The sequence below is a fragment of the Paenibacillus amylolyticus genome, assembly GCF_001570725.1.
GTDB classification, from domain to species: domain Bacteria; phylum Bacillota; class Bacilli; order Paenibacillales; family Paenibacillaceae; genus Paenibacillus; species Paenibacillus amylolyticus_A.
Genome location: NZ_BCNV01000007.1, coordinates 115,343 through 173,013, shown reverse-complemented (window position 1 = coordinate 173,013; position 57,671 = coordinate 115,343). Strand labels below are relative to the sequence as shown.

Below are 57,671 nucleotides of genomic sequence, written 5' to 3'. Positions count from 1 at the left end.
TTGCCGAGAATGAGGGAGACTATCTCGCAGTTCCGTGAACTTGCCGATACCGGAGAGCAGCAGATTCAGCGGTTGGAGAAAGGGCAGAAGCTGGGGTTGTAATTCAGAAGATTGAGATGAAATTTTAAAGTGCTAGGTTCAAATCTTTTTTATAATTAGAAAAAGCGACCATTCCTCATTAAGCATGGGAAATGGTCGCTTTTTGGGCTTCGATGAAGATAGGTACTAACTGTCATACCCCAAACTTCTTGCATAGCCGAATAACTGTTGTTCGCATTGATCCATTAGAACAGCAGCGGTATTTACTTTGGCATTCCCCTGTTTCAGTAACGTGTAATTCACTTTGTTCTTGGATACTGCCTTTTGGTACAACAAGTACCCTTCAAGCTGAGTGTAGCTTGCCTTGATAAATGTGGCGTGGATTTTCTTGAGTTGCGGGTTGGTAGGCTTGATTTGTTTTGCCTTGGATACCAATTTAGTATAATTGGGGATCACCGTATTCGTAAGTTTAAGGTACATGGACTTGCGGTTGGTTGAAGTTACCTGGGTGTCGATGCTTTCCAAAGCTGTGAAGGCTTTGGCCTCATAAGTTTCAAGAGAAAATAACTGATTAGTATACTCTTTAAATTCTGCATAACTCTGATCTGAATCTGAATATGTAGAGGTTGCTACTTTGGCTGCATTGGCAGAAGTGGCTGGAGAGAGAAGCACCCCGCCAAGCAAAACAAAACTGGTAATCAATGATATAATCCACGACTTCTTCAAATGTATTGTCATCCTCCTTTGATTTGTATTCCATGGATAACCTAACATATAAATACCAGAAATTACAGGAATGTATTTACATTATTTTGATGGTAAAGATTACTTAAAATTACTCTCAATCACCCTACTATAGGGAAGTAAGGCGATTCAAAATTTCAGTCTCTCAACACGACATTGTCAGGCTTGTAATGAATGATCTTAAATAATTCCTCGGCCATGTAGGCGGGGCTGTGCTTGAATTCCTGACGAATCCACTCCATAATCATGCCGAATATTGCATGAGATTGGTAGCTTGCCAATATTTCATGGTTGATGTGCGGAGGGAAGATATGGTTCAGATCCTGTAAGGCGAGATCCCGAAGGACATCACAGATCATGCGCTGGAAGCTGGATGAAGCCTCGGATTTCACAACAAGCGTATAAAATTGTGCGTGCTGATGCACATGCTCAAATATGGTGATTGCCGAAGAGGGCATCAGATTGACCTCGAACTCTTCTTTATCTTGATAAGGTTTGCGAAAAGAAGTCACCAGATCCTGAATCACATCATTGATGATTTCATTGAATAGGTCTTCTTTGTACTGATAATGTCTGTAGAACGTACCTCGGTTTAGGTCAGCTCGCTGAACAATATCCGTAATGGAAATTTCTTTAAAGGGATGTTTTTGCATCAAATGGATGAGAGCATCTTTCAGTGCAGCTTTTGATTTCTTGATTCTTCGGTCCATCGAATTCAGAGTTTCAGACATCTATTTTCCTCCTCGCTATATAAGTTGAACTAAAGCGTAAATGTTTAGTTCAATTTATATAGTTCACTTTATTAATTAAAGTACATTCGGGCTTATTAGTGTTGTTTAACGTACAACTGGACAAGCTTTTACTGATTGAAGTGAAACGCTATGACTTATTATACTAAGGATAGGAGTTAATGAACATTTGTTTGTTAACTTATTGTAAACGAATACACAAAGGAGGATACATGGAATGAAACTTCAAGATAAAGTTGCAGTTGTTACAGGTGCTGGTTCAGGTATGGGGAAAGCAATTGCGACGTTGTACGCCCAAGAAGGTGCGAAAGTCGTCGTTTCAGATATTAACGAAGAATCCGCACAAGCGGTAGTTAATGATATTAAGGCACAGGGCGGAGAAGCAATTGTCGTTCTGGCCAATGTAGCCAAAGAAGAAGATGTGCAAAACCTGATCGATACGACGGTCAGCACATACGGTACAGTAGATATTCTGATTAACAATGCGGGCATTATGGATGGCATGGAGCCTGCAGCGGATATAACGGATGAGAAGTGGGAGAGATTGTTCGCTGTGAACACAACCAGTGTGATGCGGACAACGCGTAAGGTATTACCAATCTTTCTGGAAAAACAAAAAGGCGTCATTGTAAACATTGCTTCAGCGGGTGGATTGCATGGCGGACGTGCAGGCGCAGCCTATACAGCTTCCAAACATGCGGTCGTAGGCTTCACTAAAAATACAGGGTACATGTATGCTGAGCAAGGCATTCGCTGTAATGCGATCGCTCCAGGAGCTGTGGCAACCAACATTAGCACATCCATGGCAGGGATTAGCCATTTCGGTGCAGGGCGGCAACAGCTTGGGATGGCAATCAACCCACGCATCGGGACGAGTGAAGAGATCGCCAAAGTGGCTTTGTTCCTTGGATCTGACGAGTCCAGCTTCGTGAACGGAACTGTCGTTACAGCAGATGCTGGCTGGAGCTCGTATTAATCCATTCAAGCAGTACGGAAATAGTGTGTGAATTAAGGAAGCCGCATAAGTATATGCGGCTTCTTTTTTTTGCACCTATGCACCTACGTACGGTGGATAACAGCATCATATTCTGTGTAGGACAAACGTTTGCATCACTACAAGGATTCTTAAATTGGATTAACTTGCGGGTGGCTTTGGCTTGGAGAAGAGTGAGGATTCACGCACGATCAGACGATGGGGGATAATGACCGGATTCTGAGGCTGTGCTTCCCCGCTTAGAGTTTTTAACAATACCTGAACGGCTGTATAGCCAAGCTGATAGGTTCCGATATCTATAGAGCTTAGTGGTGGAGAAGCCAGTTCCGATAATGCAATATTGTTAAAACTGACCACGCTAATATCTTCAGGCACCAGATAATGAAGCTCGGCAAGAGCTCTCAATACCCCAAAGGCCACATTGTCATCAATGACAACGATTGCGGTGGGTCTGTCCGGTAAAGACATGAATAGCGACATCGCTCTAAATCCACTTTCCTGTAGAAATTCACCTTCCACAATCCAGTCACTATTCGCATCCAGCCCAGCTTGGGCAAGCGCTTTTTGGTATCCTAGCATGCGATCATGCGATAATGTAATGTCCGGCGGTCCGCTGACAAATCCGATTCGAGTATGTCCTTGGGCGATCAAATGATGCGTTGCATCATAAGCGGTCTGCACATTATCGTTATCCACCATGGGAGCATTTGGATGAGCTTCGCTGCGACCGATTAACACAAAAGGAAACTTTTCCGCTTCCAAAAATGAAATGATGGGATCGTCTCGTTTGGACCCAAGCAGCAGAATGCCATCCACTCTACGGCCATGAACAAGGCGTGATATCGCATGCAATTCATTGTCTGATGATGTTTCGGTTGTTAGCAGCAATTCATAATTCATACGGGTGGCATGTGTAATAATACCTCGCAGCAGTTCCCCGAAAAAGTAATTTTGAAACAACTCTTCTGCAGGACGCGGAAGCATAATGCCAAGGGTATGTGTTGTTTTGGAAACCAGGCTCTTCGCGATGATGTTGGGATGGTAATTCAATTCTTTCATGATTTGCTTCACTTTGAGAGATGTCTTGGTGCTGATTCTGGGATGGTTGGAAATCACCCGTGACACTGTCGAAGGGGAAACACCCGCCAATTTGGCAATATCCTTGATCGTAATCATGTAAAAAATCCCTTCTGAACAATCGTATAAATATTCTCCTATGGTAATCCAAAGGATACGAGAAATCAATTGCTAACTGCCGGATATGTGATTCGTATGAAGTAAAATAAAGGAAGAAAGAGTCAGAACAAGGAAACAGGAATTTACTGTAGGTAGAATTGTTAAAATGGGTAAAATTGAGCAAATATGGCTTGTGCAAACGTTTGTGCAAAGAAAGTTCAGTATTGTATGATGTGATTGTTATTGTAGCGCTTACATCAACGGATTTACATACTTCTTGACTTGTTTCCCCCTACATATTGAACGGAGAGGTCATCTTGTCTTCCATTTGAGCAAACGTTTGTACAAAAGTGAACATGGGATGCAAAACCTGACAACTTACGCAGACAAAAGGGTGAAAAGCGCGAACTTCGTTGGACCAAGCAGAGGGAAGGGGACATTTTACATGAGAAAATGGCAAGGGGCAACATTGTCCGTCATGATGGCTTTTACGCTGGCTGCGTGCTCTACGGGAGGCGGAAGTACATCTCCAACTACGGCTGGTGAGAATCCAGAGGAGGTTGTAGAGCTGACAGCTGAGAACCTGCAGCCGGAAGAAGGTGCAACCCTGGTCATCTGGGAGGACAAAAATCAAAGCAGCTTTATTGAGCAAAGAGCCAAAAAATTCGAAGAGAAGTATGGGGTAACGGTCAAAATGGAGGAATTGCCTCCAACCGATCAGGTAACCAAGCTGACAACGGATGGCCCAGCGGGTCTGGCGGCAGATGTCGTTGTTTTCCCACATGATAAAATTGGTAGCGCTTCAGAGGCGGGACTTATTCTGCCCAATGACATATTCGAAGCAGAGACCTCAGAGAACACCAGCGACAACGCACTGAAGGCGGTGACGTTCAAGGATATCCTGTACGGCTATCCGTACAGCGTGGAGACCTATGCTCTTTTTTACAACAAAGCATTGTATCCAGAAGCTCCGAAAAACTTTGATGAGATTATTAGTTTCGCCAAGACGTTTAATAACGTGAAATCCAATCAGTATGCGCTGATGTGGGAATTGCAGCAATTTTACTATAACTATGCTTTCCTGGCTTCACAGGGGGGTTATATTTTTGGAGACAACGGGATGGATAGCGCCGATCTCGGTCTGAATAACGAAGGAGCCCAGAAGGGTGGACAGTTCTTACAGACACTGAAGTCGGAAGTGCTGCCGCTCAAGATGGGTGACGTGAACTATGATATCAAAAAAGGATTATTCTCCAGCGGAAAACTCGCTATGGACATTAATGGTCCGTGGACCATTGCCGATTATCGCAATGCAGGTATTGATTTTGGCGTTGCTCCGCTTCCGGCAATCGATGGCAAACCGATGACCTCCTTCTCAGGTGTTAAAGCCTATTATGTAAATGCATTTACACAATACCCGAATGCGTCGAAGCTCTTGGCAGCGTTCCTTTCCAATGAAGAAGCTCAGATGGAGAACTTTGACCTGAACGGTACACTTCCTGCGAACAAAAACGTAGCTGCTGATCCGAAGTTGCAAGAGGACTCAATCAATAAGGCATTCCTGGAACAGTTCAATAACTCAACACCAATGCCTTCGCTTCCTGCCATGGACAGCGTATGGGGACCAATCACATCGGCCATTACGGATATCTGGGATACCGATAAGGACGTGAAGGCATCGCTGGACAATGCTGTGAAACAGATCCAGGAAAGCCTTGCTACCGTCCAATAGGAACGAACGACGAATGCGAAGATATGCATAAGCCTGCATGAATTGAACTTCAAATTTACACAAAAACGGAGAGGACAGAAGAAAGCTGAAGAAGTGAAACTAAAAGCTTTCTGAAAGAAAGCTACTTCGGAAGCATAAGCTCGCCTTTATCACCGGATTTTCCCTTTTGGAAAAGGGATCGAAAAAAATCTGGGGATAACAGTGATCGGAAGCTTGTTCTGTCATCGGAGTGGTCAGTGTAAGTACAATATTGTTCAAATCATACAGGTTAGCAATAGGCGGGGAGGAGAGAGCGAATGCAACAGCAGCATGTCCCGGTGCCTGTTGGACCGAACAGGGAAAGACAGCACCGGATGACAGCGGTCATATGTTCCATCATACTGCAAGGTCTTGGACAGCTTTACAATCGACAATGGATTAAGGGAATTTGTCTACTGTTACTGGAGGGAGCAGGGCTTGCGTACCTGCTTCCTCGCCTGTCACAGGCTGTATGGGGCATATGGACACTGGGGGAGAATACACAGCGTTTTGTCAAAGTGAATGGGTCCACCGTACTTCAAAGGGGAGACCATTCCATCTTTTTGCTGTTGGATGGCATTATTGTACTGCTGGTGTTTTTTGTGTTTATTCTGATCTATATCCTGAATATCCGGGATGCGTACGTCACGGGACTTGCGAGGGAGGAAGGCAAGCAGACCTTGGGCGCAGCGGCATCGCTCCGAAACATGATGGACAAAAACTTTCCGTATCTGTTCCTGTCCATCCCGGCACTGGGCATACTTTTCTTCACCGTTATGCCCATCCTGTTTACGATCACGATTGCATTTACCAACTATTCGGCTCCGGATCATATTCCGCCAGCCAAACTTGTGGATTGGGTGGGCTTCAAGACGTTCAGTGATCTGATCCAGTTGAAATCCTGGAGTCAGACATTCTATGGCGTGCTCACTTGGACGGTCATCTGGGCCATCCTGGCTACAGTCACCACCTATTTTGGCGGCGTACTTGTAGCACTGTTGATTGAACAGCGGGGCATCCGCTTCAAGAAGCTGTGGCGGACCATTTTCATTCTGCCTTATGCCATCCCGCAAATCATCTCCCTGCTGCTCATGCGTAATCTGTTCAATGGTCAGTTTGGTCCGATCAATACGTACATGAGAGCGTTTGGACTGGAGGGATTACCCTGGCTGACAGATCCGTTCTGGGCTAAGGTCACCGTCATTGTTGTCAACATGTGGATCGGTATTCCGGTCAGTATGGTGCTGATTCTGGGTGTATTGACAGCCATCCCTCGTGACCTCTATGAGGCTGCCGAAGTGGACGGAGCATCTGCGTTTCAGAAGTTCAGGATCATTACGATGCCGTTCATTCTTTTTGCCACAACTCCGGTACTCATCATGCAGTTCGCCGGAAACTTCAACAACTTCAATGTCATCTTCCTGCTGACCAACGGAAATCCGCTACGGGGAGACTACCAATACGCAGGGGCCACGGACCTGCTGGTGACCTGGCTCTACAAGCTCACGCTCGACAATAACAAGTTCAACATGGCTTCAGCGGTAGGCATTATCATTTTCCTCATTATTGCTTCATTCTCCATCTGGAACTTCCGCCGCTCCAAATCATTCAAGGAGGAGGACATGATTCAATGAAGACACGTAATAATCCACTGCGTCTGGCCCTGAGTTATGTGCTGTTGCTGATCATCGCCGTTGTCTCCATCTACCCGGTACTCTGGATCTTTCTCTCTTCCTTGAGACCCGGCGCGGCATTGTTCAGTGAACGGTTGTGGCCCGAAGCATTTACGCTGACCCATTACGGTGAGCTGTTTAATAACCCGTCCTTTATGTACGGCAGATGGTATATGAATACGCTGAAAATTGCCTTTTTCACGATGATCTTCTCCACGTTGATGGTGACGCTCGGGATGTATGCACTGTCCCGCTTTCGGTTCCGTGGACGTAAAACCATTCTCTCCACTATGCTGATCCTTGGCATGTTCCCGAGCTTTATGAGCATGATTGCGATCTATATCATTTTGCTGCAAATTAAATTGCTCGACACCCACGCTGCGCTCATCCTGGTCTATTCTTCAGGGGCGGTACTGGGCGGATTTATCGTCAAAGGTTTCTTTGACACCATCCCGCGCAGTCTGGACGAAGCGGCGCGCATGGATGGTGCGAGTCACCTGCGGGTATTCACCAGCATCATCCTGCCCTTATCCAAGCCGATGCTGACTTATGTGGCACTAACCAGTTTTACTGGTGCGTGGATGGACTTTATCTTCGCCCGGCTGGTGCTGCGGACGAAGGAGAACTGGACGCTTGCAGTAGGCATGTGGGATCTGGTCAACCGTTATCAGGACAGTAACTTTACGATGTTCGCTGCGGGTGCAGTTCTGATCGCCATTCCAATTACTCTGCTGTTCGTTTTCCTACAGCGATTCCTTGTTCAAGGGCTGACGGCAGGAGCTTCGAAAGGGTAATACCGTGCCATAACAGCATAGTCAGCCGTGATACTTGCGGCACAACCCAACCAGGCACTTCCGCAATGTCATGTCTTTGTCGACTGACAGAGCTGCGGAAGTGCCTGGTTCTGCATGGGCTCGAATCATGATTAGGGAGGAACGTGATGTATGGGCATGAACCCGTCCAGTGAGCCCGAGATTATGGGATACCAAGATGGACAAGCTGCATTGCAAAATACCAAAGCTCCGCGAACACTTTGGCGTAATGTTACCTTTCGAAGGATTTTGTACGGCTACGGGATCTCGGTCTTTGGAGATTGCTTCAATGGGATTGCGATCAGTCTGTGGGTGTTACAGACCACGGGGAGTGCGAAGAGCATGGCAGCCGTACAGATCTGCAATATGGCCGTCAGCTTTTTGTTTGGATCGGTGGCGGGTACGGTTGCAGACCGATTGGATCGTAGGAAGCTGATGCTGGCCTCGGATGTATTTCGCGGTGTAATGGCGGTACTGATTGCGGTTAGCTTATTCGGCTGGCATGCGCCGTTCCCGGTGGTACTCTTATTACTCTCGCTCTCCATGTTTTCAAGTCTGTTTCAGGCACCTGCATTCCACGCCTCTGTAGCAAGTATGGTTGGCAGAGAGCATATTCAACAAGCGACCGGAACCATTCATATGGTGGATAACCTTGCCCGAATCAGCGGACTAGCGGCGGCGGGAGTGGCTGTTGCTGCTTTTGGCGGATTCGTTGCCATATTAATTACAGGGGCAACCTTCCTGTTGTCCGCAGTCTGTGTGCTGATGGCGGGCCGTTTTCCAGAGGTACAGCGATCCGATAGTCAGCAGACCACGTTTGCTCAGGAGTGGCGCAGTTCTTTTGGCTACATCTATCGAAATCCTTTGATCCGATCCATTGTATTGCTCAATCCGGTGCTGATTTTATTTTTCATGTCAGCCATGATGCTGGTTCAAGTGATGGCGGTCAAGGTATGGGAGGCGAATCCGGTACAGTTTGGATTAATTGAGACCTGTATTCCACTCGGATATATGATTGGCTCTGCGCTGCTAATTGCTTCGGGGAAACGATTGAAGCGAAGAGGGAGATGGGTATTTATCGGTCTGATTGTATTGGGGCCGATATATATATTTTTGGCGAATGTATCCTCACCGATCATGGCATTGCCTTTAATCGTAGGCGGAGGTGCGATGTTCGCCTGCTGTACGATGCTCACCCAGATTATGCTGAGGACAGCCGTTCCAGACGAGCTGCAAGGAAGGGTCTATGGTGTCGTTGGAACAATCACCAGTACAGCGCCCATTCTGGGATTGACGGTTGTCTCCGTATTGGCAGATCAATGGGGGGCAGCTTCTGTGCTGCAAGGTGTGGGCATCTTGCTCCTCGCCACAGGTATTCTGGCAGCCACAACATTGAAGTCCATCCGAACCTATCAATAACTTTCTAAGGTCGATCAAGTAATATGAAGTGAACCGACTTGTACACCTCCAACTGAGACAGGATAGAAGCAATCTGGCTAGGTACAGCAAAACCCGGAGCATACGCTGCGTTAGCGTTACTCCGGGTTAGCTTGTGAACTGAATATTCTATTGCCAGTTTACATTTACAGTCGCAGTACCGCTGTTTGGTGTGGTGAACGTGTGGTTCGAACCACCTTCCCACGTAATGGTTGCACCATTTTTCTTGAAGAATTTGAACTCCAGTTGTTTTCCAGCGGGCACGCTCACATCATAGTACCAAGTTGGGTAGGCGTGGATAACTTGATTGAAAGCAGGGCCAATAGCTGTTGTGCCCGTACTCCAGTTGCCCAGTTCTGCCACGTTACCTGTCAGATAGATGTTCTGACCCAGTGTGGTGGACGCATTATTAATGACAAATCGTACAGTGACCTGATCACCCGTAAGGATGGTAAAGTTGTTATAAGCATTGCTGTTAACGCCGTTCGCAGCTACTTTCACAGCATAATTGCCTGCGGCAACAGCTGGAATGGTAACTTTGATCTGCGTATCTTCCCAGGATGTGATCGCAGCACCGGTAACGGCTGTTGTACCGAAGTATACGGTGCCTTTGGTGGCACCGAATCCACGTCCGCTAATCGTAACGACATTCCCCGGTTTGCCCATGACAGGACCTACATGTCCGATCGTTGGTGTTGTTTCGCTCGTTGTATACTGCCAGACCGCGGTTGCTCCGGCTGCCAGGGTGAATGAAGAGACGGTACCATTGGTGGAAGTGATGTTATTACCGTTCAGTGTGCCGCCCAGTACATCGGTGTAGTTGCCTGTTGGCAGTGAAGTGCTTAGATTCGCAATGCTCGCTGGTGTGGAGAGATTACGGTTCACCGCAACAACGGCTACACTTTTGCCAAATTTGCGTTCATAGATATACACATCATTATTGATCCAGCGCTGCTGCGTGGAGCCATAGGCAATTGCCGGATTGGATTTGCGCAGAGGGGCCAGCTTACTGATCACGTTAAAAGCAGTCGTTGTTTTGGAGAAAGAAGGCATTTTGGCCCGATTATCAGGGTCTCCGTTTCCAGTCAGATATTGCTCGGTACCATAATAGATGGCAGGTACGCCGCGTGAAGTCAGCGTGAAGGCAAGCGCCTGTTCCAGACGACGATTGTTCACGGCACTTGTTTTGAACCGATCCATATCATGGTTGTCGATGAACGTAACTTGATCATTCACCTGATTGTAATCTGCTGCTGTACCTGTGATCATCGAATCGAGGGCATACATGTTGGATGTGTTATCCCGGAAGACGTTACGTACGGCAGAGTTAAAGCGGAAATCAAGCAGGCTCATCCCGGATTCATTAGCAAATTCCGTGTTATCCGCATCGGATGCAGCAGATCCTAGGAACCATTCACCGAAGGTGAATACAGGTTTATGTGCATAGATGGAGGACATCCAACTCTTTTGCCAGCCGAGAGGCATATGTTTCACCGCATCAACGCGAATGCCATCCACGCCCATGTCGAGCCATAGCTTGATCGCGTCTTTGAAATATTGATCAATGGTGCTGTTATTGTGGTTCAGGTCAGCGAGGTCATAGAGGTTTTTGTAGATACCATTCTCCAGGGAGGAAAAATCGGAGCCGCCGTTGTGATGGAAATATCCATTTGTATCATTCGTGTATCCGCCAACAAGATTACCGTTATCGTACAACTTGCCATTCTCAGCAAAGGACGTATCGGTTTCCATGGCAGGAGACGTATGGTTCGGTGCAAAGTCAATGACGATCTTGATGCCTTTGGCATGAGCGGTTGTAATCAGATTTTGAAAGTCAGCCATCGTTCCGAAATACGGATTGGTCTTCTTAAAATCACGTGCCCAGTAACCATGATAAGCTGTGTTGATCACGCCGCCGTAGTTGATGGTGGCAAAGATGTTTTCGACCGGCTGGGAGATCCAAAGTGCTGTAACGCCCAGATCACTGAAATAGTTATCGTTGATTTTGTTGATCAGACCCTGCCAGTCGCCGCCGCAATACAACTTCAGGTTGCTACATGTTGCATCGTAGGCAGCTCCGGTGGGATTGTTGGAAGGATTGCCGTCCAGGAAGCGGTCCGTAAAGATCTGATAGATGACGTCTGTACTAAAGTTCTGCTTGTTGGTAACTGCGGTATCCGCATCGGCATAGATCGCGGAAGCAGGCAGATAGGGAAGTGCGCCCCCTGCAAGTAAACTGAGTGTCAGTGTTGTGCTGAGGAGTACGCGTTTGGCCATTTGAAACATAGTAATCCACCCTTCTCGTGAATGTAGTAGTTTAGATAAACAACCAACCTGGTTCTTGAATAATAGCGCTTTCAATACAGCGGAGTGTTACGCAGTGGATTGAAGACTTCCCTCCTTTTGACACGCCAACAACCCCGGCATCTCCTTCGGGAGTTACCGGGGTTGTCCTAAACCGCTCTGGTTTAAAAGCATGGCCCTCGAGTTATGATCACAACGTTATCGTAAGAAATATTGGATCTTATGTCAATAACTTTTTTGGGAGCATTTATTTTCTATTTTTATGTTTACAAAAGCACGTCCGGGGATTTAAACTATTCGCAGATTCACAATATAAGGGCTATGTATCCCGGGACACTTACGCGTGTTCTGAGACAACCCCGTCTCTTCTGAGGCGGGGTTATTTGTTTGTATTATGCAGTCGAATCGGGAGAAGAAAGGCGGTTGATGATCAGTTGAGTAGCCATTCTGTTATCGAATGTTTGGAAGGTGTTCATGCGTCGCGGCTCGGCAATATCCGCAATATTCATGTGTATCTTCCGCCCGGTTACCATGAGCAGGCAGATCGGCATTATCCTGTGCTGTACGTTCATGCAGGACAACGGGCTTTTGGTCCATCTGGGCCAGGCAATGAAACATGGCATATGGATCAGGCAGCGGACGGACTAATTGCCTCCGGGCAGATCGAATCCCTGATTATTGTTGGTATTGCACATGTCCGTCCAGTAACGCACAACGAATTCTACCACTTCATTGCTCCGAAGAGAGAGGCCGTGAGTGTGGGGTGCTCAGGCATCGACTATGAGCATTTCATCATTCATGAACTCAAGCCGCTCATTGATCATCGTTACCGTACACTGCCGGACAAGTCGAATACCGGGTTGTTGGGTTCATCTGCCGCGGCACTTTGTACATTGCACATGGGGATGAGAAATCCGGATGTTTTCGGAAAACTGATCATGATGTCGCCATTCTATGTGGATGTGCAACTGGACGACACATCGGAAAGTGGACTGTTGGAAGAAAACATGTATCGCTTGCCAGAAGAGGTACCCGACGTTCGAATGTGGATGGATATTGGAGATACGGAAGGTCTGTTTCTGCCTTCCCAGGTCAGAAGGGTAGCTCATCAATTACTTGAACGCGGAGTAGGATCGGGTGAGGAATTGGCATTTCTGGAACAGCCGGGTGCCTGTCATCAGGAAGGTGACTGGGGAGCACGCGTGCACCTCCCGTTACTGTACATGTTCGGCCACGTGGGTAAGCCCTCCTCGCTCGAACTGCTTGGAAGGGATGTCATCGGACTACAGGGGGGAATGACCGTGTGCATCAATGCAAGAGTGCACTACGAGAGAGGATTGGTTCAGAGTCTGCTGCACGGAAATTATACTTCAAGTGACCCGGATGTCATTCAGGTTCGTCCGAGTGGAGAGCTGGTGCCTGTCGGTATTGGAAGTGCATCGATCACGCTGACGATGGGGGAACTGTCTACTACACGCATCTATACGGTTGTTCCTGAATTGTCCACTCATGTGGAGGTCTGCATTCATGCAGAGGTAACCTCAAAGGAAGAGACGGAGGAAACGATATATGGCGGGATGGGCATGAAGCTTGCCCGTTCCGGTAAAGGTCGATATGAAGGTTGTTACCGAGTCCCACGTGATAGTGGGTTCTCCTTCCGATTTACTCGCGGTTTCCGTCGTTTCGAGACCGATGTGGATGGCAAACCTATTGCCAATCGGGTATTTCGAGCGACAGAGGATATGTCTGTGCATTACCTAATCCATTCCTGGGGTAGTACGTCAGCCAAAACGGGAACAGGAGGCCCAAAATGATCATTCCTTCATTTGCTCCAGTGTTGGACATTCCCTATTATTATCCCTGCAATTTCCCTCTGATTCATGAAGTGCTCCATCGACAAGGATCTATCACAAGTCTTGCACTGCTGGCGGCAAGTCGGTTGTACAGCCTTCCTTCGTGCGGGGATAACGTACTGGTGAAGCCTTATTTTCACAAACTGGATTATATAGAGCCGATCTGGGAGATGTATGGTCAGCGGCAGCTGGACAGCTTCGAGGAAGGCAAGACGGAGATCCGGCAGCATATCGGCGAAGGTGGGCTTTTTCTGGCTACAGGAACCAGTTATCATCTGCCTTACTGTGAGGATTATCAGAATCCTGAGTACATCCGCAAACACGTGAAGCAAGGCTCCCGACTGCATCTGGTAGACCATTGGATTGCCGTGTATGGTTTGGAAGAGGAGCATGTTCACGTCTATGATCCCGTGCCCTCCAAGTATAAAGGGAAGGTTGCCCAAAGAGCCTTTCATGATTTCTGGAAAGGGAACCAAAGCATACCCGAGCTTGCTCAGGCGAAGCGCAAAGAAGAACTCCGAACGTTTGGCACCATGGACATCCGGGCGACTGTGAAGCTTGACTCTGCGGGTTATCGAGATATGTTGACCCAGGCGTTAACAACACAGATTGAAGAGTTTCTAACAGGCCGGACGATTATACAAGGAGAGCGGAATTATTATTTTGGACATGCGGTGTCTTTGCAGCTCCTAGATGCGTTGCATGCGGCGAATGAAGGTGATCAGGCCAATGAAATGTTAATATCCGGTCTGCTGTTTGATATGCGATGGAGCCGGTATTTTCTTCGAGATCTTCTTCAGGAGTCTGCGTTATGGCTGGGTTCTCCACTTGATCAATATGCAAGAGAATTCAGTAATATCATTGCTCGGTGGGAGAAGGCATACAATATGCTGCAGGTCAGCCGGATGAAGCACCGTGAGCAGTGGAAAGTACAGCTAACAGGTGTCATTAAAATGTTGGTCACGGATGAATGGCAATGGTATGAGTCACTTCGACAGTCCATACCTCAGGCAGATTGCTTTCAACGTCAGACCATGCCGATGATTGGAGAAGAACACAGGGAGGCCTTGCTCCGTATCGTATTGGATAGTTGCCGAGAGCTAAACGCTTACCACAATACATCGATTCCACTTGGTGAGGGTGGTAACGCTCCACTGTACGGACGAAGTGGCCAACTGGATTCGCTGGAACTGGTGTCATTGCTTGCAGTGGTAGAGCAGGGAATCGAAGATCGATGGGGAACAGGAATGAGCGCCGCTCTGGCGGAGATGGCTGCTGCTTCTTTGCCGGAAAGTCCTTATCAGACTGTAGGTTCACTTGTTGATTATCTCGCACAGCAATGGGCGCCTGCCCGTGAGGAGGATGCACAGTGGTAATCCAATTCTTGCTTGAACGATTCGCGGAACAGGGACAGCAACCTGCACTGATCTGGAAGGATCAGGAGTACAGCTATCGGTGGCTGCTGGAACAGGTTGGCATCATGGGTGAGTGGATTACAGCAGAAGGGCTGACGGGGCAACTTGTAACGCTGGAGGAAGACTACTCCCCCTATGCCGCGGCAGCATTGGTTGCTTTGCTCGGACAAGGGTGCATCGTGCTTCCCATGGATAGGTACCTGGTTGAAGCCAAACGAGAGGAATATATCCAACTGGCACAGGTGAAATGGCGTTTGGGCATTGAAGAAGGCAAGTTGTGTATTCGGCATACGTGTGAATCCTCTGGAGAGGTTCCCGTGTTGTTATCCTCGCTGGCACAGGAGGGCGTAGGGGGCCTGGTCCTCTTTTCATCCGGATCAACCGGAGTGAGTAAAGCGACTGTGCATTGTGCAGATCGGCTGTTACATCGTTTTCGGCGGCAGGTTCGGCCCTTGCGAACGATTCCATTCATGATGTTTGATCATATCGGCGGTGTGAATACGATGCTGCAATCCCTGTCCAGTGGGGGATGTCTATGTATCATTGCGGATCGATCTCCTGAAGAAGTGTGCCGGACGATTGAGAAATTCCATGTTCAGGCCCTGCCGGCCTCACCGACGTTCATGAATCTGTTGATGTTGGGCAGAAATGATGAGGGATATGATCTATCCAGTCTCGAAGTGGTGTCGTATGGATCGGAAGTGATGCCTGAATCCATACTGGCAGCCTGGAACCGGAGATTTCCACAGATCAGAACGATACAAGCCTATGGCATGTCTGAACTTGGTATTCTGCCAACCCGCTCCAAAGAGCCAGGCTCGGTGCTGTTTTCCATTCAAGATGAAGAGGTCAAGTATCGGGTGGTGGAAGGAGAATTGCAGATTCATACGGAAACCGCGATGATCGGATATCTAAATGCCCCATCCCCCTTTACAGAGGATGGATGGCTGCGAACAGGAGACGAAGCCGTGCTGGAGCAAGGGTACATTCGTATTCTGGGACGTCGTTCCGAGATCATTAACGTAGGGGGACGGAAAGTGTATCCTGCCGAGGTTGAGGGTGTTTTGGAGCAGATGGAATGTATTGAAGCGGCCGTAGTTTCGGGAGACCAGAGCGGCATCACCGGTCAGAGGGTGAAGGTGACCGTACGACTGGCTACAGAATGTACTCTTACAGATCTGAGACGATCCATCTGGGAATATTGTCTGGACAAGCTGCCTTCATACAAAATTCCGCAGAAAATCGTGATTACGCAAGAGCTGCTCGTAAGTTCGAGAATGAAGAAAATACGAAAACCGATGACTTCGCTGCCGTTGGCCTCGGTTGGGGAAGAGGTCGCGGCAACCAATGAATATCAGGCGGAGATTAGAGAACGTTAACCTTATCTGGAAACGTGAACGGAACAGAAAAGGAGCTACCTCAAATAGCTTCACCTCGCTCGAATCGCTATCGCTAACGAACCTCAAACGTCGTATTAAGGGGATAATCAAGAAAAGTAAAACCTAACGAATCTCAGTAACGTTATTGCATCAAAATACGGCTTCTGCTTGCGAAAATCGACTTATTGGACGAAATATGGTTGCTCTGATTCGTTAGGTATTTAGCCCACGTATAATGAAGCAAATAACGTGTTCTGGGTTCGTTAGAATATAACGTATAAGATTCATAAGATGTATCAGACATATAAGATACAGAAGAGGCTGTTCCCCAGGCGTATGACCTGGAGGACAGCCTCTTTGAAGTTTTTTCCTTGTTAGCTGTATTTATCTCAGGCCTCAGCTGGTTGTTTCACCTCAAGTTGCATCAGGGAGAATCCGTATGCTTCCAGATCGAGGGTTAGTTTATTTTGCCGAGCTTCCACGGTGTTTGCTGTGAATAGATTTCGCCAGACGTTACGATCTGCCAAGGGGAGTTCCAGTGTACACGGCTCATCACCCGCATTCAGCACAAGAAGCATACGTTCACCTGAATTCGAATCCAATCGTTCGATGGCAAGACAAGGGTCTCCGGCTTTTGCATATACAATCTTCAGTTCCGTGCTGCGTAGGGCAGGGTGCTGTTTGCGAAGGGCAATCGTACGGGTGAAGAATTCCAGAAGCTCACGGTTCTGTTTGGTCTCATCCCACTCCATACACTTGCGGCAACCCGGATCATATCCCCCATCAAGTCCCACTTCGTCTCCATAATAGATACATGGTACACCTGGATACGTAAGCAGCAACGTAACGGCAAGCTTCATTTTGCGTTCATCTCCATCACACAAGGACAGCAGTCTGGGTGTATCATGACTTCCAAGCAGATTGAAGGCTGCTTCCGTTACAGGCTGTGAATAGGCTGCGAGCAGTTTGCCGATCTCATTCGCGAAGCCAAGTCCATCCAGCTTTCCGTGCACCGTGTAGTCCAATACCGAATTAGTAAATGGATAATTCATCACGGCATCGAACTGGTCTCCCTGAAGCCACATGAGCGAATCATGCCAGATCTCACCAAGCAAATAGGCGTCAGGCTTGATGGCCTTTACCGTCTGACGGAATTCGCGCCAGAATTGATGATCCACCTCATTCGCCACATCTAGCCTCCAGCCGTCAATGTCCATCTCCTCAATCCAGAAACGTCCTACCTCCAGCAGGTATGCTTTCACTTCAGGGTGTTCCGTATTCAGCTTCGGCATGAGCGGCTCAAAGGCAAAGGTGTCATAAGTCGGTATACCATCCTCCACACGCGGCGGCCAATCTTTAATGTAGAACCAATCTGCGTAGGGGGAGGCAGCTCCATTCTTCATCACATCCACAAAAGGAGGGAACTCTCTCCCGGAATGATTAAATACCGCATCCAGAACAACGCGTATACCTCGCTGATGACAGGCGTCCACAAAGGCTTTGAACTGTTCATTGGTTCCAAAGTGAGGATCAACTTTCATGTAATCACCTGTATTGTATTTATGATTCGTCGTGGCCTCGAACAGCGGACAGAAGTAGATGGCATTGATACCGAGCTGGCTGATATGATCCAGATGATCAAGCACACCTTGCAGATCTCCACCAAAGAAGTTCACTGGTGTAGGTTCTCCTCCCCAGGGTTCCGCATTTTTGGGACTGATGGAGGGATCACCATTGGCATAACGTTCAGGGAAAATCTGATAAAACACAGCGTCCTTAACCCAGGCAGGCGGTTCAAATATGTCGACTGGGTTCATAAATGGAAAATCAAAGAATTCAAGTGGATGATCAGGCAACGCCTGCTCGAATCCACGCTCTGTCATCCAGACCGATTCCTCTCCCTGAATCAATTGGAACCCATACCGTAATCTGCGATAGGGAGGTGAAGTCTCGGCTTCCCAATAATCGAACATTTCATCTCGGGCAAAGATGTGCATGGGGATGTGCGTGATCGTCCGATCCCAGGCATATTTGTCCCCGGTAATCGCAATCACCGCATCCAGATCCCCGCGTTTGGACCGAAGTCGCAGGTGCATGGTCGAGCGATCATAAGCATAGGACCAATTGAGTTTGGGGCGATGGTAAATGGCTTCAAGAATCATGTGAATCACTCCTCGTCAGATGATGAAATTCATATCAATGCGGCCATATAAACGCAAAAAAGGCACAACCTCAATTGTTCACGAGGTTGTACCTTTCGGCAGCATAGCCTTTTGATTATAGTGCTATTATACGAACTAACTTAGCAAAAGAAAACACTTTTTTTCCTTAAATTTCAAAATTATTTTATTCGAAATGTAAGACGCATTTCTGCAATTACTATTTTTTAAAAATCAAATCCAAGTTTATTGGCGTATGCAGCAAATTCTTTTTGATACTTCTCGATATTTTTCTTGCCGGCAGCAATTTTGGCATTGGCTTGTTTCAGGACAGCACTGTTTACCGTTGTTTTGGAGACCGCTTTTTTAGCGAGTTGGAATCCTTCCAGCTGTGTGTAGCTACCTTTGATCAGGTTGGCGTGGATTTTTTGCAATTCTGCATTTTGCGGTTTAATCAGCTTCAGCTTGGAAACATATTTGGTGTAGTTAGGAATCGCTGTGTTGGTCAGTTTCAAGAAAACGGACTTGCGATTGGACGATGTAATGTAAAATCCACCTCCCAAAGCATTGAAGGCTTTCTCCTCATATACCGATGCCATATCCAACTGATCAAGGTAGCCCAGGAAATCTTCTTCTTCGACTGTAGGGATCGGTTCTTGTTCTGACGTGTCAATTTCTTCATAGTATTCGTCTTCCGAATATGTAGTAGTTGAGTCATCCGCAGCAGCGGCATAGGACCCTGCAGGTGCGAATACCCCACCAAGCAAAACAAAGCTCATAATAATGGATAGAACCCAAGATTTTTTCACGTTACAATTTCCCCTATCTATAGATGTGATATTATTCCATTGGATAATCTAACATAGTACGACAAGAAATTACAGGTATCATTTTACAGTAATATGGATTTTTCATATCGTTTCATGCTGGTGCATATTGGTGCAGCGTCGTATAGAGCTGTAGTGGAAGCGGTTATTGTAACTAGGTACAAAGAGATATGGCTATGTTTAAACGTGTACATTTGTTCGGGTATTTGAATGAAGTTGGTTCTTTCAGAATGTTTTCAGAAAGGATATATATGCAAAAGTATGCTGTACTTTGGGTTTATTAATTAATACTTTAAACCTATTTCCGTTTGTAGCGGTATGCCCGATAAATAGCATTGGAGTTGATTCATACATATTGGAGGAATAGTTCATGAGTAGAAACAAACGTTTTACCAAAATGATGGTCCTGGCGCTAAGCATAAGTCTTGTGCTCTCGCTTGGGCTGATTCATCCCGCTCAGGCGAGTGAATGGTCCCAGGATACTTTTGAGAATGGGGATACGCAGTGGACGTCTACCGGTGGTAGTTGGTCTGTCGTTCAAGATCAGGGGAACGCAGTGTATTACCAATCGGGCAAGAGCGAGGGCAGAAGTTCGGCAGGGGACGTGGAATGGAGTGATTACGCCGTTGCAGCGGATGTGAAAGTTGTTGATTTTAATGGATCGACTCGAACTTACGTAGCGGGCAGATATACGGATGCGAACAACTACTATGCAGCTTCGTTGTATAACAGTGGTGGCGGAAAACTTGAAATTCGCAAAAAAGTTAATGGATCAACCACAACACTTGCCACGAAATTGGATTATAAGCTGGCAGTGGATACATGGTATAACGTCAAACTTGAAATGAGCGGCCCATCCATTAACATGTACGTGAATGGTGTGTTGGAACTGTCTGCTACAGATACCGATATGACCAAAGGAAGTGCAGGTCTGGTAACGTTGAAGTCCATTGTCATGTACGATAATGTAACCATTTCGAATATCGGAGATCCGGTAACAGAAACGCCAACCGATCCAACGCCGGAGACTCCACCAACGGATCCTTCAACCGAAGTACCACCGACTGATCCGTCCACAGAAACACCACCTACCGATTCTACACCAGAGCCAGAAGTTCCGGATCAGACACCGGAAATGGCTGCATACAATGTGACTGGATTTGCCGCAGCAAATACGACCGGTGGAGGTATCATCGAGGATACCGATTCACGTTATATGCGGGTATATAACGCCAGTGATCTGGCTGTAGCATTGAAGAAAGGTTCCAAAATCAAAGTGGTTGAGATCATGAATGATCTGGACTTGGGTTGGAATGAAATTCCCGCTTCAGCCAAGACGGCTCCTTTTAGCGCCCATAATAACGCCCTGACACATCCTGTACTGATGAAGACGGGTGTCAGCAGAGTGAGCATTGATAACTTTGATGGTCTGACGATTTTTTCGGCTAACGGAGCAACGATCAAACATGCCGCGTTTACATTCAAGCGGAGCAACAATATCATTATTCGTAACCTGGCATTTGATGAACTATGGGAGTGGGACGAAGCTACCAAGGGCAATTATGACAAGAACGATTGGGATTACATTACCTTAGAGAATAGCAGCAACGTCTGGATTGACCATGCAACTTTCCACAAAGCCTATGATGGCCTTGTCGATGTGAAAAAAGGTAGTCGTGGCGTGACGATTTCATGGTCTTCTTTTGTAGGAGATGATCAAGGTCCGAACAGCTGGGTGACTCAGCAGGTGGATGCCCTCGAAGCGAATATGTCGGCTCATCCAATGTATGCTTACCTGCGAAGCAGTGCGGTTGGTATGAGTAAGGAACAGATTATTGCCATTGCATCCAGTCAGAAGAAAGGACATCTGATTGGGGCGACAGAGTTCGCCAGTGATAATGCTGACCTGGAAGTGACCCTGCATCACAATTATTATAAAGATATTCAGGATCGCATGCCGCGTGTACGTGGAGGTAATGTACATGTGTACAATATTGTTATGGATAATGCCGATACTTGGGAGATCAAAAAGAAGATTACATCGAGTATGTCCAAAGCGATCTCAGCTAAAGGATATCATTTTGGAATCACCAGTAATGGAGCAATCTCTACAGAGGATGGCGCTGTATTGTTGGAGAAATCCGTCATTATTGGCGTACAGGACCCGCTGAGAAACAATCAGGTGAGTGCGTCCAAGAGTAATTACACGGGAAAAATCAAGGCAATCGATACGATATACGTATGGAATGGAGCAAGTTATCGAGGGGGAAGTGAGGATGCCAAAAGCCCACTGGCACCAGGCCCGGCAGCTGAGAAATCATTCGCTTGGAACGGATTTGCATCCTTGCCATATAATTACGAAGCAGTTGACCCGGCTGACTTGCAGACGAAACTAAATGCTAGCGGTGGTGCCGGTGCGGGGCAGCTTGTATGGACACCCGTTCAGTGGCTGACAACCAGCTATAATTAAACGGATTGTTAGTTTTTTTATGAGTGATTATGATTAAATATGCAAAATTGAAAACGCCTTGCCGTAGAGGGATTCACGGTGAGGTGTTTTTCTGTAGTCAAAAGAGAGTAACAAAAAAATTACATATATGTATTTACGTAATGAGGATTATATTGACTTATATTATATGTACGTAGTCGAAATTACCTTGTTTAAAGCTGTTTGTGGGGCCTGACAAAGTTCGACATGACGTGAGAACTTTTTCCAAATAAAATGCTTGTATAATGAATTCATCTCCATTACAATACAATTGATAATGAGATTCAATATCATTTACAGAGAAAAGGGGAGTCGGGTTACATGTTCCAAGTAAAGAAAAAGTTATATATTTATGCAGCACTTATTCTGATGATTTCACTGCTTGCTGGTTGTGCTTCAGGTGGAAGTGCTGAGACAACGAATACATCCAGCTCGGCGGCAAGTAGTAATGAGAGTAGTAATGAAAGCGGTACATCAGGTAGTGCAACAGATGATCAAGCAAGAGTGGTCAAACATGCTATGGGCGAAACCACAATTAAGGGAACCCCGCAAAAAATCGTGACCCTGTTCCAGGGTGCCAATGATGTTGTTGTAGCGCTCGGAGTGAAGCCGACAGGTGTTGTCGAATCCTGGGTTCAGCAGCCAGTCTACGAATATCTGAGAGCAGATCTGGACGGAGTAACACAAGTGGGTCAGGAATCCCAGCCCAATCTGGAAGAGATCAACAAGTTGAAACCGGACTTGATCATTGCTACCAAGATCAGACATGAAGAGATCTATGAGCAATTGTCCCAGATCGCACCAACGGTAGTGACGGAAACGTTGTTTGACTGGAAAGAAACCGTGAAGACGACTGGTGAAGCGATGAATATGGTTGAGCAATCAGACAAGCTATTGTCCGATTGGGATGCTCGTGTAGCTGATTTCAAGGCGAAAATGGGTGACCGTCTGCCGATTGAAGCAACCATTACGAACTTTAGAGCCGATCAGGTTCGTATTTTCTACATGGGATACGCAGGCAAAATTCTGAATGAACTTGGGTTCACCAGACCTGCTGGACATGATGCAGACACATGGGGTGTTGAATTGACTTCCAAAGAGAACATTCCCGATATGAATGCGGACATGATCTTTAACTTCAATTCGGGCACCGAAACGGATGCGATTCAGAAAAATTATGATGATTGGACCAGCAGTCCTCTTTGGAAGAATCTTGATGCAGTCAAGAACAACCAACTGATTCAGGTCGATGAAGTGGCCTGGAACATGGCAGGTGGATACACATCGGCCAACATGATGCTGGACGATCTATATAAGCAGTTCAACCTGAACTAATTAACAGGAGCAGGACCTGCCATGCACCAGGACATTCGTTAACGAAGTGTATGGGCAGGCAGGTCTTTTGTCATTTTACAGATGAAAGAGTGAGAATATGTTTCCCCTTTTTACGAAGGCAAGTGCCAAAGTCTGTGGACTGGCTGGTTTATTCATATTGCTTCTACTTGCTTGTCTAGCCAGCATGATTCTGGGACGTACGCATATCACGTTTCAGATGGCATGGGATGCGCTGCAATTCTATGACGAGAGCTCGGTGGAACATGTGGTGCTCTTGACGGAGCGGCTGCCACGTACCATTATTGCCGCTGTCGTTGGTGCAAGTTTGGCCGTGGCGGGTGGACTAATGCAGGCATTAACACGTAATCCGCTTGCATCACCGAGTGTGTTCGGGATCAACGCAGGTGCGATCTTTTTTATTGTCATTGCCATCGTTGTATTATCCGTATCCTCACTCACCACCATGATGTGGTTTGGCTTTGCCGGAGCTGCGGTTGCCGCGGCGATTGTATATGCGCTGGGTTCTCTCGGTCGTGATGGCCTGACACCGATCAAAATAGTACTGGCGGGCACGGCAATCTCAGCATTGTTTGCCTCGTTCACACAGGCTATTCTGGTGCTGGATGGAACCGGATTGCAGGATGTATTGTTCTGGCTTGCCGGTTCAGTAAGTGGTCGGACGTTGGATATGTTATATCCTGTGTTGCCGTACATGACAGGTGCAGCTATTGTTTCTCTGTTCATGGGCAGAGCCATCAATCTGCTGCTGACGGGTGACGATATCGCCAAAGGCATGGGACAGAATATACTTCTGGTCAAGGTACTCATGGGTATTGTTACCGTATTGCTCGCGGGTGGTTCCGTTGCCGTAGCTGGTTCGATCGGTCTCGTAGGTCTGATTGTCCCGCATATCATGCGTGCACTGGTAGGCAACGATTACCGCTGGCTTGTTCCCTACTCTATTGTAGGGGGAGCGATTCTGCTGCTGTCTGCGGATGTGGTTGCAAGACTGGTAATCATGCCGCAGGAAGTTCCACTTGGTGTCATGACTGCACTAATTGGCGGACCTTTCTTCGTGTACATTGCCCGCAAGGGGGTGACGAAGATATGAGGAAGATGTTGACTTTCCGCAACAAAAAAGACACCATCTCGGTGCAATTGGAACGAAAATCACTGGCTGTTATCGGCATATGTATCCTCTTGTTCCTCGTGGCAGGGGTTGTCGGGACCAGTGTGGGCAGTGACTTTATATCTCCGCTGGATGTGCTCAGAACGATATTCGGTGTGAATGCAGGCGAGCATGATTTCGTCGTGCTGACCTTGAGACTGCCACGAGTATTACTATCTTTGCTCGTAGGTGCAGCTCTCGGGATGTCAGGTGCGCTCCTGCAAGGCATTATCCGTAACCCGCTGGCCTCACCGGATGTCATTGGTATCACTGGCGGAGCAGCTGTTGCGGCTGTAGGTTTTGTTACATTGCTGGGCGGAGCGGTAAGTATCAAGCTGTTACCACTGTTTGCCATCGTTGGTGCGCTTGTGACGGCATTGATCATCTACGTACTTGCCTGGAAAAAAGGAGTCAGTCCGATCCGCCTGGTGCTGATCGGGATCGGAGTATCGGCCATTACCGGAGCCGGAACGACCTTTATGCTAATCCTGAGTCCGTTCTACACGGCAGGTCAAGCCTATATCTGGCTGACAGGAAGTATATACGGAGCATCATGGACCGATGTCCGAACCATTCTCCCGGTTATCATTATTGTTGTTCCTTTGGCGATCTGGTTCGCCCGCAGTCTGAATGCACAGGAGTTCGGAGATGATCTGGCCACAGGGCTGGGGGTGACTGTTCAATGGCATCGTTCAGCGTTGTTGTTATGCAGTGTACTACTGGCGGGAATCGCCGTTGCGGTTGCCGGAACCATTGGTTTTGTAGGCCTGATCGCTCCACATATTGCTCGAAAACTGGTTGGACGGATGTTCGGTAGTATGCTAATTGTGTCCGGACTGGTCGGGGCTTTGCTCGTATTCGTCGCAGATTTACTTGCTCGCACAGCCTTTCTACCGCTTGATGTTCCCGCAGGGGTATTCACCGCAGGCGTAGGCGCACCATTTTTCCTGTATCTGTTGTTCAAAAATCGAAATCAGTTTTGAGGAGGAGAGAGCCGTGAGTATTCTGGAAGCCAAGGAGCTTACTATCTCCTATGGAGCAGACCCCATTATTGAAAATTTAAATTTGACCATTCCCAAGGGACAGATCACCGTCCTGATTGGTAGCAACGGCTGTGGCAAATCCACGCTGCTGCGCACGATGGCTCGTTTGCTGAAATCCAGTTCAGGTTCCGTGCTGCTGGATGGCGAAGAGATTGCCAAGCTGCCGACCAAGGAGATTTCAAGACGCATGTCCATCCTGCCGCAGGGTCCGACCGCTCCAGAAGGATTGACAGTGAATCAGCTGGTCAAGCAAGGGCGTTATCCACATCAAACGTGGCTGAAGCAATGGTCCCGAGAGGATGAGCGTATGGTCAAGCTGGCACTGGAGTCTACACATCTGACGGAACTCGCCGATCGGCCTGTGGATGCATTGTCCGGTGGACAGCGTCAGCGTGCCTGGATTGCGATGACCCTCGCGCAGGGAACCGAAACGCTGCTGCTGGATGAACCTACAACCTATCTGGATATGACACATCAGATTGATATCCTTGATCTGTTGTTCGAGTTGAACGAACGGGAAGGGCGTACCATTGTCATGGTGCTTCATGATCTGAATCTGGCATGTCGGTATGCACATCACATTGTGGCTGTTCACAACAAGTCCATCTACGCGGAAGGTAAACCGGAGGATATCGTTACACAGGAGATGGTCCGTAAGGTTTTCCAGATGGAGTGTGAGATTGCGGTCGATCCGCTGTTCGGCACACCAACTTGCATCCCACATGGAAGAGGGAGGAAGCTGAATGGGGAACAGCGTTATACACAACTGGCTTGAGGATCAAAAAGTCCGCTTTTGATTACTTCAATAATGATTCAACCATCCACACGAACTACATTGCATGAGCATGCAGATAACAAATTAGGCAAGCCATTGGTAAAACCGTATCCAAGGCTTGCCCAGTTTGTTGTGCCTATTATTCGATAAAAGCATACCTACATCGACTCAAACCCCTACCAAATTACATCTTATTTTTCCTTAAAAGTTTATTATTGACAATATAGCTCGAATTGCCATAAAATAGATCTTGTATGATATTGATAATCATTATCAATATTAAATTACAAAAAAATGATGAACGTATGAGCGAGTACCTTCATTCGATCGAGGAGGATTTTCAGTGTTTCCGAAAGGGATTCATAATCTGCAAAACCGACTCATTATAAGCAAAGCGAGAGAAATGGGCATCGCCTGTGATCCACTTCTTGAGGGATGCGAAGATTTTCTGAAGCTGTCTGTAGGAGACAAGCAGATCATCATTAACAAAACCAGATCTCATCGTCTGCCGTTAATTGCTGGTTTGCTCGCGAAGAACAAGCAGGCCTGTAATAGGTTGCTGCATGAACAGGGCATGCCTGTACCGTCATTTATCGTGATCCCGGAGATGGGAAGCGAAGCAGCAGATTTTCTGAAAAGACATGGCTCCATTGTGGTGAAACCGCTGGATGCGAGCAGTAGTATGGGCGTGACGTTGGATGTGCGTACCGAAGATGAACTGCAGGCAGCCATTGGTCTTGCGGGTGTTCATGGCAGCAGCATTATGCTACAGCAATATGTAACTGGAATTGATTACAGAGTGCTGATTATTAACGGTGAAGTGGCGGCTGTGAATGAGTATCGACCTGTCTATGTTGAGGGAAACGGGACTTCAACTGTGCGGGCGTTAATCAAGCAGTTGAATCAGGAGCGAATCGAGATGACGCACATTGGGGAGTATGAAGCTTTTCCCCAGGTTGATGCAGAAGCTGAACGTCTGCTGGAGGTATTACGAGCACAAGGGACAACACTGGATGAAGTACCTGACGCCGGAAAAGAAATCGAGCTATACGATCTCCGTAACTCAGCCGCCGGAAAAATCAGTGAATTCTACAAGGATTGTACCGAAATCATTCATCCCGAGAATGCCCGAATGATCATTCAAGCAGCCAAAACTCTTCAGATTGATGTCGCTGGAGTCGATGTTCGTTGTCGTGATATCCGCACGCCGATCTCCAGAGATCAGGGAGGCATCCTGGAAGTGAACGCTTTGCCAGATATGACACACCACGTCTTTCCCCATGGTGGAGCAACTCGTGATGTAGTTCGGTTATACCTGGAATACCTTTGTCAGGAGCTACTCGAGTATAAGACGTATAACAACGTATAAAAGATATAAAACAAGAATCACAGGCAGCAGGTTCAGCCTGAATCGATTATAAGGAGCGTTATAGGGCTATGTCAGTAGAGGTGCAGACGGAATATCTGAAGATGCAAAATGAGAAGGAATCCAATGCAAGATCGTACCCCAGACATTTCCCGCTTGTCATTAGCAAGGCCCATGGGGTGAAGATTACCGATACGGAAGGCCGCGTATTCTACGACTGCCTGGCTGGTGCAGGAACATTGGCGCTGGGACATAACCATGACACGGTGGTCAACGCCATTCGCGATGTTCTGGATCAGCAGATTCCGCTACATACACTGGATTTGGCAACGCCGCTGAAGCTTTCATATATGCAAGAACTATTCTCCATCCTTCCGGAAGAAATGCGAGATAAAGCCAAGATTCAGTTCTGTGGTCCAACCGGAGCGGATGCCGTAGAAGCAGCCATTAAGCTGGTCAAACATGCCACAGGTGGCAAGTCCATTCTTGCCTTTCAAGGTGGTTATCACGGTTCAACCCAAGCGACGATGTCGATGAGTGGCAATCTGAGCAAGAAACAGCATCTGCAAAGCCTGCTGCCGGATGTGCATTTCCTGCCGTTTCCTTATGAATACCGTTGCCCATTTGGTGTTGGTGAAGGCATGACGGCCCAATTAAGCGCACAGTATATCGAGAATTTGCTCGATGATTGCGAGAGCGGTATTGCGGCACCCTGCGGGGTCATTGTGGAGACGGTACAGGGAGAGGGCGGAGCGATTCCAGCGGATATCGAATGGCTCAAGGAGTTACGCCGTATCACAGCAGAGCGAAATATTCCGCTCATTATTGACGAAGTGCAGACAGGCATCGGACGGACAGGGCGAATGTTTTCATTTGAACATGCCGGAATCATACCCGATGTAATCATCTGCTCCAAAGCGGTTGGCGGTAGTCTGCCGATGTCTGTTGTCATCTACAAAGAAGAGCTGGACCAATGGCAGCCTGGTGCACACACAGGTACGTTCCGTGGCAATCAGCTAGCTATGGCTGCGGGGCTTGCCACACTTCGCTATATCCGGGAACAGGATATTCTACAAAACGTGCAGCTACGCAGTGAGCAGTTCATGAATCAACTGAATGCATTGAAAGAACGGTATGCAGAGATTGGTGACGTGCGGGGCAGAGGGCTGATGATTGGCGTTGAAGTGGTTGATCCAACAGGACGTAAGGATCGTCTGGGACATTATCTCCCCAATGGTGCGCTGGCTGAGTCAATTCAGCGTGAATGCTTCAAGAATGGCTTGATTGTGGAACTGGGCGGGCGTCATTCCGCTGTTGTTCGTTTTCTGCCGCCGCTGAATATTACAGAGCAGGAATCGAACGCGATCCTCGCGATCTTTGAGAAATCGGTAACTGAAGCGATTACCTTAGCAACGGCCGCATGCTGAAGCTGTCCCTGATGAAGAGACATGCAGTATTACTCGCGATTCTGATCGGTGCTTTTTCGCTGGTGCTGACCAACAGTGCATTTAACCTGCTGCTGCCTTATTTTGTGCAATACTATCAGATCTCTACGACAGCAGGCGGATGGATCATCGCATTGTATATGCTCGCCATGACGTTAACGATGCCGTTGGCTTCCCTGATCGTGGACCGACTGGGCCGTAAACAGACGTATATGTTGGGCATCAGTATCTATGGACTGTTCTCGGTGGCAGGTGCGTTGTTTTATCACTCCATCGAAGTGCTCTTGCTGGTCCGTTTCATGCATGGGGTTGCCGCCGGGCTGATGATTCCGTTATCGCTTGTGCTGCTGTTTGATGTATATGGACCGGAGGTAAGGGGGCGAATTACCGGAGCGTGGGGCTTGCTGCTTATGCTGGCTCCGGCTGCTGGTCCAACGCTGGGTGGTTTTATCATTCAGTACGGAAGGCTTGAAATGCTGTTCTGGCTCAATGTGCCGCTTGCTGTGTTTTCTTTTATCGGGTGCGGCCGAGTCATTCAAACTTATATCCCTGCCCGCAGGAAAAAATGGCATCCATTCAGTGTCATGCTGCTAATCTGTGCGGTAGGTGCCCTTAGTCTGGGGGTGCAGTTGTACGCAAGTCCTGTCGTAGCAGTATGGGTACCTTGGCTGCTGATTGCGCTGGGTGTAGTGTTACTCATTCGTTTTGTCCAGACAGAGAACGGTCGCAAGGAACCGCTGATCCGGTACCAGTTGCTGCGGCGTAATGCCGTCTTTCCACTGACCGTGCTGATCTCGACCATTCAGGATTGTGTCATGTTTGGCGTGATCTTTGCCTTGCCGTTGTTGTTCCAGGATGTCTTCCACCTGTCGCCAGCCTTGTCCGGTGCGCTGTTCATTCCCTTGTCGATCTGTACAAGTCTGTTCATGTGGATTGGCGGCAGTTTGCTGGATCGCGGTCGGTCCAGGCATTTTATCGCATGGGGCACGCTGCTGGTATCGATATCGATCTTGTCGTTTGCAGTTCTGCCCATGGGAGCATCGATCTGGATCATCGGGATGCTCATGGCGTGCCGGGGAATAGGCGTTGGCCTGTCAGGTATGAGCATCTCTGCGATTGGTCTGCAAGCCTTACCGGACGAAGACATGCACGAAGGGTCGGTGTTATCAACCACGATTGAGCGTCTGGTTTCTTCGTTTGCGGTGATGGGCATGACCCTGTATTACGACATGCGTTGGCAATGGCTTGCCGGGGCAGGAACGTCCATGGAGATGGCCAAATGGGGAGCGCTCAAAGAGATCTGTATCGGACTAGGCTGCGCCATACTGCTTACACTTCCCCTGGTCTTACTTATAACCCGAAAGAAGGTTGGCATCATTGTTCGAGATGGAAAACAAGCTCCGGTCTGAGGCTGAGCAGCAGGCCCATGAACATTCGTGCAAGCTGTTGCTGAACTGTTACATCCGTGAGCTTGCGTTAGAGAAGGAAAGCGATATTCGGATCCATCCGAATACGCTGACGTACGCTGTTGCTTTTCAAGCCAGCGGGGTGACGGTGACGGGACAACTGGCCTATTACTCTGCCATGGGGGAGCATGAATACCTCAGTATGCAATCTGGCGGGGAAGCGGTGCATTATCGCGACCTGGTTCGCTGGATCACATGTGAGCTAGGTGGAGATCGGGCACAGGGAGCGAGTTCGGATCTACATGGAATGCTGAAGAGTGAGATGAAAAGGAAGAGCTCACTCGAGGTGGATATTGTACATCCATTGGGTGAGAATACGAATCGCGTAGAGCTGGCGTATGCCAGAGATTTTGCACAAAAGGTAGATAACAGTGTGGTTAACCTCACGTTGTACATCGAACAAGCAGCCGGTCTGGACATCCACGACTATTGTACATCTGAACAGTCACTGTTGTATGGTCATCCGTTCCATCCGTTTCCGAAGAACTCCAAAGGCTTCAGCGAGCAGGATGTGCAGAAGTACAGTCCGGAGCTACGGACATCGTTTCAACTCTGTTATATCGCCGTGAGGCAGGATGTCTATGTGCAGGAATGGGTGGATGACGAGGCGGTAATGGATTTGCATAATCTCCTGCGGAGCCATGTGGAGCCGATTTTAAAAGAAAAGAGTGGTATGTATGGGCTTCTGCCTATCCATCCATGGCAATACGCGTACATATCACAGCTGTCCGAAGTTCAGCACTATATTCGAGATGAAAAATTAATTCTGCTTGGCAGTGCGGGGCCCATCGTCTATCCGACTTCTTCGGTCCGGACAGTTTATATTCCGGCATGGAACTGCAATATCAAGCTGTCACTGAACATGCAGATCACCAACATGATTCGTACCAACAGTGCTGAACAGATGCGCAGAACATTGGATGCCTCCAGATACGTCAGGCAGCATAACTGTTTCGATGCTGAACCGAACACCCATATTGCGTATGAGACAGGTGTAGCGACATGTGCCTTTGATGATGAAGAGTTAACCAGTCTGTTTACGATAGCTTATCGGCCCATTGAGTTCGACCCTGCGAATACGTATGTCTTATCCAGTCTGGTTGAGGCACCCCTTCCTGGGATGCGGTCGCGACTGATGACGTTGCTGGGCGGAGACCTTGACATAGCTGAGCGCTGGCTGGATCGTTATCTGGCATGTTCGCTGCTGCCGATTGTGCGGGCGGCGGGTGAGAAAGGCATTCATTTTGAAGCTCATTTGCAGAATACCCTTGTGACCTTGGAGGATGGGCTACCTGTGGATTTTATCGTCCGCGATCTGGAAGGGGTCAGTGTGGATGAGGAACTTATAAGTGAGCAGGAACGTGCAGTGTCCGATTTATTATTTTACTCGCGAGAGAAAGCCTGGGCGCGGACATCGTACTATTTTATCGTCAATCATCTGGGGTCTCTGATTCATGCCATGGCGCGAGATGTGAACGTCCCAGAGGAGCATTTCTGGAAGCAGGTACGTGGGGTACTTGTAGATGAATTGGAACGAACGGGCAATGAATATGTGCGACATCTGCTGACGACGGATGCATTCCTGGCCAAACAAAATTTGGTGAGTTGTCTAAGAGGGATCAGCCAGACCCCGGCTTACGTGCCGGTGAGTAATGTAATGAAACGAATAGGGAGTGAAGTGCGTGGGAGTCGTGGGATATAGGGCTGAAGCAGGCGGCAGGACAGAAGCAGTATACGTGGGTGTACAGGAACGGATCATGCGGCAGACGCTGGAGGCGATGTGGTTCGAAGGCATTCTGGACAGTCATGTAAGTGGGAGCGAATGGCGAACGGAGGGGCTTACATCTTCCGGCGATTCTGTGGCGTACACGTGTGAAGCCGAGCGGAAGTTTTCATTTGGCCGGGTGAAGGTGAAGAAGGGGACGATTCAAAGGGAAGGCGTCAACTGCACCGATTTGGATCTGTTTCTGGAGGAAATCGTGCTGAACGCTTTGAAGGGTGCAAACGTGACGGCTTTTATCCAGGAACTGCTCGAAACGATGGCAAAGGACAGCCAGTGCCAAGCTATATTGCCCTTAAACATTCCGAGTGAGGATCGGCATTATGATGCGCTCGAAAGTCACATGACCGACGGGCATCTGTACCACCCGAGCTATAAGTCGAGGTTGGGATTTTCTTTGAAAGACAATCTCGCCTATGGCCCAGAGTTTAACACGGAGGTTACATTAGTCTGGGTTGCTGTGAAAAAAGAATTGGCTCAGACCGCTGTATCCACAGGGTATACCTCTGAAGAATTGGTGGGGCAGCATCTGACCGTAGAGGACGTACAGCGATTCCATCAGATGCTGGAGTGCGATGGGAAAGAAGGTGCTGTCACTGATGATTCATATGTGTTCATTCCTGTTCATCCATGGCAGTGGGAGCACCAGTTGGAGACGGTATATGCCCGTCAACTTATGGATGGGGACATTGTGTATCTTGGTCCATCGTCTTCGCCCTATCGTGCACAGCAATCGATCCGTTCGCTGTCTAACAGAGTGAACCCGGAATCTCCTTACATCAAGCTTGCCCTCAGCATCACCAACACGTCGAGCACGCGTATTCTGGCACAGCATACGACCCAGAACGCGCCACTGATCAGCGATTGGCTGGATGAACTTGTTCGTGAAGATGAGCTGTTGCAGCAGGTGCAGTTTGGCATTTTGAAAGAAATCATGGGGCTGTCGTTCCGTTATGAAGAGTTGCCTGTAACTCAATATGGACGGGCCTACGGCACACTTGGTGCGATCTGGCGGGAGAATGTATCGGTTCACCTGAAGCAAGGTGAGACGGCGTGGCCGCTGAATGCGCTGATGTTGGTGCAGCGGGACGGTGTACCGTTTATCCAGGATGCTGTAGAACGACATGGTGTGGAAAAGTGGAGCGAGGCCCTTGTTCGCACGGTTACCCTGCCGATTATACATTTACTCTATGCACACGGGATTGCGCTGGAATCTCATGCTCAGAATATCATTTTGGTACTGGAAAACGATCTGCCAAAACGAATCATTATCAAGGATCTGCATGATGGCGTTCGCTATGTACCAGATCAACTGTTACACCCGGAACGGGCACCGAGGCTGAACCCCGAGCCGGAAACCCATCGCAAGTTCAATCGGTATTCCTTCATCTATGCCGGAGATGTGTCGGAAGTCCGTGACTATACGTATGATGCGTTCTTTTTTATCTGCATGACGGATATTGCGTTAGCGCTTGAGAAGTTTGGGTTGTCAGAGGAAGCGTTCTGGCAGCTGTGCGCAGGTGTAATTGTGGATTATCAGAAGCAGCACCCGGAATACGCAGAGCGGTTTGTTGCATTTGACCTTTTTGCCGAAGATGCACTGATCGAAGAGATGACCAAGCGTCGTCTGTATGGGGATGGAGAGTTATATTTCCGTAAGGCGAGCAATCCACTCAAGGTATCAAAGGATGCACTTGAATCAAAGAGAACACACGAATTAAAGGGAATCGTCGAATGAGGATTAACACGCTGAAGGAAAAGATTGCACGCAAACAGCCAGTCTATGGCCTTTTTGTATCCATACCACACCCGGTCATCATCGAGATGATCGGCCATGCGGAATATGATTTTGTCATTATTGATCTGGAACATGCCGCAACATCGATGGAAACGGTGGAAGAGTTGATCCGGGCAGCAGAACTGGTAGGCCTTACCCCGCTGGTACGTATCTCGAAAGTAGAGCGAGTGGAGATTCTTAAAGTGCTGGACTGCGGCGCACAAGGGATCGTTATTCCGCATGTGGAACGACTGGAGCAGGTGGAGGAAGCGGTTCGTCACGCCTACTATCATCCGGTTGGTATGCGCAGCTTGAATAGTGGTCGTCCCGGCGTATTCGGTAAATATCCGCTCACGGGATACATTGGGGAAGCGAACCAACAGGTGATGGTTGTACCCATGATCGAAAGTGCGGAGGGCGTGCGGCAAAGTGCACAGATTCTGTCTCACCCTCAGGTGAGCTTTGTATTGGAAGGCGCGGCGGATCTGTCGCAATCCCTCGGCGTACCATGGCAGACAGAGCATCCGGAAGTGAGACGTGCACTGGATGAATTGCATGCTACCGCGCAGAAGTGCGAAGTACCTTATGCTACGGTCACGAGAGGCGTGGAAGACATATCGCTCTGGGGTGAGCGGGGAGTACATATATACGTGCTGGGTGATGATCGGAATACGGCGTTTCGGGCGTATGCCCAAAAACGGAATGACTACAGGAATGCGGGTGGGCAGATATGAAACCTAGTGTATGGCAGGCGATTAATGAACTACAACGCGGATTGGAAGACCCGGTATGTGCGTATGTTTACGATCTGGCCGGCATTCAGGAACAGGTAGGTCAGATGCTGGGCAGCATGCCCGGAAACACAGAATTATTCTACGCCATTAAGGCGAATCCAGATCCGCGAATCATTGAGGCGTTGCTTCCATTGGTGAAGGGCTTTGAAGTGGCTTCGATTGGAGAACTGCTCAAGGTTAGAGCTGTAAGCCAAGAGGTTCCAATTTTGTTCGGAGGTCCGGGTAAGAAAGAGAGCGAACTGCGGCTAGCCATTGAGAATGGCGTGAGCTACATCCATGTGGAGAGTCTACTGGAGCTGCGGCGCATCATTGCGATTGCGAAAGAGCGTGAGATGGAGCATGAGCATGTTCAGGTAGAGGGGAGCAAGCAAAAGCAAGAATGGAACCGGAAATCGGAGCAGGGATATATGCAAGCGTACCGCGAGGAACGGATGCAAGCGCAGGAGGTTCGCATTCTGCTCCGAATAAACCTGCGAAGCAGTACATTACCTCGGACGAAGATTGTTATGGGCGGTGGGCCGAGTCCTTTTGGCATCGATGAAGAGGCAGTGGAAGAAGCCGTAGAACTCATTCGTGTGGAAGGCGCGGATGTGGTTCGGTTAAGCGGGTTCCACTTTCACTCCTTATCTAACAATATGGACGCCAGGCTGCATGCTGAGATGATCGAGCTGTATTTGCAAAAGGTGGAGCAGTGGCAGCAGCAGTATGATCTTCCTGTGGAAGTGGTGAATGCAGGAGGAGGGTTCGGTGTTACGTATGATGGAAGCCCCGGATTCGACTGGCCCTTGTTCACTTCCCTGCTGGAGCAAAGTGAAGCCAGACAGCGCCTTGCTTCACGCGGAGGTCAGCTGTATTTTGAATCGGGTCGACTGCTGGTAGCAGACCACGGGTATTATGCCGCAGAGGTTACGGATATCAAAACCTCTCATGATCAGTATTTTGCCGTGTTAAGGGGAGGTACGCACCATAATCGTCTGCCTGCTTCATGGGGACATAACCATCCGTTTCAGATTATGGCGACCGATCGTTGGAAGCACTCGTTTGTCCGTCCAGAGGTAAGAGATCGTCGTGTTCATATTGTAGGTGAGCTATGCACACCCAAGGATCGCATGCATTCTGATGCGGAGGTAGCGCTGCTACGGGTAGGAGACATTGTTGTATTTGAAAAGTCTGGAGCTTATTGTTGGACCATCTCGCATCATGATTTTCTGGGGCATCCGCACCCGGCATTCCATTATCTAACGGAGGACAATGATCATGTCAACACTGATGAAGCGTTCCAGTCTGCAAGCCGCTGAACGCCGGATTATGGCGGATCTGATGAATTCATTCTTGTCGGAGCAATTGCTTCCACTGGAAGGTTATTCGTTCATTAATTTTGCCGCGGCATCAGCACCTTTCCGTCGATTGTATAAGGAATATGACGGTGAAGAGAATCAGAATGTAGCTTCTCGCTATAGATTGCACACTCAAGGTGTACTGTGTCTGGTTGAGACAGGAGTAAGACAAGGGACTCAATGGGTTCAGGGTTCACCGATCTATGAGGAGAAAGCAGATGGAAGCTGGGTTCTCCTTGATTCTCCGGTAGAGGTTGGACGTGCCGTGTTACAGAAGGCTTTGTCGGATGAGGCTTATGTGCAGCCCGGAGTGGCAGAGTTTCTTGCTAGTCTGGACATTGCTGTGGAGCAGTTTGCTCTGGGCTGGGAACAAGTCCAGTATCTGTCCGCCAACGTACCGGCGTCTGCTTATGAGTGGTTTATCAAGGGTGAGCGCGTTGCGGCATTGCGGGATCGTCCATTTCACCCATCGTCCAAAGCCAAGGTGGGATTCAATGCAGAAGATGTAACACGCTATGCAGCGGAATTCGGGAAGGCGATTTCGCTGCGCTGGGTGGCTATACGGCTGGATGCCGTGCAACAAGGTTGTGAAGAGGGGCTCTCCATTTTGGACGTGTTAGACGATGCTCAGCGCGGAGTGGTGGAAGCCGAGTTTGCCCGTAAAGGAATCACGTTGGAAGAATATCTGCCGATGCCTGTACATCCGTGGCAATTGCAGCATGTGATTCTGCCTCGTTTCACTGGGGAGATCGAAGAAGGCAGCATAGTCGTATTGGATGTAGAAGTGGGCGACGTACAGGCAACATCCTCTCTGCGCTCGATGGCTCCATCAACAGAATCTAATCTGATGCTCAAGCTACCGGTTAGTGTGCTGTCACTGGGGGCTGCTCGCTATCTTCCGGTGGTCAAGCTGCTGAATGGTCTTGTTGGAGAACGGATGCTACGACAGGCCGTTGCTTGTGACGAGACGTTGAAGGACAAGGTGTATATGTGTGAAGAGCAGAACTGGTGGGGCTTTATGCCAGAATCCATGGGACTGTTCGATGATCATCCCCGGCATCTGGCTGCACAGATTCGTGTGTATCCCTCTGAGTTATTGGGTGAAGATTACAAAGTAATCCCAATGGCCGCACTGGGTGTGAATCTGGAAGGGCATCATCTATTAACGGAAATTCTGGGGGAAAACCTGAGCAACACGGATGTTCTCGAGTTCTATACCAGCATAGCTATAACGTTTTATGATATCGTGATGCGTCTGTTCAAGGTGGGCGTTGTACCTGAGATTCATGGTCAGAACTGTTGTCTGGTGTTAAAGGATAATGAGGTAAAAGGTCTTTTGTTCCGCGATCATGATTCCGTACGTCTGCATCAGCCTTATCTGGACAAGCATGGGATCGCAGACCCTGCTTATCATATTCGCCCAGGCTACTCAAACAGCCTGTATAACGAGACGGTCCAGAAGTTGATCTTCTATGTGCAGTCTTTGGGGACGCAGGTGAATCTGGCTGCGATCATGGAGTCTTTGAGCGAGGTGTATCACATCCCGGAAACGAAGTTATGGGAGATCACGGAGCAGGCTTGGAAGGAAGCGCTGCAACAAGTGCAGCTTCCCGATTCTGACCGGGCCGCGATCGCTCATGCGGTATTCGAGAGCGAGGAGTGGCCCGTGAAGTTAGTTGTCCGTCCGCTGCTTGAAGCGGATGGGGTGCCTGGCGCGATGCCATCGGGCAAAGGCAAAGGGTGGAACCCTTTTTACAAGAGATAGAGGTTGAGTAGTGTTGGTGTAGGAGTGTATAGAGAAGAAGTGGCGTGCTATAGGATAGATATAGAAGGTGACCCGTTGGATGGGTTGCCTTTTTGGCTTGTTATCATTGAGAGTTGAAATGCCTGGAGGGATAAAACGTTCATCATTCTGGCTAAAAAATCTTATGAAATGAAGGTACAGGAAAGAGACTGATGGTATAATCGGGTTATGTGTTATAGTCATACTTGTGTATTACCGAAAAGGTTTTCGGAAAAAGCGATAGCTACTGTTGAAACCGTAATCATAATTTACTTGAAGAAAGTGAGAATCTACCATGAATCAGAAGAGGCTTTTTAATGATGGATGGCAATTTGCGAAAAGCAAGCTGGATGTTACGGAACCTGCGGGTCTGGTATTTGAACCTGTAGAGCTTCCCCATGATTGGCTGATATATAATACGCTTGAACTGTATGAAGACAGCATTGGATGGTACCGCAAGACGTTCCATTACACGAAGGATGAGCAGCAGCTTTTGCTTTGTTTTGATGGCGTATACATGGATTCTTCGGTGTATGTGAACGGGCAGCTGGTTGGAGAGTGGAAGTATGGCTATTCTGCTTTTGAACATGAGATCACGAATGCACTGGTGGAAGGCGTCAATGAGATTGTGGTCAAAGTGGTGCATCAGAGCCCGAACAGCAGATGGTATTCCGGTGCCGGAATCTATCGCCATGTGTGGCTGAAGACGAGAGATCGTAACCATATCGTCACGGATGGAACGTATGTATCCATCAAGCAACAGCCGGATGGCTGGCAGGTAGAAGTGGATACGGAATTGAACCTGGAACAGAATCAGCAAGCAGAGTTGGTGCATACGATTCTGTATGACGGTCAGATGGTGGCATCCAGCCAAGCGAATGTTTCGGCTTCGGTGGGTGAGAATGCGGCTGTATCGACAGATAGCCAACAGATCAGTGTGGAGAATCCCGACTTGTGGAGCCCGGATGCACCGCATCTGTATGAACTGGTCACCGAACTGAGACTGATCTCGGATGATCAAAGTGAGGAGATCATTGAAACCGTAACCCAACGTATTGGATTTAAGGACGTTAAGCTGGATCCTAGTGAAGGTTTCTATCTGAATGGAGTCCACACGAAGATGAATGGTGTGTGCGAACACCACGATCTCGGGGCACTGGGAGCTGCGTTTAACCTGACGGCATTGCGTAGAAGATTTGTTTTGCTCAAAGAAATGGGCGTTAACGCCATCCGGACTGCGCATGATATGCCTGCCAAAGAGTTCATGGAACTTGCTGATGAGATGGGTATGCTGGTGGTGTCTGAAGCCTTTGATATGTGGGAACGTGCCAAAACGCCATACGACTATGCGAGATTTTTCCCGGAGTGGGTGCATACGGATGTGAAGAGTTGGGTGAAGCGCGACCGTAACCATGCCAGCCTGATCATGTGGAGTATCGGGAACGAAATTTACGATACCCATGCGGATGAGCGTGGACAGGAAGTTACTCGGATGCTGATGGATTATGTGCTGGAATTTGATCCAAAAGGCAATGCAGGCGTGACGATTGGTTCCAACTATATGCCATGGGAAAATGCACAAAAATGCGCGGATATCGTGAAGCTGGCAGGTTACAACTATGCGGAAAAATATTACGACAAACATCATGAAGAGCATCCGGACTGGATCATCTATGGTAGTGAGACGTCTTCCGTAGTACAGAGTCGTGGCATCTATCACTTCCCGCTCGAACAGCCGATTCTAGCAGATGATGACGAGCAGTGTTCGGCTTTGGGTAACAGTACGACGAGCTGGGGCGCGAAGTCGGCAGAATACTGCATTTTGGCAGAGCGGGATCGTCCTTACTCATTGGGTCAATTCCTGTGGACTGGATTCGATTATATTGGAGAGCCGACACCGTATCATACGAAGAATTCGTATTTTGGACAGCTGGATACAGCAACGTTCCCGAAAGACTCTTATTTCATTTACCAAGCGGCTTGGACGGATTATAAGAAAAGCCCGATGGTTCACCTGTTCCCGTATTGGGATTTCAGCCCGGGTCAGATCATTGATGTACGCGTGTGCAGCAACGCGCCGAAGATTGAGCTGCAACTCAACGGTAAGACCATTGGCACGTACGATATCGATCATGCCAATGGAACACAGCTGTCAGGCTGGTGGAAAGTGCCGTACGAAGAGGGCGAGCTGAAAGCGATCGCTTATGATGAGAACGGTCAGATCATAGCAACCGATGTGCAAAGATCCTATACGGATGCGAAGAAGATTCGTCTGCAAGCGGATCGGGAGCAGTTGCAAGCGAATGGTACAGACCTGATTTTTGTAGAAATTGATGTGGAAGATGAAGCGGGTAATCCGGTTCACAATGCGAATAATCGCGTGCAAGTTCAGGTGAGTGGTGCAGGACGACTGCTGGGTCTGGATAACGGGGATAGCACGGACTATGATCCATACAAAGGGTTGAGCAGAAGACTGTTCAGCGGCAAACTGATGGCGATCATAGGAGCGACAAATGAACCTGGAACGGTCCGGATTGAAGTTTCTTCCGAAGGGTTGGAAGGGGCTGTAGCTGAGTTCAAATCGCATATTGTGGATGCAGAACTTGATGGTGAGAAACAAGTGCAACCTGTCTTCATGAACAATGAAGAACGTCCGGTGCTGACGGGAAATGCTCAGGAGATTCCTTTGCGGAAAATCGAGATCATCAGTAGTGCAGGACAGTTGCTCGATCCGTCCAACCCGGAGCTGACTGTAACCGCCAAACTGTATCCGGAGAACACTTCCTATCGCGACATCGAGTGGGCTGTTGTGAATGATGCGGGGATCGAGTCCAACATTGCCAAAGTGGAAGCTGTTCAAGCGGAAACGGGAGACAACGGCGAGCATCAGCATGCGGTGAAGGTATCGGCTATAGGTGACGGGGAGTTCCGGGTTCGCGCGACCAGCACCAACGGTACGGATAAAACGAAACTCATCTCCCAGCTGGAGTTCAAGGCGGATGGTCTCGGTACAGCCTACAAAGATCCATACGGCTTCATCACGGGCGGACTGTACGATTACACCAAAGGTGAAGTTGGTAACGGCAACGAACGTGGGGTAGCGACAAGTCGCGATGGAGAGACACATGTAGGCTTCCGTAATATTGACTTCGGACCATACGGCTCCGATACGATTACCATTCCGATCTTTACGTTATCCACTGAGGATTACTTCATTCAGATCTGGGAAGGTATGCCGGATGAAGAGGGAAGTACGATGATCGCGGATGTGGTATATGACAAAGAGTCTATCTGGAATGTGTACCAGGAAGAGACATATCATCTGTCCAAACGCCTTAGCGGGATTACATCGATCTGTTTTGTGCTGAAGCAGAAGATTCATATTAAAGGATTCTCCTTTGAGCGCCAGAGTCGGGCCTTTGAACAGAATGCCGCTGCATCCTGTGACCATCTCTATGGAGATACGTTTAAAATTGAAGATGATCGAGTAGAAGGTATCGGGAACAATGTATCACTGGAATTTGAAAATATGGACTTTACGGCAGAAGGCACGTCGAAGCTCGTGATCTATGGCCATTCACCGATTGATAAGAATACGATTCATATTCGCTTCGCAGGTGAGGACGGACAGAGCAACCAGTTGGTTGAGTTCACACAGTCGGGTGGATATGAGGAGCGGGTGTTTGAGCTTGAGCAGGTGAAAGGTGAGCAGAAAGTAAGCTTTATCTTCCTGCCAGGCAGTCAGTTTGACTTCGGCTGGTTCCGATTCGAGAAATAATGAAGCTTCACTAATGGCGAGAGGGATGCACGGGTCCTTTTCATCCTCAAGGTGTTAGTGGAGTAGCTACAGATTCGATGTATTAATTAATCATCTGGTAGTTTATGAAGACACAAAAACCTGCGAAGCCGAGACTTTGCAGGTTTTTTTGCGACCATATAAAGGTGAAAAATCATGGGATTAACTGTACAAAGCATTGGACAGCTCAATCAGGTTTCCGTCAGGATCACGTATATACACCGAACGAATGGGACCCAGCGCACCGGTACGTTCCACTGGACCTTCTTCGATTTTCGTATGATGTTGTGAGAGATGGAGAATCACTTCTTCTAGAGGTGTGCTGACCAGAAAACAAAGATCTGCCGAACCCGGCGTAGGGGTATGAGCTTTCGGTTCAAACTCTTTTCCGCGTTCATGCAAATTGATTTTCTGCTGTCTAAACTGTAATGCTTTTCGGCCTTGGCCGAATTCGACTACCTTCATACCTAATATGTTGGTATAAAATGAAAGGGTTGCTTCCAGATTCTCTACGGTTAACACGAGATGATCAAGTCGTTCTATTTGCATGGATAAGCCTCCTTCGAATTGGATCAATTGTTCCTGTAGAATGAGGGTGTATATAAAAGTATGTCATTTATTATACCTTAGAGCTCAGTTAGATCGACAACGTATGAGAAGAAGGTAGACGAAAAACATGCACGAATATGCAAAATATTTGGCTAATGAATGTTCCCTGACTACTGAATCTTTAACGAGAAAATGAATCCTCCGTTTGATTCCAATCAAACTCTTCACTTGTTAAAATTTAGGTATAACTACTATGGTCAGGTTGGCGGTGAAGATGGTATGCAACGTATTCAGGTACATCCCGATGTGTTGGACGAAAAAGCTCGATTGGTTCAGCAGAAGAAGTTGGAACTCGATCGAATAGTTAGAGAACTGGAGAAATCGATTTATTTGTTGCAATCCGATTGGTCTGGTGTGACAGGAGAGCGTTTCTTCTGGGATTTTATGCAGGTGAAAGAAGTGTTCCCGACTACACTCGGGCTGTTGGACAAAATCCAGAATGAGTTTACGTTTATCGCGAGGAACTTCAGAACAACGGACGGCTCAGGTGAGGTCGCGCTGTACATTCCAGAAGAACTAAAGCGAAATTTCGCTGTAGGGCTGCTTGATAAATCCATTGGAGAAACAATAACGGGAATGGGCCAGACGGCAGAAGCTTTCTTCTCTAACCCGTTCAGTACATTAAGTAGTGTGGCATATGCAATGACCGTGGGCAAAGTTGTGGACGTTGGGCGAGGTATTCAGTTTGCATGGGATACTGCTTGGGGTACTGGAACAGCGAGGTCTGATATAGAGCAATTTGTAGAAGAGCAGAAGAAACAGATCGATGAGAGTGGTGCAGGGTATTACGGTGGAGCGATGACAGGACAGGCCCTGGCGTATGTTTTGTTTGGCAAAGCTTTTCGTTCGAAGGACGACATTGGGTCGGGTGGATCTGTGGGAGATAAAAAGGAGCCTGGAAAGGGAATTGGCAGTCCCAGAGATCTAATAAAACCTAGTGGAACGCCTAATCCAGAAGCCTTACCAAGTGGAGCGAGAACAAAAATTCCGAATAATGCGGATAAGGCGACTAAACAGTCTTTAGAATTAGAAAATGATGCTGCTGATCAATTGGCGAGAAGTGGATATCGGATTGAACAGAACCCTAAAGTTCTAGATAGTGATGGAATTGATTCAAAAAGAGATCCCGATTTTAGAATTGAAGGGCGTATATTTGACTGTTATGCACCAACTGAAAATAAAGGTATTAGAGGTATTTGGAGTGAGGTCCAGGAAAAGGTAGTGATTAAACAACAGACCAAGAATGTGGTGATTAATTTAACAAAGTGGTCTGGAGATGATTCTGCGTTGCTTAAGCAATTTAAAGAATGGGAAATCCAAGGTTTAGAAGAAGTTATCGCAATCAAAAAGGACGGTAAGATCATATCGGTATTCCCTTAAAGTAGAGGAGACACAAGTCTATGGAATATGCACTGAAGTTGAATGGAAAACAAGATGCGTTATGGTTGAAAAGATTAATTGAAAGTAAGAATTTTGAAGTGAATTATATGAACCGACAACAGAATGCATTGTTCATTCATGAGTTTGATCTAAGCGGTGGTTTGAAAATAACTGCTTATGATAATAATTTTCCGCCTGGTCATCCAGCAGCATCTTATGAAACGATGTTTCAAGAAGAGGATTTTATTTATCAACAAACGATTTCTTATGAATTGGAGAATAACCAGGAATATGAATTATGGTATAAAACAATGTATGAAATTTCTTTCGCTATATTAGAGTCACTCAAAGTAGATGGCGTATTCTATCACACTTCTGGAGAAGAGATATTTTTCTTTAGAAACGGAAAGTATACGTTCAACGGAACATACCTTGAGTTACTCCAAACGCATTACGGAGAACTCCTTGAGAATATCGAGTATTCGGTTTTTACGAAACCTCACAACTGAATTACAGATAAATAATGCATAAAGGCGCACTTCTACCATACAAACGTAGAGGTGCTTCTTACTATAAAATTCTAGGAGAACAGCTCGCCATGATGAAAAGTGCGATTATAAATAATGATATTTTATTTGACCAAATACTTAAGAATGACAAAATAACAAACGAGATGGTTGAGGATGGAGAACAAGCCAGCCAGCTCTATTACAACTTTAAAGATATGACGCAGATTATAAATAAGTATAACTTGACGAATCTAACTTTCAGTGAAGAAGCCAATTGGCTGGTAAAACCCGCAGCTTTATTCACGAACGATCTAGGTCTAGATGATGTAATGCCACCTACGCTTCACCGTATGCGAATGACGTTCGAGAGACTGGACATAACCAGTTATCCTGTAACAAATGAACTTAGAGCCCGGATTGAGGAGTATCAGCAGTTAAATCATCGATGGCTGAATATTGTTGGGGACTTTGAATCCCAGGAAATTAACGAGAAGGATTGGCCCCAAATCTTGAATGATCTGGAGCAAGAGACTCGAGCTTATTTTAGTGAAAAAAAGGTTGATTTCGTGGATGATGAAGTTTGGAGAGATGCTTTGAATCCAAGGTACGAATGAAGAGTAAGAGTGACTTTTGATCAAGATATGCTTTGCACCAAAAGTGGAGTACTTCTGCCATTCAGAGGCAATAGAAAGTACTCCATGTTTTTATTCACATACTGATTTTTAATCTAATTTAATAGTTTATTCTTTAAATGGTTGTATTCTTCTATACTAATGAGCTTCTTTTCAAGTAGATCCGATAGTTTTAATAATTCATCTGCTACAGAAGAGTGAGCAAATATTTTTTCTTCTTCTTTTCTAGATTCAATAAGTGTAGTTTGTTCTTCTTGATCCACTGTTTTAATGAGGTAACTAAGAAGGTTATGCCAATGAGTAGCTTTGTCGTTTGCTATTATAAATGAAGAAGAATTCTTAGCGACAGGTTGTTCGAACAAAGCAAAGTTAATCCTATAAAATGATCTTTGAGGATCATTAACAACAACCTGTAATTGTATTGATCTAACATGGGTTTGAGAAGTTTGAAGTGCACTGAGACCACCGATGATCGCACCAACGTTTCCGCCAACTAGGCTCCCAATCATGGCACCACCGACTTGGCTAGATCTTGAGGTTTTGGTGTGAGTTACTCCATCAATAATAATCTCGGACTGGAGTATATCTTCATAGTGAAATATTTTCGTTTCATAATTAAACTTGGAGAGAGTACGAGAGAGTTCAACCCCTTGGTTATCATGTGTGTTATACATAAAACATACTTGCTGCTTCATTTCGTCAATTGCAATCATACTCTCTAAATCTACGGAACGGAACTCCTGACTAGCAGCGAATTGACTTGTACGATTAAGAGTCATATCCATTACTCCATCCATATCTTCAGCAAATCTCCTCTTCCTAACTTCACCAAGAATAAGAGCCCCGAAGTTGAATATGGCGAACCCCACTACTCCAAACCAAAAAACAAATTTACTATCATTGGAAATACCTAGTAAACTAATTGATCCAAAAATGATCATACCCAAACAACCTACACCATACCACAAACTACTCACACTCCTAATTATGTATAATTAAAATACGATCTGTTATATTTATCGGAATTTATCTAGAAAATTGAATAAGGAAGGATTCTATACTATCGCGGTAGTAAATAGGGATATATAGAGATTTACAATACGTTATCTACAAACATCCTACACCCACACGAGGTACATTCATGAAACAAGGCATATATGAACAGCTTATCAACACAATCACCAGACAAGAGATTTCGGCGCTGGACCCGGATGTGTATAACATTGGGACCGAGAAGCTGGATGCAATTGATCATTTAGGTTAAATGTTTGATTTATCTGTGTTACGCTTACAAGATGACATCATCCAAATAAAGGATATGATGCAGAGATTACATAGGATGCTCTTTGCTTTGCATCTGGAAAGTAGGTGTACATTTTGAAAAGAGTAATTGCTATCGTGTTTTTTATATTATCTATATTGGAATTGGTTACTTTAATCCTAATCGGCAAAAGTATGATGCATGGGTATATGGAACCGAGTACGTTTAGCGGGATAATTTCATTCCCACTATGTACTACGTACCTCTCAATATGGATGTTCTTTTCACGGCAAGAGTTTACCGGAGGACGAGTCGCGGGACAGATCAGTTTGACAGCGGCATCGTTGACGTTGTGCCCATTGGTGTGTTTGTTGATTATTTTCTATTAAATCAACCCATCCCTCCCCATAGCAAATGGTATAATGGCAAAAAGGGAGATCCTGGCGCGAGACTTGAAGGCTCTCACAGCAGAAAGGATGTTATACCACATGCCTACATACAACAAATTGGTACGCGACAAGATTCCACATATTATCACGTCCAGTGGCAAGGAATGCCGTACACGTATTCTGGACCCGGAGGAATATAAGCAAGAACTAAGAACAAAGCTGCAAGAAGAGTCTGAAGAATACATGAGTGCAGGAAGCGATCAGGAAGCGCTAGAAGAACTAGCCGACATGCTGGAGGTCATCCGGGCGCTGGCGGAGGTGCATGGAGCGAATGTGGCGCAGCTGGATAAGCTTCGAGCAGACAAAGCCGAGGCGCGCGGTGGATTTCAGGAACGGGTGTATCTGATCGATGTCGACGAAGCTTAACGTTAAACTCATTACAGATAACTTGGCAGACGAACTGATTGCCCGGATGCAGCATGCATCCGGGATTTATATTATGACGTCCTTTATTATGCAGTCTGGTGTGAAACTGCTTGCTCCGCATTTGAAACGGGCAGCAGAGCGTGGGGCCGAGGTGCGGATGCTCGCGGGAGATTATCTGTATATCACGCAGCCGGAGGGCTTGCGGGCATTGTGTGAGGTCGATCCACGAATTGAAGCGCGGCTGTGGCGAAGTATGGGCACTTCTTTTCACCCGAAAGCGTATCTGTTCGATCATGACAACGGAGAAGGACTGCTGATCGTCGGTTCATCGAACTTTTCGTTCACTGCGCTGAGGACGGGATATGAATGGAATCTGGCGATGAATGCTGAAGCGGAGCCGTATACGTTCCAGTCGGCTTTGGATAAATTCATGCAGAGCTTCTACCACGAGACAACCTTACCGGTGAACCCGGATTCAATTGAGCTGTATGAGGAAGAGTACCGCAAGTATCACCAGAAGAACCCGGAGATGATCCAGCGGATCACGGAGATGGAAGAAGCGGAATTTGGCACAGGTCTACCTGAGGACAAAGAGGAAGAAGCCGCCGAACTTTCGCTTGTGCCGATCCAGCCGCGTTTGGCGCAGTTGGATGCGCTTGAAGCACTCCATGGCACGATGGAGGAACAGTACGAGAAAGCGATGGTCGTCATGGCGACCGGGCTTGGTAAAACATATCTGGCGGGCTTCTTCGCGCAGCGGTTCAAGCGGGTGTTGTTTGTGGCCCACCGGGAAGAGATTTTGTTCCAGGCGAAGAAGTCTTTTCAGCGGATCATGCCGGAGCGCAGTCATGGCATCTATAACGGGCAGTATAAGGATGGGGCGGCAGATTGTGTGTATGCTTCAATCTTTACGCTGAGTATGCAGAAGCACCGGGATGGTTTTGCGATGGATGCATTTGATCTGATCGTGGTGGACGAATTCCATCATGCGGCGGCGAAGACGTATATGTCGGTGATTGAGCATTTTCAACCAAGGTTTCTGTTGGGCATTACGGCAACTCCGGATCGACTGGATGGCAAGGATGTGTATGCGCTCTGTGATGGGAATGTGGCTTACCAGATGCATTTTATTGAAGCGATCCGGCGAGGTTGGCTGGCGCCATTTCAATATTACGGATTATTCGACGATACGGATTATTCGCAGATTCGTTGGATCGGCACGAAGTATGATGAAGAACAGCTCATGGCTGTTCAGTTGCAAGAGGAGCATGTGGAGACCATTTATGAAGCCTGGCTGCGGCACAAGCAGACGAGAACGATTGGATTTTGCTCATCGATCCTGCAGGCGGACTATTTGGCTGCGTATTTTCGCAGTCAGGGAGTGAAGGTGCTTAGTCTGCATTCGCGAACATCGGAGATGTCGCGGGAGGAAGCCATTCGCCAGCTTGATGCGGGTGAACTGGAGGTTGTGTTGACGGTGGATCTGTTCAATGAAGGAACGGATATACCGCGTGTAGACACGCTTCTCTTTGTGCGTCCAACGGAGTCACTCACCGTGTTCACCCAGCAGGTAGGGCGCGGCCTACGGCTGGCGGAAGGCAAATCACATTGTGTCATCATCGACCTGATCGGGAACTACCGGAATGCGGATGTGAAGCTGAGCATGCTGGATGTGCGCGGGGAGTTGGAGGGAACCACGAAAGACCGGGATTCGGCTGTGCCGGAAGTTCCAGACAACTGTGGGATTCATCTGGAGACCCGAGTGGTGAATCTGCTTCAGGAGCTGAGCCGCAAACGGTTACCGCGCCGCGAGAATTTACATCAGGATTTTCTGGATGTGAAACGAGAGCTGGGGCATATTCCGACGTATCTGGAGCTGCATCTGATGGGACGTTCGAAGAGTATCGTGTACCGGAACGAATTTGGCTCCTATGTTGGATTTCTCTATTGGGCGGAGCTGCTGTCTCAGGCAGAGGGAGAGGTGTACGTCCGGCATGAGGCGTGGCTGCGTGATGTGGAGAAGACGGTCATGAAAAAAAAGCTACAAGATGATCGTACTGCTGTACATGTTGGAGCGAGGCGAAGCGCACTGGATGGACCCGATCACACCGGGGGAGATGGCAAGGTTTTTCCATACGTACCTGACGGAGAAGGAGTACCGGAAACGGAAGGACTTTTCGGACAAAGGCAAACTTGCGATCTGGGAATGGAATGAGAAGACGGCCACACGGATTGAAAAACTGATAATCGACATGCCAATGTCTATGTGGAGCGGGGCGAAGGGTAGTATGACCCGTTTCGAGGATGGCATGTTCTCGCTGAATGTAAAAGTGCAGGATACGGAGGAAAAGGCGCTACTGTATCGTTGGACAAAGGAGATTTGTCAGTATCGTTTGCATGCGTATTTTGAGCGGGGGACAGGGAAGTAGAGAAGAAGCTCTTATACAGTCAGTCAATCTGAAATTTTACTTGGCAAATAAAAATTTACCAAGAAGAAAAAGCAAAAAGCATACCACTATTCCAATGGTACGCTTTTTGCTTACTTGAAATTAACTTTTTGTAGTTCACTTATATTATTCGAATAGGGGAACTGTCTAATAATTGCAGAGAGATCGAACAACAAATATATCAACTTAAAAAAGATTAGATATTATTAATGTTAAAAGAGGGTTTTGTTATAATTTATTTAATAATATACAATATACGGAAGTGGTATCGTCATAAGGAGGTGAACTATTTAGACCTATTTTTTGTAAAAAAGTAGATTGTGCCAGAAACTAGTCCAGCTAAGATAAGAAGGCTAACAACGAGAATAAGTATATTATTCCACACAATGTGCATTGTTGAAACCCCTTTCATAATAATTTTTAAGAGGTCAATACAAAATATATTAGATAAGTATGAAGTGAACGAACCATTTTCTGACGAAGATACACAATATTTAAAAGAAAACTCAGCTTTAAACAATAATATAACATATATTCAAAATAAAGGGGACGTATCAGTCTTTTCGGTCTCAAAGAAATTTTTCACAGGTAACAATAAAACATTAGCTTTAACTGGTTATGTAGAATACGATAACAGATTCGGTAAAAATAGTTGGAATTTCTATATGGACGCATGGGACACAGCTGGCATAAAAAGAAACATCCGAGCTGAAGTTAAAATTGATTGTGTAGGTATTTCATGACGCTTATTATATTTGTTCAGTAGGTTGGAGTACATAGGCAATAAAAGTGAGTAATTTGTCGAAATATGAAATAATACCTAAGACATATGGCTTAATTATAATGAATTTTGAATATCGTGTTAACACACTAAATTTTGTGTGTTAGGCTTTAATAGTAAACAAATCCCAATTGAGGAGTTGAGTGTAATTACAAAAGATTCGTGTCAGCAATCACATCTAGAAAGAAGGCCCTCATGATGAAGAAAAAAATTGCAACTATATTTGTTCTATTATCCTTTCTTGAATTAATCGTATTGATTATTGTTGGTAAGTCGATTATCAATAATATCATTCAGCCAGATACGTTCACAGGAATTATATCTCTTCCGTTAGCAGCTTGTTTTCTTTCTTTATGGATGTTTTTCTCCAAACAAAAACTTGAAGAACGTATCGTAGGACTGCAAATTTGCTTTATCACAGCATGTTTAACAATTGGACCGTTAGTTTGTCTATGGTTTGTAACTTGAAATTACGCAAAACTATCTAGTTATAAGTAGGAGGACTCATGAAAAGAATAGTAAAGTTTATTACAGCAGCACTTCCCCTTGTTCTTATTTTTAATTTGATTTTTGTCGGTACAAGTAGCGCAAAAGATTCTGGTACTGAAGTGAATGATATACAAAATTTCACTTTAGAAAATCAAACTTTATTAAGTGACGGATCAGAAGTAAGTACATTTCAATTAAATCCAGAAAACGGAGAGTCTCCGATAATTTATGACGTAACAGAGGAGAAAGATACAGTAACTGTAATCGCTACACAAAATGGAGTTGAGCTAGACAGAGCCATAACTGATAAAAGAACTGGAACGATTAAGCAATTAAAAAATGGAGTAGTTGTAGAGGAATACAAAATTGAAGATCATGTAACCATTAAATCAACTGAGAGTAATAGTATAAATGAAAATGAACAATCCATTCAGTCTGCTCAATCTCAAAATCTCTTAAGATCTGCATATAATTCTGGTATTGGGCAGTATGGATATTTGTATGGTGACTTCACAACTAGATATGGCGATACTTATACGTTAAATTTTAGTGTGGGTACTTCTGTATCTATTATCGTCGGAGCACTGGCTAGTATCTTAACCGGTACTGCAGTAGTTTTGGCTATAATAACGGCACTCGGCTCTACAGTTGTAGCAAATGCTATTACATCGCTTATTAGTGGGGATGTGTTTGCTCAGTTTAAAGATTATAACCTTGAGGTTCGTTCCCAGGGTAAAGTAGGCTTAGTATCTAAACAAACGATTGTCAATGCAAAGGTTAATAATTATCGTACAGGTGGATCCTCGTGGGTGTATTTACGAACTGAAGGGGACGGAAGAAGTTGGGATGATCTATGTACTATAGGAGCCTACAATGTATATCTCCAAAACCTATAATTAGAATAAAATCATGTATAAATTCATGTATAAATTCATGTATAAATGAATGATTAAACAGCAATAATTATGCAGGCAGCGGTTCTTTGACCTTCTAGGGTCGGTAGAGAACCGCTGTTTGTGATGTCTTTGGTTTAGATCGCATAGATAGTTGATTGAACCTGCATATGATATGCTCAAGGAGATCGACAGCATCAGGCCTGTCCAGAACCAGAAGGGCATAACGTATGTGCCCGTTCCATTCTTTGTACCTTTCTTCAATGATGTGGTGGTGAATGATGGCAATGTTTCGATATCCGCGCAAGTGTCGACGATTTAATAAATGGGAGGCTGTAAATGAATATTTTATAAAGCTCAAGACCTTTGAAACCAGTCTGTTTCTAGGAAGTGGGTTTCAAAGGTCTCTCCCCACCCTCCACAAAAATCATAATCGCCTCATACAAAAACCTCAAAAAATCCTCATCACCAAACTGATCGAAATAACCTGCATACCGACGATCCGTCGTATAGGCTTCCGCAATACATCTCAAAATCTCAGCATCACAGACCATAAACTGCTCCAGACAACTCTTCCATTCATCCACTAACGCTTGCACCTCAACAGAAGCAGGAGACAGATTCTGATGTTTTCCCAATTCCCGAAATACCTGCTCCATGTTGACCGAGAACTGCTGGTAGGCTTTTTCTTGTTCTTCCACAGACAGAACGCTTACATTAGCTTCGAATTCCTGATATTTCTCGGTATCTCCATATACCAACTTCGCCTCGGATTCATATTGCTCTTGAATAGACAGAATGGAAGAATCATCAAACAGATGAAGATGAGAGAGATCCGTTCCATCTACATACTCGTCCAACTGGTCGATGATGGTTTCGAGCTTTTGTTTGCGTTGAACGAGTGTACTCCGGTGCTCTCTCAGGATATCTTTCTGTTCTTCTTTCGAAAGTTGCATCATGGCTGCAATGTCTTTCAATGAGAAATTCATTTCTTTGAACAAGAGAATCATCTGCAGATTCCCCAGTGCCTCTTGATCGTAATACCGATAGCCGTTGTCCTCGACTTTGCTTGGTTTCAAGAGATCCGTTTTATCGTAATAATGTAATGCGCGTTTGGTGATGCCGGTAATCTGAATAATATCTTTAACGGTGAAATAGGGTGTCTTCATTCCAAAAGTCCTTTGTTTCCGCAAGGATAACACTTGCCGGAGTAATGGTAGCTTCGGTAATCGGTGTACCTGTTTTGTTCAGATAATATTGAATTAAGTGATAACCGCAGGCATAGCCAGCCGCATAGGGCATACCTACGGGCGTGAAGTTTTGCATGATGGCAAGTTCATCGCCGTATAGATACGGATTAATCTGGTCAAAACCGGTGACATGCAGCTGGTCTTTCATTTTCGACTTAATAACGTTATTCAATATCTTCATATCCGTTTTGGCTACCCAGGGGCCTAGCAATTCTTCTCCATACAGGGATGTCGCAAAGCTCTCAGCCAACCCCTCGCTAACCACCATCTCGCCAAGCGTAATCTGTGGATTCCACTGGATATATTGATATCTCACATTATGATTGCATTCATGTGCTAACACGGATTGCATACGAGGTAGAGTATACCCATTGGGAATCAGGTTCGCAATAATATAACCCGGTATTCCACCATCTCCGCTGATGCCTTCGTTCATGGTGAGTGAAGGGCTATTCTTGTCGCCTAATAAAATCGTGTATAGATATTCGGAGACCGATAGCTCAATCCCATGATCTGTAAAGGTCAATAGACTCCTACGAACAGCTTCATGACACTGTTGCCAAAATGCTTCCGACGAGATCGCTGCTAACGATTCGTTAATCTCGGTCGTGATATCTGCGGGAGCGATATTCAACAAGTTATTCATCATGATCACGTCGAAGCCGTGAGGCTCTTGAGATCGAAACGGGATCTTTTGAATGTTCCATTTGTTCATGAATGGACTCATCATAAGATCGCGGTATAACTCCAATTTCTCATTGGATGCAGCCTGGATGATCTCCTCATAGATTTGATCTGAACGTAAAGCGGTAATCTTCATCCTTAATCTCTCCTTCATGTAAGCTTGAGATCATTATCAAGTATGACCTAACGTTACAGTCAAGCGTTGATGTTACGCTGCTGGCTCTCTGAATGATTCTTCATCTTCATTGCGAATATCAGAGCAGAAAGGATATAGATCAGGCTTAACAAGAGATAAGGGAGTTGCAGCGAGAATAAGCGATCAAATATCGTCTCACTAACCCGCACCAATAATCCGCCAAGAAGTGTACCAATGGCACTAATGCCAAAGGACAAAAAGCGAAACACACTTCCAACCCTGCCGAGCATCTCATTAGGAACGGAACGTTGCAGGATGGAGGAACGGGTAACATTGTAAACAATAATGAAAAATGCAGCACAGAAGTACAGTCCGCCTACCATATACGCATTTGTAGTTAGAGCCACCACACCGTAGATGATTCCCATGCACAAAATGGAGGAAATAATCAATTGTTTTGTACTCCATTTCTTGCGCATATAAGCAACAGCCTGACTTCCTACAATGCTGCCGATGGTTGCAATGGAGATGAGAATACCGAATGCAAAAGCATCCAACTGAAGCACATCGCGTACAAAAAAGATCTGAGTAGCCAAAATGATCGAATACATCAGCGTAATGGTAACAGATAGAATGGCTAGTCCGCGGAGAAAACGATCATGATAGACATACTGAATACCGGACCACATCTCGCGTTTCCAATTCTTCATCGGGCGAACTTCCTTCCTGGTTATTTCCGTATCCCCTGGATAGAATTTTCCCTTCAAACTAATTAAAAAGAGCAGAGCAATAACAGCCGTTACGGCGTCTATGGCAAAAGGAAAAACAATATGCAGGGTTATAATGAACCCTCCCAGAGCAACGCCCAGAACATCACTTGTGATTAACTGTCCGGCGGTGAACTGCCCATTCGCTTTTTCCAATTTACTTTCATCTACAAGTTGTGGGATGACCGTCTGCACTGTACTGTCGAATACAACTCGGCTCAGGCCGATACCAAACATGAACAGAGCCAGAATCGGAATGCTCACCCATCCTCCCCAGATGCACAATGTCAGAGCAAGTAGAAGGAACATTCGAGTAAAGCCTGCGCCAATCAGCATATGTTTGCGTGAGTAACGGTCGATGAGGACACCTACAGGTAGACTGAAGAGAAGCCAGGGTAAACGAAGTGCCGTCATGGTGACGGAGGCATACAGCGTATCGCTTGTAAGGGTTGATATGAGCCAAGGAACCGCAGCCAGTGTAAGTCCATCACCTAAGAATGTAAGCGAAAATGCACCAAATAACTTGGTATAATTCGATTTGATTTTCATCGTTTCCTCCACCAATAAGATGTAAAGCATAGTAACTTTGAGTCTGGAAAATAATGTGTTTTCACTTAAACCTAATTTAAGTTATTGCAAAATGGTTTTCAATCCTATTTTTACAACAAATAACTTCACAAAACGCTTACAAACTTTCAAATCTACCCTACCTTTTCCGCTGTGAAGCTGAGATAATGGGAGAGGAGTAAGACATGAAACAGATGCGACAACCATATTCACCAACAGCCAAAAAATAAAAGCTGCACATCCATAGGAGGATTATTAATGACGACACAACCATTGAATCTGATCCAATCCACGGAGGGCCAAGCGTTGCTTGCCCAAATGTATGGACAATCACAAGTAGAGGAACAGACTGCACGTTACACGAAGCTGAACGCAACGTTCGAAGAGTACTTTGGTGCGCAAGAGGGAAGCAAGTTGTTCAGCGCGGCAGGACGAAGTGAGATTGGCGGCAATCACACGGATCATAACCATGGTAAAGTGCTGGCGGGAAGCATTACGCTGGATACGATTGCAGTGGCCGCACCAACTGCGGAGTCGGTTATTACGTTTTACTCAGAAGGCTATGACAAGAAATATGTAATCGATCTCACGAACCTCACGCCAAATACGGAAGACGATGGCACAACAGCATTGATTCGCGGTATGGCTGCGGGATTTGGAGAATTTGGATATAAGGTTGGCGGCTTTCAGGCGTATCTCTCCAGTAACGTGTTCTCGGCATCTGGGGTGAGTTCTTCGGCGTCATTTGAGATGCTGATCTGTACGATTTTGAATCACTTCTATAATGACGGTGCACTGGATGTTGTAACCTTGGCGAAAATCGGTCAGTATGCGGAGAACCACTATTGGAACAAACCTTCCGGTCTGTTGGATCAGATGGCTTGTGCGTACGGGGGACTCATTGCTATTGATTTTGAAAATCCTGCACAGCCAGTCATCGAGCCTGTTCAGTGGGATTTCCAACAAAATGGCTACTCATTGGTCATTGTAAATACAGGTGGTAACCACGCTGATCTGACGGAAGATTACGCTGCTGTACCTTATGAGATGAGAGCGGTTGCTCAGGCACTGGGCAGTGAGTATGTTCGAGAAATTACAGCTGACGCAATCTATGCTAACCTCAAGAAGGTTCGTGAAGCAGCTGGGGATCGCGCCGTACTGCGTGCGCTTCATTTCCTGGAGGAAAACAATCGTGTCGATGGTCAGGTTCAGGCGTTGCGTGATGGACGGTTTGCTGATTTCTTGAAACTGATTACAGCGTCCGGTAACTCGTCATGGAAGTGGCTGCAGAATGTATATCAGAGTGGTGCTGTGAAGGAACAGGAGATTGGCATCGCGTTGGCACTGACCGAGAATTATCTGCAAAACCTGGGTGACGGCGCTTGTCGTATTCATGGTGGTGGATTCGCAGGGGTTATTCTGACGATCCTTCCGAACGAAAAAGTAGAAGAGTATATGTCCTGGATGCACGACATGTTGGACACGCCGATTATTGTCGTTAATGTGCGTGCACAAGGTGCAGTATGCTTGAATGCATTGATCCCTAACGCGAGCTAAATAACACTCAGTTAAATAGTTCTAGCATGATTCTACGAAGTCCGGGCTATGTCCGGGCTTTTTGGGTTGTCCATTTTTTTGAAAAAACTTCAAACCTTGAAGGTCTGTAATATGTTATTTAAGTAGTGGTTTAGTGAGGAAGGTAGTGACATGGAATACAGGCGTATTAATGATGGTTCGAAAATGATGGTTCGAATAGGTGAGAGGCAGTATCTCAATAATGTGCTCATGGGAGGAAGGATCAGATGATTACACCTACAGTGGCTGGGCAGGAAGAGGCTCAATTATACGAGGAATTGCGGCGTGCGATCGATGAATTCGAAGAGGCCGAGCAGCGGCAAATCGTTCTCAATCGGATGATCAGACGGCTCAGGTTTGCCAAGTGGCGCAAAGACCGGATGCGCAAAGTCGATGCATACTGCCATAAGATCAAGCCCGCGACACTTTGGATCATACTAGCCACAGGAGCACTTGCCCCAGTCTTGTTATTTAGCATGTTCATCTGGGTATCGTTGTGGGTGGAATGAAGCTGTAGTAGAGGGATAACAATATGAAGTTAATAAAAAAGAACCGTTAACCATCGGATTTTAGCATCCCGACTTTAACGATTCTCTGAACTATCTTTAGAGTTAGTGGGACATTTGCGTAGATTTACCGTCTAAAGATTGCACTTGTCCCTGAATATACTGGTGGTAATCGCGGAAGCTGCTGATGTGATGCAAGGAATCGGAATTCTCGGACTGGATCTTAATTTTACCGTCCTGAGGCAGATTTTTCATCTCAGCAATGACGGATTTGGAACCTTGGATATCACGGGACATCTCCTGAATTTGCTGTAATAATGCGGGATGGCCTTCATGCTGAAGCATTTCGGCGAGTGGTCGCATTTCCTCCAGCTTTTGGCTCGATCGTTCAAGTGTGGTCATCACTTTGTCTCCATCTGTACTTGCGCTAAGCGAGACCATCCGGTGAATATGGTCTTTCTCCATACGCTCAAGCGCCTCAAGGTGTGAAGCTTCCAGTCGTTTGGGGTCGCTCCAGCTCTCCGACCGAACGGTGTCATTCTGCTGCTGAGAAGCATTATTCGCAGTGCCATTACCACATCCCCATAACAGAGTTGAGCAAGTTAACACAGCTCCAATGGCGATGAACCTTTTTAACCTCATACTGTCACTCCTTCGATAATTTCCTGAAGGTAGTATGAGCAATTATATCCAAAATCATGCTTAT

At 46.7% G+C, this 57,671-nt stretch carries 46 protein-coding genes and 1 pseudogene (1 of these 47 cut by a window edge); 35 read left to right on the top strand and 12 right to left on the bottom strand.

What is annotated here, in order from left to right; genetic code table 11:
• Positions 1-102, top strand: the end of a protein-coding gene (locus PAHA3_RS25575; RefSeq protein ID WP_062837481.1) for a toxic anion resistance protein. It extends 1,038 nt beyond the left edge of the window; the window shows 102 of its 1,140 coding nt (coding positions 1,039-1,140); its start codon lies beyond the left edge, outside the window; it ends in the stop codon at positions 100-102.
• A 123-nt stretch (positions 103-225) separates the two neighbouring features.
• Here PAHA3_RS25575 and PAHA3_RS25570 read toward each other — a convergent pair whose 3' ends face one another.
• Entirely contained in the window at positions 226-765 is a 540-nt protein-coding gene (locus tag PAHA3_RS25570; RefSeq protein ID WP_062837480.1) for a hypothetical protein, read from the bottom strand.
• Positions 766-920: 155 nt separating this feature from the next.
• On the bottom strand, positions 921-1,514 hold the full coding sequence (locus PAHA3_RS25565; RefSeq protein ID WP_062837479.1) for a TetR/AcrR family transcriptional regulator: 594 nt from the start codon (positions 1,512-1,514) through the stop codon (positions 921-923).
• A 235-nt stretch (positions 1,515-1,749) separates the two neighbouring features.
• On the opposite strand from PAHA3_RS25565, the gene PAHA3_RS25560 reads away from it, so the two are divergent.
• Positions 1,750-2,508 carry an SDR family oxidoreductase gene (locus PAHA3_RS25560; protein ID WP_062837478.1) on the top strand — a complete coding sequence of 253 codons (759 nt, stop codon included), beginning with the start codon at positions 1,750-1,752 and terminating at the stop codon, positions 2,506-2,508.
• Between the two features lie 159 nt (positions 2,509-2,667).
• On the opposite strand, the gene PAHA3_RS25555 is transcribed toward PAHA3_RS25560, so the two are convergent.
• Positions 2,668-3,702 carry a LacI family DNA-binding transcriptional regulator gene (locus PAHA3_RS25555; RefSeq protein WP_062837477.1) on the bottom strand — a complete coding sequence of 345 codons (1,035 nt, stop codon included), beginning with the start codon at positions 3,700-3,702 and terminating at the stop codon, positions 2,668-2,670.
• Between the two features lie 445 nt (positions 3,703-4,147).
• On the opposite strand from PAHA3_RS25555, the gene PAHA3_RS25550 reads away from it, so the two are divergent.
• From PAHA3_RS25550 to PAHA3_RS25535, 4 genes are all read left to right on the top strand, one after another.
• Positions 4,148-5,434, top strand: a complete 1,287-nt coding sequence (locus tag PAHA3_RS25550) for a sugar ABC transporter substrate-binding protein (protein WP_062837476.1) — start codon at positions 4,148-4,150, stop codon at positions 5,432-5,434.
• Positions 5,435-5,730: 296 nt separating this feature from the next.
• Complete coding sequence (locus tag PAHA3_RS25545) at positions 5,731-7,086, top strand: sugar ABC transporter permease (protein WP_062837475.1); 1,356 nt, start codon at positions 5,731-5,733, stop codon at positions 7,084-7,086.
• Positions 7,083-7,919: a sugar ABC transporter permease gene (locus PAHA3_RS25540; RefSeq protein WP_017690474.1), complete on the top strand. Its 837-nt coding sequence runs from the start codon at positions 7,083-7,085 to the stop codon at positions 7,917-7,919. The genes PAHA3_RS25545 and PAHA3_RS25540 overlap by 4 nt, the downstream gene beginning before the upstream one ends.
• Before the next feature lie 150 nt (positions 7,920-8,069).
• On the top strand, positions 8,070-9,356 hold the full coding sequence (locus tag PAHA3_RS25535; RefSeq protein ID WP_062837474.1) for an MFS transporter: 1,287 nt from the start codon (positions 8,070-8,072) through the stop codon (positions 9,354-9,356).
• Between the two features lie 147 nt (positions 9,357-9,503).
• Here PAHA3_RS25535 and PAHA3_RS25530 read toward each other — a convergent pair whose 3' ends face one another.
• Entirely contained in the window at positions 9,504-11,660 is a 2,157-nt protein-coding gene (locus tag PAHA3_RS25530) for an alpha-amylase family glycosyl hydrolase (RefSeq protein ID WP_153028305.1), read from the bottom strand.
• Positions 11,661-12,112: 452 nt separating this feature from the next.
• Here PAHA3_RS25530 and PAHA3_RS25525 point away from each other — a divergent pair, with 452 nt between their 5' ends.
• The 3 genes from PAHA3_RS25525 to PAHA3_RS25515 are packed head-to-tail and all read left to right on the top strand — an operon-like array spanning position 12,113 to position 16,325.
• Positions 12,113-13,492 (top strand): alpha/beta hydrolase, encoded by a 1,380-nt coding sequence (locus PAHA3_RS25525; protein WP_062837567.1) that lies wholly within the window; start codon positions 12,113-12,115, stop codon positions 13,490-13,492.
• On the top strand, positions 13,489-14,907 hold the full coding sequence (locus PAHA3_RS25520; protein WP_062837473.1) for a hypothetical protein: 1,419 nt from the start codon (positions 13,489-13,491) through the stop codon (positions 14,905-14,907). Before PAHA3_RS25525 ends, PAHA3_RS25520 begins: the two co-directional genes overlap by 4 nt.
• Positions 14,901-16,325 carry an ANL family adenylate-forming protein gene (locus PAHA3_RS25515; protein WP_062837472.1) on the top strand — a complete coding sequence of 475 codons (1,425 nt, stop codon included), beginning with the start codon at positions 14,901-14,903 and terminating at the stop codon, positions 16,323-16,325. Before PAHA3_RS25520 ends, PAHA3_RS25515 begins: the two co-directional genes overlap by 7 nt.
• 389 nt (positions 16,326-16,714) lie before the next feature.
• Here the strand turns inward: PAHA3_RS25515 and PAHA3_RS25510 are convergent, their stop codons facing one another.
• Together PAHA3_RS25510 and PAHA3_RS25505 are read right to left on the bottom strand one after the other, a co-directional pair.
• The gene (locus tag PAHA3_RS25510) at positions 16,715-18,487 is read right to left on the bottom strand and encodes an alpha-glycosidase (protein ID WP_062837471.1); all 1,773 of its coding nucleotides are present in this window, start codon (positions 18,485-18,487) and stop codon (positions 16,715-16,717) included.
• A 224-nt stretch (positions 18,488-18,711) separates the two neighbouring features.
• Positions 18,712-19,293 carry a hypothetical protein gene (locus PAHA3_RS25505; RefSeq protein ID WP_062837470.1) on the bottom strand — a complete coding sequence of 194 codons (582 nt, stop codon included), beginning with the start codon at positions 19,291-19,293 and terminating at the stop codon, positions 18,712-18,714.
• 388 nt (positions 19,294-19,681) lie between these two features.
• Here PAHA3_RS25505 and PAHA3_RS25500 point away from each other — a divergent pair, with 388 nt between their 5' ends.
• From PAHA3_RS25500 to PAHA3_RS25435, 14 genes are all read left to right on the top strand, one after another.
• Complete coding sequence (locus PAHA3_RS25500) at positions 19,682-21,781, top strand: pectate lyase family protein (RefSeq protein WP_062837469.1); 2,100 nt, start codon at positions 19,682-19,684, stop codon at positions 21,779-21,781.
• A 339-nt stretch (positions 21,782-22,120) separates the two neighbouring features.
• Positions 22,121-23,134, top strand: coding sequence for an ABC transporter substrate-binding protein (locus tag PAHA3_RS25495; protein ID WP_062837468.1), 1,014 nt, complete (start codon positions 22,121-22,123; stop codon positions 23,132-23,134).
• 97 nt (positions 23,135-23,231) lie between these two features.
• On the top strand, positions 23,232-24,245 hold the full coding sequence (locus PAHA3_RS25490) for a FecCD family ABC transporter permease (RefSeq protein WP_062837467.1): 1,014 nt from the start codon (positions 23,232-23,234) through the stop codon (positions 24,243-24,245).
• A complete protein-coding gene (locus PAHA3_RS25485; RefSeq protein ID WP_062837466.1) occupies positions 24,242-25,285 on the top strand; it encodes a FecCD family ABC transporter permease in 1,044 nt (347 codons plus the stop codon). Before PAHA3_RS25490 ends, PAHA3_RS25485 begins: the two co-directional genes overlap by 4 nt.
• A gap of 13 nt (positions 25,286-25,298) precedes the next feature.
• Positions 25,299-26,120 carry an ABC transporter ATP-binding protein gene (locus tag PAHA3_RS25480; RefSeq protein ID WP_062837465.1) on the top strand — a complete coding sequence of 274 codons (822 nt, stop codon included), beginning with the start codon at positions 25,299-25,301 and terminating at the stop codon, positions 26,118-26,120.
• A gap of 343 nt (positions 26,121-26,463) precedes the next feature.
• On the top strand, positions 26,464-27,489 hold the full coding sequence (locus tag PAHA3_RS25475) for a hypothetical protein (RefSeq protein WP_062837464.1): 1,026 nt from the start codon (positions 26,464-26,466) through the stop codon (positions 27,487-27,489).
• A 68-nt stretch (positions 27,490-27,557) separates the two neighbouring features.
• Entirely contained in the window at positions 27,558-28,913 is a 1,356-nt protein-coding gene (locus PAHA3_RS25470) for a diaminobutyrate--2-oxoglutarate transaminase (RefSeq protein ID WP_062837463.1), read from the top strand.
• Positions 28,907-30,340, top strand: a complete 1,434-nt coding sequence (locus PAHA3_RS25465; RefSeq protein ID WP_082763004.1) for an MFS transporter — start codon at positions 28,907-28,909, stop codon at positions 30,338-30,340. The genes PAHA3_RS25470 and PAHA3_RS25465 overlap by 7 nt, the downstream gene beginning before the upstream one ends.
• The gene (locus PAHA3_RS25460) at positions 30,318-32,099 is read left to right on the top strand and encodes an IucA/IucC family protein (protein ID WP_235599566.1); all 1,782 of its coding nucleotides are present in this window, start codon (positions 30,318-30,320) and stop codon (positions 32,097-32,099) included. Before PAHA3_RS25465 ends, PAHA3_RS25460 begins: the two co-directional genes overlap by 23 nt.
• The gene (locus PAHA3_RS25455) at positions 32,080-33,915 is read left to right on the top strand and encodes an IucA/IucC family protein (RefSeq protein ID WP_062837461.1); all 1,836 of its coding nucleotides are present in this window, start codon (positions 32,080-32,082) and stop codon (positions 33,913-33,915) included. Before PAHA3_RS25460 ends, PAHA3_RS25455 begins: the two co-directional genes overlap by 20 nt.
• On the top strand, positions 33,912-34,688 hold the full coding sequence (locus PAHA3_RS25450; RefSeq protein ID WP_062837460.1) for an HpcH/HpaI aldolase family protein: 777 nt from the start codon (positions 33,912-33,914) through the stop codon (positions 34,686-34,688). The genes PAHA3_RS25455 and PAHA3_RS25450 overlap by 4 nt, the downstream gene beginning before the upstream one ends.
• Positions 34,685-36,046, top strand: a complete 1,362-nt coding sequence (locus PAHA3_RS25445; RefSeq protein ID WP_062837459.1) for a type III PLP-dependent enzyme — start codon at positions 34,685-34,687, stop codon at positions 36,044-36,046. The genes PAHA3_RS25450 and PAHA3_RS25445 overlap by 4 nt, the downstream gene beginning before the upstream one ends.
• Positions 36,006-37,850, top strand: coding sequence for an IucA/IucC family protein (locus PAHA3_RS25440; RefSeq protein ID WP_062837458.1), 1,845 nt, complete (start codon positions 36,006-36,008; stop codon positions 37,848-37,850). The genes PAHA3_RS25445 and PAHA3_RS25440 overlap by 41 nt, the downstream gene beginning before the upstream one ends.
• Positions 37,851-38,163: 313 nt before the next feature.
• Positions 38,164-41,646, top strand: a complete 3,483-nt coding sequence (locus PAHA3_RS25435; protein ID WP_062837457.1) for a glycoside hydrolase family 2 TIM barrel-domain containing protein — start codon at positions 38,164-38,166, stop codon at positions 41,644-41,646.
• A gap of 180 nt (positions 41,647-41,826) precedes the next feature.
• Here the strand turns inward: PAHA3_RS25435 and PAHA3_RS25430 are convergent, their stop codons facing one another.
• On the bottom strand, positions 41,827-42,213 hold the full coding sequence (locus PAHA3_RS25430) for a VOC family protein (protein ID WP_062837456.1): 387 nt from the start codon (positions 42,211-42,213) through the stop codon (positions 41,827-41,829).
• Between the two features lie 228 nt (positions 42,214-42,441).
• On the opposite strand from PAHA3_RS25430, the gene PAHA3_RS25425 reads away from it, so the two are divergent.
• The 3 genes from PAHA3_RS25425 (at position 42,442) to PAHA3_RS25415 (ending at position 44,776) form a co-directional block, all read left to right on the top strand.
• Positions 42,442-43,653, top strand: coding sequence for a WXG100 family type VII secretion target (locus tag PAHA3_RS25425; protein WP_167350950.1), 1,212 nt, complete (start codon positions 42,442-42,444; stop codon positions 43,651-43,653).
• 20 nt (positions 43,654-43,673) lie between these two features.
• Positions 43,674-44,162, top strand: coding sequence for a hypothetical protein (locus PAHA3_RS25420; protein ID WP_062837454.1), 489 nt, complete (start codon positions 43,674-43,676; stop codon positions 44,160-44,162).
• Positions 44,163-44,251: 89 nt separating this feature from the next.
• A complete protein-coding gene (locus PAHA3_RS25415; RefSeq protein ID WP_062837453.1) occupies positions 44,252-44,776 on the top strand; it encodes a hypothetical protein in 525 nt (174 codons plus the stop codon).
• Positions 44,777-44,889: 113 nt separating this feature from the next.
• Here the strand turns inward: PAHA3_RS25415 and PAHA3_RS25410 are convergent, their stop codons facing one another.
• A complete protein-coding gene (locus PAHA3_RS25410; RefSeq protein WP_062837452.1) occupies positions 44,890-45,762 on the bottom strand; it encodes an SHOCT domain-containing protein in 873 nt (290 codons plus the stop codon).
• A 173-nt stretch (positions 45,763-45,935) separates the two neighbouring features.
• Between PAHA3_RS25410 and PAHA3_RS31120 the strand changes: the two genes are divergently transcribed.
• From PAHA3_RS31120 to PAHA3_RS30660, 7 genes and pseudogenes are all read left to right on the top strand, one after another.
• Positions 45,936-46,058: a hypothetical protein gene (locus PAHA3_RS31120; RefSeq protein ID WP_260986464.1), complete on the top strand. Its 123-nt coding sequence runs from the start codon at positions 45,936-45,938 to the stop codon at positions 46,056-46,058.
• Positions 46,059-46,543: 485 nt separating this feature from the next.
• The gene (locus PAHA3_RS25405; RefSeq protein ID WP_062837451.1) at positions 46,544-46,870 is read left to right on the top strand and encodes a nucleoside triphosphate pyrophosphohydrolase; all 327 of its coding nucleotides are present in this window, start codon (positions 46,544-46,546) and stop codon (positions 46,868-46,870) included.
• A pseudogene (locus PAHA3_RS25400) lies at positions 46,854-49,299 on the top strand (DEAD/DEAH box helicase family protein). Before PAHA3_RS25405 ends, PAHA3_RS25400 begins: the two are co-directional and overlap by 17 nt.
• Before the next feature lie 338 nt (positions 49,300-49,637).
• A complete protein-coding gene (locus PAHA3_RS25395; RefSeq protein WP_153028304.1) occupies positions 49,638-50,060 on the top strand; it encodes a hypothetical protein in 423 nt (140 codons plus the stop codon).
• Positions 50,061-50,296: 236 nt separating this feature from the next.
• Positions 50,297-50,566 (top strand): hypothetical protein, encoded by a 270-nt coding sequence (locus tag PAHA3_RS25390; RefSeq protein WP_062837449.1) that lies wholly within the window; start codon positions 50,297-50,299, stop codon positions 50,564-50,566.
• 38 nt (positions 50,567-50,604) lie between these two features.
• A complete protein-coding gene (locus tag PAHA3_RS25385) occupies positions 50,605-51,483 on the top strand; it encodes a hypothetical protein (protein ID WP_062837448.1) in 879 nt (292 codons plus the stop codon).
• A 151-nt stretch (positions 51,484-51,634) separates the two neighbouring features.
• Entirely contained in the window at positions 51,635-51,802 is a 168-nt protein-coding gene (locus PAHA3_RS30660) for a hypothetical protein (RefSeq protein ID WP_167350949.1), read from the top strand.
• 61 nt (positions 51,803-51,863) lie between these two features.
• Here the strand turns inward: PAHA3_RS30660 and PAHA3_RS25380 are convergent, their stop codons facing one another.
• The 3 genes from PAHA3_RS25380 to PAHA3_RS25370 are packed head-to-tail and all read right to left on the bottom strand — an operon-like array spanning position 51,864 to position 54,866.
• Complete coding sequence (locus PAHA3_RS25380) at positions 51,864-52,649, bottom strand: MerR family transcriptional regulator (protein ID WP_062837447.1); 786 nt, start codon at positions 52,647-52,649, stop codon at positions 51,864-51,866.
• Complete coding sequence (locus PAHA3_RS25375) at positions 52,624-53,550, bottom strand: DUF2268 domain-containing protein (protein ID WP_062837446.1); 927 nt, start codon at positions 53,548-53,550, stop codon at positions 52,624-52,626. The genes PAHA3_RS25380 and PAHA3_RS25375 overlap by 26 nt, the downstream gene beginning before the upstream one ends.
• A gap of 59 nt (positions 53,551-53,609) precedes the next feature.
• Positions 53,610-54,866 carry an MFS transporter gene (locus PAHA3_RS25370; protein WP_062837445.1) on the bottom strand — a complete coding sequence of 419 codons (1,257 nt, stop codon included), beginning with the start codon at positions 54,864-54,866 and terminating at the stop codon, positions 53,610-53,612.
• 276 nt (positions 54,867-55,142) lie between these two features.
• On the opposite strand from PAHA3_RS25370, the gene PAHA3_RS25365 reads away from it, so the two are divergent.
• Complete coding sequence (locus tag PAHA3_RS25365; protein ID WP_062837444.1) at positions 55,143-56,441, top strand: galactokinase; 1,299 nt, start codon at positions 55,143-55,145, stop codon at positions 56,439-56,441.
• Positions 56,442-56,686: 245 nt separating this feature from the next.
• A complete protein-coding gene (locus tag PAHA3_RS25360; RefSeq protein WP_062837443.1) occupies positions 56,687-56,968 on the top strand; it encodes a hypothetical protein in 282 nt (93 codons plus the stop codon).
• Positions 56,969-57,070: 102 nt separating this feature from the next.
• Here the strand turns inward: PAHA3_RS25360 and PAHA3_RS25355 are convergent, their stop codons facing one another.
• Positions 57,071-57,607 (bottom strand): hypothetical protein, encoded by a 537-nt coding sequence (locus tag PAHA3_RS25355; RefSeq protein WP_062837442.1) that lies wholly within the window; start codon positions 57,605-57,607, stop codon positions 57,071-57,073.
• Between the last annotated feature and the right edge of the window lie 64 nt (positions 57,608-57,671).

Coding starts and splice junctions, on each gene's coding strand:
- PAHA3_RS25565 (WP_062837479.1), bottom strand. CDS start 1,514: ATGTCTGAAACTCTGAATTCGATGGACCGAAGAATCAAGAAATCAAAA.
- PAHA3_RS25560 (WP_062837478.1), top strand. CDS start 1,750: ATGAAACTTCAAGATAAAGTTGCAGTTGTTACAGGTGCTGGTTCAGGT.
- PAHA3_RS25555 (WP_062837477.1), bottom strand. CDS start 3,702: ATGATTACGATCAAGGATATTGCCAAATTGGCGGGTGTTTCCCCTTCG.
- PAHA3_RS25550 (WP_062837476.1), top strand. CDS start 4,148: ATGAGAAAATGGCAAGGGGCAACATTGTCCGTCATGATGGCTTTTACG.
- PAHA3_RS25545 (WP_062837475.1), top strand. CDS start 5,731: ATGCAACAGCAGCATGTCCCGGTGCCTGTTGGACCGAACAGGGAAAGA.
- PAHA3_RS25540 (WP_017690474.1), top strand. CDS start 7,083: ATGAAGACACGTAATAATCCACTGCGTCTGGCCCTGAGTTATGTGCTG.
- PAHA3_RS25535 (WP_062837474.1), top strand. CDS start 8,070: ATGGGCATGAACCCGTCCAGTGAGCCCGAGATTATGGGATACCAAGAT.
- PAHA3_RS25530 (WP_153028305.1), bottom strand. CDS start 11,660: ATGTTTCAAATGGCCAAACGCGTACTCCTCAGCACAACACTGACACTC.
- PAHA3_RS25520 (WP_062837473.1), top strand. CDS start 13,489: ATGATCATTCCTTCATTTGCTCCAGTGTTGGACATTCCCTATTATTAT.
- PAHA3_RS25510 (WP_062837471.1), bottom strand. CDS start 18,487: ATGATTCTTGAAGCCATTTACCATCGCCCCAAACTCAATTGGTCCTAT.
- PAHA3_RS25500 (WP_062837469.1), top strand. CDS start 19,682: ATGAGTAGAAACAAACGTTTTACCAAAATGATGGTCCTGGCGCTAAGC.
- PAHA3_RS25495 (WP_062837468.1), top strand. CDS start 22,121: ATGTTCCAAGTAAAGAAAAAGTTATATATTTATGCAGCACTTATTCTG.
- PAHA3_RS25490 (WP_062837467.1), top strand. CDS start 23,232: ATGTTTCCCCTTTTTACGAAGGCAAGTGCCAAAGTCTGTGGACTGGCT.
- PAHA3_RS25485 (WP_062837466.1), top strand. CDS start 24,242: ATGAGGAAGATGTTGACTTTCCGCAACAAAAAAGACACCATCTCGGTG.
- PAHA3_RS25470 (WP_062837463.1), top strand. CDS start 27,558: ATGTCAGTAGAGGTGCAGACGGAATATCTGAAGATGCAAAATGAGAAG.
- PAHA3_RS25465 (WP_082763004.1), top strand. CDS start 28,907: ATGCTGAAGCTGTCCCTGATGAAGAGACATGCAGTATTACTCGCGATT.
- PAHA3_RS25460 (WP_235599566.1), top strand. CDS start 30,318: ATGGAAAACAAGCTCCGGTCTGAGGCTGAGCAGCAGGCCCATGAACAT.
- PAHA3_RS25450 (WP_062837460.1), top strand. CDS start 33,912: ATGAGGATTAACACGCTGAAGGAAAAGATTGCACGCAAACAGCCAGTC.
- PAHA3_RS25445 (WP_062837459.1), top strand. CDS start 34,685: ATGAAACCTAGTGTATGGCAGGCGATTAATGAACTACAACGCGGATTG.
- PAHA3_RS25440 (WP_062837458.1), top strand. CDS start 36,006: ATGTCAACACTGATGAAGCGTTCCAGTCTGCAAGCCGCTGAACGCCGG.
- PAHA3_RS25435 (WP_062837457.1), top strand. CDS start 38,164: ATGAATCAGAAGAGGCTTTTTAATGATGGATGGCAATTTGCGAAAAGC.
- PAHA3_RS25430 (WP_062837456.1), bottom strand. CDS start 42,213: ATGCAAATAGAACGACTTGATCATCTCGTGTTAACCGTAGAGAATCTG.
- PAHA3_RS25420 (WP_062837454.1), top strand. CDS start 43,674: ATGGAATATGCACTGAAGTTGAATGGAAAACAAGATGCGTTATGGTTG.
- PAHA3_RS25415 (WP_062837453.1), top strand. CDS start 44,252: ATGATGAAAAGTGCGATTATAAATAATGATATTTTATTTGACCAAATA.
- PAHA3_RS31120 (WP_260986464.1), top strand. CDS start 45,936: ATGAAACAAGGCATATATGAACAGCTTATCAACACAATCACCAGACAA.
- PAHA3_RS25405 (WP_062837451.1), top strand. CDS start 46,544: ATGCCTACATACAACAAATTGGTACGCGACAAGATTCCACATATTATC.
- PAHA3_RS25390 (WP_062837449.1), top strand. CDS start 50,297: ATGAAGAAAAAAATTGCAACTATATTTGTTCTATTATCCTTTCTTGAA.
- PAHA3_RS25385 (WP_062837448.1), top strand. CDS start 50,605: ATGAAAAGAATAGTAAAGTTTATTACAGCAGCACTTCCCCTTGTTCTT.
- PAHA3_RS25380 (WP_062837447.1), bottom strand. CDS start 52,649: ATGAAGACACCCTATTTCACCGTTAAAGATATTATTCAGATTACCGGC.
- PAHA3_RS25375 (WP_062837446.1), bottom strand. CDS start 53,550: ATGAAGATTACCGCTTTACGTTCAGATCAAATCTATGAGGAGATCATC.
- PAHA3_RS25370 (WP_062837445.1), bottom strand. CDS start 54,866: ATGAAAATCAAATCGAATTATACCAAGTTATTTGGTGCATTTTCGCTT.
- PAHA3_RS25365 (WP_062837444.1), top strand. CDS start 55,143: ATGACGACACAACCATTGAATCTGATCCAATCCACGGAGGGCCAAGCG.
- PAHA3_RS25360 (WP_062837443.1), top strand. CDS start 56,687: ATGATTACACCTACAGTGGCTGGGCAGGAAGAGGCTCAATTATACGAG.
- PAHA3_RS25355 (WP_062837442.1), bottom strand. CDS start 57,607: ATGAGGTTAAAAAGGTTCATCGCCATTGGAGCTGTGTTAACTTGCTCA.